The organism is Pseudomonas sp. DWP2-2 (assembly GCF_049897065.1).
Lineage (GTDB): Bacteria > Pseudomonadota > Gammaproteobacteria > Pseudomonadales > Pseudomonadaceae > Aquipseudomonas > Aquipseudomonas paracarnis.
Window position 1 is genome coordinate 562,046 of sequence record NZ_JAFCVN010000002.1, and the last position, 51,569, is coordinate 613,614.

Genomic DNA, 51,569 nt, shown 5'->3' on the forward strand with positions numbered 1-51,569 from the left:
ACTTCAAGAAAAAGCTCGAAGTGGCTGAGAACCCCGAGAACGGGATGCGCGCCAACCAGCCGGTGATGACGGATATTCCGTGCACTACCTGCGGTCGACCGATGCAGATTCGTACCGCCTCCACCGGCGTGTTCCTCGGTTGCTCGGGCTACAGCCTGCCGCCCAAAGAGCGCTGCAAGGCGACCGTCAACCTGGTACCGGGCGATGAAATCGCGGCTGACGACGAGGGTGAGTCCGAGTCGCTGGTGCTGCGTGGCAAGCATCGCTGCCCGATCTGCAGCACGGCGATGGACGCCTACCTGCTGGACGAGAAGCACAAGCTGCACATCTGTGGTAACAACCCTGATTGCAACGGCTACGAGATCGAAGAGGGCACCTATCGCATCAAGGGCTATGAAGGCCCGAGCCTGGAATGCGACAAGTGCGGCAGCGAGATGCAGCTCAAGACTGGCCGTTTCGGCAAGTTCTTCGGGTGCACCAACCCAACCTGCAAGAACACCCGCAAACTGCTGAAAAGCGGTGACGCGGCGCCGCCGAAGATGGACCCGGTGAAAATGCCCGAGCTCAAGTGCGAGAAGGTCAACGACACCTACATCCTGCGTGACGGCGCTTCGGGGCTGTTCCTGGCTGCGAGCCAGTTCCCGAAAAACCGCGAGACCCGTGCGCCACTGGTGATGGAGATCGTGCCGCACAAGGACGAGATCGATCCGAAGTACCACTTCCTGTGTGAAGCGCCGAAGAAGGACCCGGATGGTCGTCCAGCCGTGATCCGCTACAGCCGCAAGACCAAGGAGCAGTACGTGCAGACCGAAGTGGACGGCAAGCCTACTGGCTGGAAAGCGTTCTACGACGGCGGCAAGTGGAAGGTCGAGGACAAGCGCCAGGGCGCTTGATCCGCTAGTCTGTTAACGCCAAAAGCCGTCTGTATAGACGGCTTTTGCTTACTGTAGGATTGAGTTTGTTGTGGCGAGCAAGCTTGCTTGCGCTGGGGTGCGAAGCGCCCCCAATAGCTGGCGACTGCTACGCAGTCGAGCGGGAGCAAGCTCCCTCGCCACAGCAAGCTCGCTCCTACGCAGTCAGCATCACGCCTATTCGTTGTGGAGATTGCCGTCATGGCCAACGAACTCTATACCCGTACCAATCAGAAAATTTACTTCGCGGGTTTATCCCTGGAGGCCCTTGGCCGTGCCGAGGAAGGGAAAGAGATGAACGCCATCGCGCTGGTACAGGCGGGGCGCGAAGCGGCGTTGTTCCACCTGTACGGTGCCTTGCTGGGGCTGTGCCATGAAATCGCCGGGTTCTACCGCCTACCCCAGGCCGGTGCGCCGCGTGCAGAAATGATCATGAATCGTGAAGTGCTGGACGCCATGGCGATCCCCGAGTTGGCCGAACTGGTGGAAATGGCCCAGAGCCCCGACAGTTGGGTGGCGCGGCTGCTCAAAGCACATGCGGATATGTTTCAGCCGCCGCGTATTCCCCATGTGCCCAAGGGGGATGTCACCCAGCCGCTGATCGTCGCCGTGGCCTTGGAACAGGATGAGCCCAAGCCTTTGAGCCGCGAAGAGTTGGAAGGCTGGCGCCAGGAGTTGAAGAAGATGGCGCTGCGCTTTCGTGAAGGGCTCAACGAGTGTTGAAGGAGTAAATGAGGGGGCTGGCTGCGCAGCGACGCTGAACCTGTGGCGATGGAGCTTGCTCCCGCGACGGCCGGACGGCCGACGCTTATCTACCTGACGCCCTAGGATCCAAATGTGGGAGCTGGCTTGCCTGCGATGGCGGCCTGACAGGCGACCCTGTTATACCGAGTACATATCCATTCCTGCGGTAACGGCCACTTAGGGTTCCGCCTGACGTGGGGTCACTTTCGAAAAGCGCGAAAGTAACCAAAGCGCTCTTGCCCCACCACTCGGCACCTCGCTTAGGCTCGGTGTGCCCGAACACAGCCTTGAATCCGTGGGCCGCCGCCACGCGCCATCCATGGCGCGGGGCGGCTAACCCGGCGTCCTGCCGGGTTACCCACGAATTCAAGCCTGCGTACGGCCAGCGTGGTTTAACGGGGCGTCTAAAGCCAGATCAAGATCACAAGCAGATCAAGATCAAGAGCGGCTCGCTTCGCATCGTGGTTACCGTTGGCTGCTACAGCTTGCAAAGTTCTGTGATGCCCATGCTGAGATAGAGGCGAGTCAGAAAAGCCCTGAGATAACTGACCCACCGCCATCGCAGGCAAGCCAGCTCCCACATTGATTAGCGTTTTGCCAGGGCACCATTCATCAAGCCGTCAACAAACCTGTCCATATCTCCTGCGAGGCTGGGTGGATGACTGATATAATCCCAGGCCTTTCGTGGAGAACAGACTTTTATGCCAACGTCCTTTCTGGAAATTGTTGAACTGCCTGACGGCCGAATCGAACTGCGCCGGGCGGAGGACGAGGGTTCTCTGGTTATTCTGGATTTCTCCGAAGACGCCAAAGTCTTCCTGCAAGGCCAGCACGTCGAAGTGGCTAAAGCCATGTTGAGCGTGGGTGTGCAGATGGCAGGTCGCCTTGCCGAAGGCGAGCCGGAGAAAGAAGAAGGGCCGCGCGTTCTTCACTGAGTCCTTCGTGAAGGCTGCTTCTGTGGCGCGCCCATCATTACCCCAATCGAATATTCAAACTCTGTGCATCACCCGTGCGCGCAGCGCTGATAAGTTGCTGCTTGGCGCTGGCATTCAGTGGGTTCAACCAGCTCACCACCGTATGGCTACGGCCCAGGCGCAAGGCTTCGCAGGTTAGTTGCTGGGCGCTTTGTGCGCCGCGTGGTTGCAGCAACAGGATGCGCTCGCGGTTGAGCCCGGCGTCCCGCAGCCAGGCCTGGGTGAGGCTGGCGGGCGGGGCGATCAATGTCAGCCAGCGGGCGTCCTGATCTTCGCTCAATTCGCGCAGGATAGGTGCCAGCAGGTTCAGGCAGCTCTCAGCCGCACCGCGCAACGACAATTCACTGAACGCCTCAGGTTCGCCGCCCCAGGGGGCTTCGACCGTTTCCTTGAGGATTGGCGCAAGGGGCTGGGCCATGAAGGCCTCGAACAGCGACAGTTGTGTGTGTTGTGGGGTGTGCACGAGCTGCATGATGCCTCCTTTAACGGCGAATGACGCCGACACTCAAGCCTTCGATCACCAGGTCCTGGTCTTTCAGGTTGACTTCGATCGGGGCAAACTCAGGGTTTTCGGCCAGGAGCCAGACCTTGCTGCCTTCGCGCTTGAAGCGTTTGACCGTGACCTCGTCGCCGATACGGGCAACGACGATCTGGCCATTGCGGGCTTCGCGGGTGGTATGCACGGCCAGCAGGTCGCCGTCGAAGATGCCCACGTCCTTCATGCTCATGCCGTGCACACGCAACAGGTAGTCGGCACGCGGATGGAAGAAGGTCGGGTTGATGTTGCAGGATTCCTCGACGTGCTGCTGCGCCAGGATCGGCGCACCTGCGGCGACGCGACCGATGATCGGCAATGTCGACTCGTCTGCCTTAGCTTCGAAGCCAGGGATGCGAATACCCCGCGAAGCACCGGGGGTCATCTCGATCGCACCTTTGCGAGCGAGTGCCTTGAGGTGTTCCTCGGCGGCGTTCGGGGACTTGAACCCCAATTCCAGGGCAATCTCCGCACGGGTAGGCGGGTAACCATTGTCATCAAGGCAGCGCTTGATAAAAGCCAGAATCTCAGCTTGGCGTGGCGTCAGTTTTAGCATGTTGATCGCTCTGTCTTTTTATACAGTGACTGGGATTATATACAGTGAACTGCGCTTGGCAATCATCCTTTTTGGCGGCTCCGCTGGACGGTCATCCGTCAGCCGTCCTACAGAGCAGAAGCGGCGCTGCCTACAGAGCTGCGAGGATATGATTAAATAGCGGTGAAACAGATGACCGACCAGCCGCAAAGCGGACCCGCAGGCTTGACAAGACACACTCTGAAACGTATGTTTCAAACAAGTGTTTGTCAGGCGGAGTAGCCATGGCCCAGTCGGAAACCGTTGAACGCATTCTCGATGCTGCCGAGCAATTGTTCGCGGAAAAAGGATTTGCTGAAACTTCATTGCGTCTGATCACCAGCAAGGCTGGGGTCAACCTGGCCGCCGTGAATTACCACTTCGGCTCGAAAAAGGCTCTGATCCAGGCGGTGTTCTCACGCTTTCTGGGCCCGTTCTGCGCAAGCCTCGACCGTGAGCTGGAACGCCGCCAGGCCAAGGCCGATCACAAGCCCAGCCTGGAAGAGCTGCTGGAAATCCTCGTGGAGCAAGCGTTGGTCGTGCAGCCCCGTAGCGGCAACGATTTATCGATCTTCATGCGCCTGCTTGGCCTGGCGTTCAGCCAGAGCCAGGGCCACTTGCGCCGTTATCTGGAAGACATGTACGGCAAGGTGTTCCGCCGCTATATGCTGCTGGTCAACGAAGCGGCGCCGCGTATTCCGCCTATCGAACTGTTCTGGCGTGTGCATTTCATGCTCGGTGCCGCAGCTTTCAGCATGTCGGGTATCAAGGCGTTGCGGGCAATTGCCGAGACCGATTTCGGTGTGAACACGTCCATCGAGCAAGTCATGCGCCTGATGGTGCCGTTCCTTGCCGCTGGCATGCGCGCCGAAACCGGCGTCACCGACCCGGCCATGGCCACCGCCCAGTTGCGCCCGCGCAGTAAAACCGTACCGGTCGCCGCCAAGGTTTGATCGCTGCGGGTGGGCGCGGTCGCTTGCATCCGCTAAGCTAGCCGCCATGCCGATTTCAGCTATTTATTCACAACCCGTCGTCCTTGCCCTGCCTGGCAGGGACCACGGGTTGTGTGCGTTATTTAAGGAAGGTTTATGACTGCTGCCCTGAAAGGTTCTTTGATGGTCGACGTCGCCGGTACCTGGCTCACGGCCGAGGATCGTCATCTGTTGCGCCAACCGGAAGTGGGCGGCCTGATCATTTTTGCGCGCAATATCGAGCACCCGCGTCAGGTTCGCGAATTGAGCGCAGCCATTCGCGCAGTGCGCCCGGACCTGCTGCTGGCTGTGGATCAGGAAGGCGGCCGCGTACAGCGTCTGCGCCAAGGCTTCGTGCGCCTGCCGGCCATGCGTGCGCTGGCGGATAACCCCAACGCTGAATACCTGGCTGAGCAGTGCGGCTGGATCATGGCCACCGAGGTGCTGGCGGTGGGCCTGGACCTGAGTTTTGCCCCCGTGCTGGACCTCGACTACCAACGCAGCGCCGTGGTCGGTACCCGTGCTTTCGAAGGCGACCCCGAGCGCGCTGCCGTGCTCGCGGGCGCATTTATCCGTGGCATGAACAGCGCCGGCATGGCCGCCACCGGCAAGCACTTCCCTGGCCATGGTTGGGCCGAGGCCGATTCCCACGTCGCCATTCCCAATGACGAGCGCAGCCTGGAACAGATTCGCGCCAACGACCTGGTGCCTTTCGCACGCCTGAGCAAGCAATTGGCCGCCGTGATGCCGGCGCACGTCATCTACCCGCAGGTCGATGCCCAGCCTGCTGGTTTTTCGCGTCGCTGGTTGCAGGACATCCTGCGCGGTGAGTTGCAGTTCGACGGGGTGATCTTCAGCGATGACCTGTCCATGGCCGGGGCCCATGTGGTCGGCGATGCGGCCAGTCGTATCGAAGCGGCGCTGACCGCCGGTTGTGACATGGGCTTGGTGTGCAATGACCGTGCGGCGGCCGAGCTGGCGCTCAGTGCAGCACAGCGGATGAAGGTCACGCCATCGGCGCGGATTGCGCGTATGCGTGGGCAGGCGGTTGCCTCGACGGACTATAAGCAGGACCCGCGTTGGCTGACAGCGCTTATTGCGTTGCGTGATGCGCAGTTGATCGACTGAAAACCGAAGCGCGGCCATCGCAGGCAAGCCAGCTCCCACATTTTGATTTGTGAATACATTCAGGTGTGGGAGCTGGCTTGCTCGCGAAGGCGGCCTAACAGTCAGCGCTTCTCTTGCTTGTTGGGCAACGGCGCAAACAACGCTTCAATCTCGTCATTGCCCAACTGCCAATCCCCCGTGGTTCGCCCATCCAGCACGCCCGCAGCCAGATCGGACTTCTCCTTCTGCAAATGCTGGATTTTCTCCTCCACTGTGCCCCGGGCAATCATCTTGTACACGAACACCGGCTTTTCCTGCCCGATGCGGTACGCACGGTCGGTGGCCTGGTTTTCCGTGGCCGGGTTCCACCAGGGGTCATAGTGGATAACCGTGTCGGCTTCGGTCAGGTTCAAGCCGACGCCGCCGGCCTTCAGGCTGATCAAAAAGATTTGCAGCTTGCCGCTCTGGAAGTCTTTCACTGGTGTACGTCGATCCCGGGTCTGGCCGGTCAGCAGGGCATAGGCAATGCCGCGCTTTTTCAGTTCGGCCTCGATCAGGCTCAGCATCGAGGTGAACTGTGAGAACAGCAGGATCCGGCGGCCTTCGGCAAACAGCTCGTCGAGCATGTCCATCAGGCTGTCGAGCTTGCCCGAGCTGCTGCCACGCGCGGGCAGGGTGGCGTCGTTGACAAGGCGCAGGTCACAGCATACCTGGCGCAGTTTGAGCAGGGCTTCGAGGATGATGATCTGGCTGCGAGCCACGCCCTTGCGGGTGATCTCGTCGCGGACCTTTTTATCCATGGCCAGGCGCATGGTTTCGTACACGTCGCGCTGGGCCTCGTTGAGGTCGACCCAGTGGATGATTTCGGTCTTGGGTGGCAGTTCGGTTGCCACTTGTTCCTTGGTGCGGCGTAGCAGGAAGGGTTTGATCCGACCGTTTAGGTGCTGCAATCGCACCTCGCTGGCACGTTTTTCAATCGGCACGCGGTAATCACGGTTGAAGCTCTTCACGTCGCCCAGCCAACCCGGCAACAGGAAGTGGAACAGCGACCACAGTTCGCCCAAGTGGTTTTCCAAAGGCGTGCCGCTCAGGCACAGGCGCTGGCGGGCATTCAGCTCGCGTGCGGCCTGGGCCGCCTTGCTGGACGGGTTCTTGATGTACTGCGCTTCATCGAGGATCAAGACGTGCAAGGGCAGGGCGGCGAGCTGTTCAATGTCCTTGGGCAGCAGGGCGTAGGTGGTCAGCAACAGGTCGTAGTCATTCAGGTTGGCGAAATGTTTCTTACGTCCTGCGCCATAAAGTGCCTGCACTCTCAGCTGCGGGGTGAAGTGCGCCGCCTCATCGAGCCAATTCGGAATCAGGCTGGTAGGCATCACGACCATGCACGGCCGATCAAGGCGCCCTGCGTTTTTTTCGGTGAGGATGTGCGCCAGGGTCTGCAAGGTTTTGCCCAGGCCCATGTCATCCGCGAGTATCCCACCCACCTCCAGTTGGCGCAGCGACTGCATCCAGCTCAGACCTTCCAGCTGGTAGGGGCGCAAGGTCGCATTCAGACCTTCGGGCGCCACGCAGGTGAAATCCTTGATATCGCGCAGACGCTGGGCGAAGTTGCGGATCTTCTCGCCGCCTTCCCATTGCAGTGGCAGGTCTTCCAGCGGGTTGAGGCGTATGGCGTCGGCCTTGGCCAGGCGCAGCGCGGTGGTGCCGGCTTCCTGCAGGTAAAACTCGCCGAGGGTCGCCAGCACCGGCTTCAAGCGGCCGTAGGGCAGCGCCACTTGCAGCGGGCCGTGGCCGTTGGGCAGGCCGGGGATGTTCACTAGGATCAGCTCTTCATCGCGGCGCCGCGCCAGTTTCTCCGGGTTGAGGATCTCGGTGTGGGAGCGCATCAGGTTCAGCAGGATCGGCAGCAGGCTCAAGCGTTCGCCGTTGACGATGATGCCCAGCTCCAGGTCAAACCAATCGCGTTCCGGCCCTTCATCGACCGTGGCATACCAGTCATCGACGGGGCTGAGGTCAAAGCCGAAGTCTTCATCGATCTGCAGCTCCCAGCCCTCGGCACGCAAAGTGGGCGACACATTGAGGGTGAAGTTCAGCCAGGCACTGTCATTGACCATTTCGAAGAGCTCGCCGGCGCTTTCCGGCAGGGCCTTGCTCTGGCGCGTGGCGATCTTGAAGCCAAGCAGGCGCAGGTGTTCGCGATAGGCCTGTTCTTGCTCGGGATGGCGCTTGATCCGCAGGCTCTGCGTCTCCTGGCGCACAATAATGTCAGCATTTTTTTGCCCGCTGACATAGTTGCCCAGGTAGTTGAACGACAACGCTGCACGGTGCTGGATATAGCGCTGCATCTTGCCGTTGCGCGGCTCGAACGCGCTGAATTCCACGCTGGCCAGCCACAGGCGTGGCACCGGTTGCACGTCGTCCATCACCACCTGCGGCAGGACAACGCGGTTATCGAGCACGGCCTGGAGTTTTTCCAGCAGTTGCGCATCCTGGGCCGCTGCCGGGTAGGCCAGGGTTTCCTGAACCTTGAGCAGCACCGCCGCGATGTGTTTGCAGTTGGTGTGCACCGGGCACGTGCAGCGGCTGTCCACCAGGATCAGCAGGCCCTTGGCCGATTCGCGCAGTGAGATGGTCTGGCGGTAAACATTGCCGCCCGAGCCTTCGCAACTGGCGGTGATGGTGCTGTCGCCGCACTCGACGATGCGCACGCGGTTCTCCAGGGCGTAGCGTCGCCCGCGCTCGAGGCTTTGCTCTTTGAAGCGATTGGCCCACGAAGGGGCCAGGGGTTTGGTCAACGACGACGTCAGGGGCATGGCGCGCAATCAGTCCTGAAGGTCGGGCGGTGGTGCGCTGGGTGGCTTGGCGGTCAGCGAGGTGATCTTGATCAGCAGCGCCAGGTGGCCGCCGTCCAGGTAGTTGAGCTGGTTGTTCTTGGTGCGCACGTCTTTCTGGCTCAAGTGTTCGCTGGCGATCACGCTGCCGTTGCCATCGAACTGGTTGATCCAGAAGTCCGCGTCGATATCGGTAAAGCGCCCCAGTTGTAGGCTCAACACCCCTTCGATAGGGAACTGGCCGAATTGCTCCTGGCCGTCGGTGATCGCCACCTTCACCGCTTGCTCGCCAAGGTTCTGTTCCCAGGCCTTGTGGGCCAATACCGTGTAGTTGGCGTCGGCGCGCAGCTTGTCGACGATATTGCCCAGGCGCGGCGGGCTCATCCGCTCACCCAGGCGCGGCGCTCCGGCATCCCAGTTTTCCGGCGCGGCGCGGCTACTGATCACCGGCTCTGCATTCTGGCGCACCAGGATCATTTCCACCTGATACAGGCTGTCGGCAAAGGCCGAAGGTGCGAGTACCACCAACAACAGGCTCAAAATGCGGAACACGCGCATGGGGGCGTCCTTAAACGGATTTCGGAATGAGGCGTTCAAACAGCGCCTCCAAAGTGTTGAAGCGTTCTTCGGCGCGTTCCATCGGCACCATGAACTTGAACAGCGTAGCCCCTTCGAACTTGTAGCGGTTGGGCTGGCCCTGGATCAGCTTGATCAGCACCAACGGGTCGACCGGCGTCTGCGCTTCGAATTCGATACGCCCGCCTTGCGGCCCTGCGTCGACTTTCTTGATGCCCAACTGCTCGGCCTGCAACTTGAGCAGGGTCAGGCGCACCAGGTTCTTGGTCGGTTCAGGCAGCAGGCCGAAACGGTCGATCATCTCTACCTGCAAGTCCTTGAGGCCTTCTTCGTCGGCCGCCGAGGCAATGCGCTTGTACAGGATCAACCGTGCATGCACATCCGGCAGGTAGTCTTCGGGAATCAACGCCGGCAAGCGCAGGTTGATCTCCGGGCCGCCGCCCAAGGGTTGGTCGAGGTTAGGTTGTTCGCCTTTGCGGATGGCTTTTACCGCGCGTTCGAGCATCTCCATATACAGCGTGAAACCCACCGCCTGGATCTGCCCGCTCTGGCCGTCGCCGAGCAATTCACCGGCACCCCGGATTTCCAGGTCATTGGTGGCCAATACAAAGCCGGCACCGAGGTCCTGGGTATTGGCGATCGCTTCCAGGCGTTTTTCCGCATCGGAAGTGATCTGCTGGCGCGGCGGTGTGAGCAGGTAGGCATAGGCCTGGTGGTGACTGCGCCCGACGCGACCGCGCAATTGGTGCAGCTGCGCCAGGCCGAACTTGTCGGCACGCTCGATGATGATCGTGTTGGCGCTCGGCACGTCGATGCCGGTCTCAATGATGGTCGAGGCGATCAGCACGTTGAAGCGCTTGTGGTAGAAGTCGCTCATCACCTGTTCGAGTTCGCGCTCGCGCATCTGCCCGTGGCCGATGGCGATACGGGCCTCAGGTACCAGTTCGGCGAGGTCGGCGGCGCATTTCTCGATGGTTTTCACATCGTTGTGCAGGTAATACACCTGGCCGCCGCGCAGCAGTTCGCGCAGCAGGGCTTCCTTGACCGTGCTCTTGTTCTGCTCCATCACGAAGGTGCGCACCGACAGGCGACGCGCCGGAGGCGTGGCGATGATCGACAGGTCGCGCATACCCGACACCGCCATGTTCAGCGTGCGCGGAATTGGCGTGGCGGTGAGGGTGAGGATGTCGACTTCACTGCGCAGGGCCTTGAGCTGTTCTTTCTGGCGCACACCAAAGCGGTGTTCTTCGTCGATGATCACCAGGCCCAGGTTCTTGATCTTCACATCGTCCGACAGCAGCTTGTGAGTACCGATGACGATGTCGATCTTGCCCTCGGCCAGATCGGCGACGGCGGCATTCACTTCCTTGGCGGACTTGAAGCGGCTCATCACCTCCACGGTCACCGGCCAGTCGGCAAAGCGGTCGCGGAAGCTGTTGTAGTGCTGCTGGGCGAGCAGGGTGGTTGGCACCAGGATTGCCACCTGGCGACCGCCGTGCACCGCAATAAAGGCTGCACGCATGGCCACTTCGGTCTTGCCGAAGCCCACGTCGCCACACACCAGGCGATCCATCGGCTTGGGCGCGAGCATGTCGGCGCGCACCGCTTCGATGGTGGTTTGCTGGTCCGGGGTTTCTTCGAAGGCGAAGCCGGCGCTGAAAGTGGCGTAGTCGGCTTTCGGGTCGGCGAACGCGTAGCCTTCGCGGGCAGCACGGCGGGCATAGATGTCGAGCAGTTCGGCGGCCACGTCGCGCACCTGTTCGGCGGCCTTGCGTTTGGCTTTCTGCCAGGTCTCCGAGCCCAGTCGGTGCAACGGCGCCAAGGCGTCGTCGCTGCCGGTGTAGCGGGCGATCAGGTGCAGGTTGGCCACCGGCACGTAGAGCTTGGCGCCCTCGGCGTATTCCATGGTGAGGAATTCGGCGGCCTGGTTGTCGATCTCCAGGGTCTGCAAGCCCAGGTAGCGGCCCACGCCATGGTCGATATGCACCACCGGCGCGCCTTCGCGCAGCTCGGTGAGGTTCTTGATCACCGCGTCGTTGTTGGCATCGGCGCGTTTTTCCCGGCGTCGGCGCTGCATCACGCGCTGGCCGAACAGCGGGCTTTCGGCGATCAAGGCCAGCGACGGGTCATCCAGCCGCAGCCCTTCGTCCAGCGGCGCGATGGTGATCGCCAGGCGCTCTTTGCTGGCGACAAAGTCAGGCCAGCTGTCAACGGTTTTCGGCCGCAGCTTCAGGCGTTCCAACAGCTCCAGCAGCACTTCGCGACGCCCGGCGGATTCGGCGGTAAACAGCACGCGGCCCGGGAAGTCACCGAGGAAGTTAGACAGCGCCTCCAGCGGTTGCGTGGCTTTGGCCTGGATCGCCAGATCGGGCAACGCGCTCGCCGGGAAACGCTCGCGGCCGCTGCCGGCGTCCACGTCCTGCTGGCTGGCGACCACACGCGGCCAGTTTTTCAGGCGCGCGAAGCAGTCTTCAACTGGCAGGAACAGTTCAGCGGGCGGCAGTAAAGGCCGTGATGGATCGACGCGGCGTTCTTCGTAGCGGTTGCGCACATCGTTCCAGAAGTTTTCCGCCGCCTGTTCGATACCCGGCAGGGAGAACACCTGGGTGTCCTGCGGCAGGTAGTCGAAGAGGGTGGAGGTTTCGTCGAAGAACAACGGCAGGTAGTACTCGATACCGGCAGGTGTAATCCCGCTGCTCAAGTCCTGGAAGATCGGGCAGCGACGGAAGTCGACATCGAAGCGCTCACGAAAGCGCGCCTTGAAGCGTGTTACCGCGTCTTTTTGCAACGGGAATTCCCGCGCCGGCAGCAGCTTGATCGAGTCGACCTTGTCGATGGAACGCTGGTTCTCCGGATCGAAGGTGCGCAGCGTCTCGATCTCGTCATCGAACAGGTCGATGCGGTACGGCAACTTGCTGCCCATCGGGAACAGGTCGATCAAAGCGCCGCGCACCGCGAACTCACCGTGCTCGTACACCGTGTCGACGCAGCGGTAGCCGCTGGCTTCCAGGCGCGTGCGCATCTGCTCGACGTCGAGCTTCTGGCCCACGTCCAGCACCAGGCTGCTGCCGAGCAGGAACTTGGTCGGTGCCAGGCGGTGCAGGGCGGTGGTGATCGGCACCACCAGCACGCCGTGGGCCAGTTCGGGCAAGCGGTACAGGCTGGCGATGCGCTGGGAGATGATGTCCTGGTGCGGCGAGAACAGGTCGTAGGGCAGGGTTTCCCAGTCGGGAAAATGCAGCACCGGCAAATCCGGGGCGAAGAAGCTCAGCTCCTGCTCCAACCGTTCGGCACTTTGGCTGTCGGCGGTGAGCAGCAGGGTAAAGCGCTTGGCTGCGCTGGCAGCCTCGGCTATGGCCAGGCTCAGGGCGGCACCGGGCAGGTTGCCCCAGTGCTGTTTACCTGCCGCGGCAGGGAGTAACGGTAGACGCAGAACGGGCACGGAAGGTTGAGCTCCAAGCGTTGCGACAAAGTCGGTAATTGTAACGGCCCCAGGTGCCGCCTGTCAGTTGCTGACTGTGCCTATTACGGTTTGCAGGAAATGTAGTGGCTAAGACAAACAATGGCGGGTTTTGACTCAATATGTAGTGCCAAAAAGCGCGAATGTTTAGGAGAGTTACGGATAAGTCGGCCTGCTCGCCAAACTAGTGGCCTTCTGGAACCCGCGTGTTTCCTGGGCTGTAGCGCGGTGGTATTTTTTTGCAAGGGCTTTTTGTTGCCCTTCGCGCATTGCTCAACGCTCAGTCGGGCGACATAATGTAGCCCCTTTTTTCTGCCCCTACATGTGGAAGGTTCCCGTGACTCAGAAGCCCGACCAGTGTCTTGGTGAATGGATCGACCGTGAAGCACTCGCTGAAGCGATGATTCCGCTTATCGGTCAGCTGTACCGCAATAACAATGTGGTGAGCTCGATCTATGGCCGCAGCCTGATCAACCAGTCTGTCATCGCGATTCTCAAAGCGCACCGCTTTGCACGCCATCGCTCCGCCGACGACAGCGAACTCTCCGTCCACGAAACATTCCCACTGCTCAAAGCCATGAGCGAGCTCAAGCTCGGCGCGGCTTCGGTAGACCTGGGCAAGTTGGCCTACAAATTCCGTAAAGAAGGTGCCGGCCGCACTGCCGAGCAGTTCGTACGTGAAGAAATGGCCGATGTGGTTGGCCAGCAAAACGCTGCCGCCCGCAAAGGCACCGATGTGGTGTTGTACGGCTTTGGCCGTATCGGCCGCCTGCTGGCGCGCATCCTGATCGAGAAAACCGGTGGCGGCGACGGCCTGCGCCTGCGTGCCATCGTGGTGCGCAAAGGCGCCGAGAACGACCTGACCAAGCGCGCCAGCCTGCTGCGTCGCGATTCGGTACACGGCTCGTTCAATGGCACCATCACCATTGACGAAGAAAACAACACCATCACCGCCAACGGTAACCTGATCCAGGTGATCTACGCGAAGAACCCGACTGAGGTGGATTACACCCAGTACGGCATCCAGAACGCCTTGCTGGTGGACAACACTGGCGTATGGCGTGATGCCGAGGGCCTGGGCCAGCACCTGGCTTGCCCGGGTGTCGACCGCGTTGTGCTGACCGCGCCTGGCAAGGGCAAGCTCAAGAACATCGTGCACGGCATCAACCACGCTGAAATCACCGCTGACGACAAGATCGTGTCCGCCGCTTCCTGCACCACCAACGCCATCGTGCCGGTGCTCAAGGCTGTGAATGACAAGTTCGGCATCGTTAACGGCCACGTTGAAACCGTTCACTCGTACACCAACGACCAGAACCTGATCGACAACTTCCACAAAGGCGATCGCCGTGGCCGTAGCGCCGCGTTGAACATGGTGATCACCGAGACCGGTGCTGCCACTGCCGCTGCCAAGGCTCTGCCTGAGCTGGCCGGCAAGCTGACCGGTAACGCGATCCGCGTACCGACGCCGAACGTTTCGATGGCCATTCTCAACCTCAACCTTGAGAAAGCCGCCACCCGCGAAGAGATGAACGAGTACCTGCGCTACATGGCGCTGCACTCCGACCTGCATAAGCAGATCGACTTCGTCAATTCCCAGGAAGTGGTCTCCACCGACTTCGTTGGCTCGCGCCATGCTGGTGTGGTGGACGCGGAAGCGACCATCACCCAGGACAACCGTGTTGTGCTGTACGTGTGGTACGACAACGAGTTCGGCTACAGCTGCCAAGTGGTTCGCGTGATGGAAGACATGGCTGGGGTCAACCCGCCTGCGTTTCCGCGCTAAGCCTTTGCGCTGAATGAAGAAGCCCCGACTGGTTCGGGGCTTTTTTATGGCCGTGGGTTTTGTGGTGTCTGGGAGGGCCTTATCGCAGGCAAGCCAGCTCCCACAGTTGAACTGCATTTACCTGTGGGAGCTGGCTTGCCTGCGATGACGATGGAACCGTCCACGCCGCCATCACTTGAATAGCGTGTTGCGCAAACTGTCCGACAGCCCTTTGGGCGCCAGCCAGATACCCAGGTAGGCCTTCGCTAATTCAGCGTCCGGGCTGCTGAACACCACCTGCCCATTAATCTCCAGATTCAACCCGCGCCCCGGACGAAAATCCAGGGCGTAGCGATCACCGCTGCGAATATCCCGAAAGCGCGCGTGCAGCTTGGCTATCTCTGGGTTCAACCCGGCATTGGCTTGCTGGCGCTCCAAGGTGACGGTGGCCGCCTTGATCACATCATCGCGGTCAATGTCGCGAAAGTAATACAGCGCCAGGCGCACAGCCTTCTGCTGGTCCCAGGCCTGCTTTGCCGGCAGGTCAGCGGGTGCATACAGCGCGGCGGCATACACCTCCGCCCAGAGATAGTTGAACACCGCCTGGTTTTTCAGGGCCAGCCCCTCGACCTGTGCGGGGAAGCTTGCCTGCTTGAGCCGCTGTGCGTCGTTGGCGTGCGCCGTGAGCGACACCATCAGCATCAAACAGAAAAATAGTTGTCGCATAATGGCTCATCCTGAATTCGGCGCTGATGTGCGTCCTGTAGTATGGCAACACTGGCCTACGACGCGACCAAGGGTTAATGTTCGCGGCGCTCGGCCTTCTATAGACTGTGCCCCGGTTCACACACTTGAGCCAAATTGTCCTTCATGCTCGCTGGCCGCGGCATGATTTAGCCCGGCGTCCAATCGTACGCCTGGCCTGTTCTGAGGAGTACGCATGGCTGTCTACAACTACGACGTGGTGGTACTGGGTTCCGGCCCAGCTGGAGAAGGTGCGGCGATGAACGCTGCCAAAGCAGGGCGCAAGGTGGCGATGGTTGATAGCCGTCGCCAGGTCGGCGGTAACTGCACCCACCTGGGTACCATCCCGTCCAAGGCGTTGCGTCACTCGGTACGGCAGATCATGCAGTTCAATACCAACCCGATGTTCCGGGCCATTGGTGAGCCGCGCTGGTTCTCGTTCCCGGACGTACTGAAAAGCGCTGAAAAAGTCATCTCCAAGCAAGTCGCCTCGCGTACCGGCTACTACGCCCGTAACCGCGTCGACCTGTTCTTCGGCACCGGCAGTTTTGCCGATGAGCAAACCGTCGAAGTGGTCTGCGCCAATGGCGTGGTCGAGAAACTGGTGGCCAAGCACATCATCATCGCCACCGGTTCGCGCCCGTATCGCCCGGCGGACATCGATTTCCACCACCCGCGTATCTACGATAGCGATACCATCCTGAGCCTGGGCCATACCCCGCGCAAACTGATCATCTACGGCGCCGGCGTGATCGGCTGTGAATACGCCTCGATCTTCAGTGGCCTGGGTGTACTGGTCGAGCTGGTGGACAACCGCGACCAGTTGCTCAGCTTCCTCGACTCGGAAATCTCCCAGGCGTTGAGCTACCACTTCAGCAACAACAACATCACCGTGCGCCACAACGAAGAGTACGAGCGGGTCGAAGGCCTGGACAATGGGGTGATCCTGCACCTCAAGTCCGGCAAGAAGATCAAGGCCGACGCCTTGCTGTGGTGCAACGGCCGTACCGGCAACACCGACAAGCTGGGCATGGAAAACATCGGGGTCAAGGTCAACAGCCGTGGCCAGATCGAAGTGGATGAGAACTACCGCACCTGCGTGCCGAACATCTACGGCGCCGGTGACGTGATCGGCTGGCCAAGCCTGGCCAGTGCCGCCCATGACCAGGGCCGCTCGGCCGCTGGCAGCATTGTCGACAATGGCAGCTGGCGCTACGTGAACGACGTGCCGACCGGGATCTACACGATTCCCGAGATCAGCTCGATCGGCAAGAACGAGCACGAACTGACCAAGGCCAAGGTGCCTTACGAAGTGGGCAAGGCGTTCTTCAAGAGCATGGCGCGTGCGCAGATTGCCGGTGAGCCGCAAGGCATGCTGAAAATCCTGTTCCACCGCGAAACCCTGGAAGTACTCGGCGTGCATTGCTTCGGCTACCAGGCCTCGGAGATCGTGCACATCGGCCAGGCGATCATGAACCAGCCAGGTGAGCAAAATACCCTCAAGTATTTCGTCAACACCACCTTCAACTACCCGACCATGGCCGAAGCCTATCGGGTAGCGGCCTACGACGGCCTCAACCGGCTTTTTTGAGCGGCTCCGGCCGGTGGCCTGAGCCGGCCGGGGAGACCGATTTCAGTAATTCTCGAGGGTGGCAGTGGCCAAACCGGGAAAGTCTGTAATCAGGCTATCTACGCCGAAGTCGGCGAGCCTGCGCATCAGCGCAGGTTCGTTGACTGTCCACACGGACACATGCAAGCCCTGGCGCTGGGCTTTTTCCAGCCGCTCGGGGGTGCACAGCGTCCAGTTCAATGCCAAATACTCACAGCCGTAGTTCTGCGCGACCTTCAGCGGGTCGAGCCAGGCATATTCGGCGACCAGCCCGCGTGACAGGTCCGGGGTGAGTTCCACGGCGGCCTTGAGCACTTCCCGCGAGCTTGACGTGACCGTGACCTTGTCCATCAAGCCAAAGCGCACAGCCATTTCGCGAATCGCCAGCACAGTGGTGGCGGCACGGGTACGCGAGGCGCTTTTGACTTCCAGTTGCCAGTGATCGAAGTCGCACTGTTCGAACAACTCCTCCAGGCGTGGAATCGGGCAGGGGCTTACCCAGCCTGGGCCGCCTTTGCGCGCGTCCATTTTCACCAGATCAGCCGCCGAGTACTCGACGACCTTGCCGCGCCGGTCGGTGGTGCGCTTGAGGGTCGGGTCGTGGATGACCATCAACTCGCCGTCCATGGACAGGTGCAAGTCCAGTTCGCAACGACGTACGCCGTGTTTGAGACATTCCTGAAAACTGGTCAGGGTATTTTCCGGTGCTTCGCCTTTGGCACCGCGGTGGCCGTAAATCAGGGTCACAGTTGCTCCTTTGCGCCAGGATGGCTGGCGTCGTGAATACGCATTCAGAGGTCTTCGCTTTGTTCTCGCGCCAGGCGGCGTTCCTGGGCCTGTTTCTGCAGGATATAGCGCGCCAGCAGTTGGCGTTGGGCGTCGGTCATGGACTCGAACTCCGTGCCCACATCAAAGCCGTCGCCCTTGGGGTCGCAATGGGTCACCCGCGCGCGCAGCAACAGGCCGAGCGCCTGGGGCATCAGCACCAGCTTGACCGCCAGGTGAGTGTCGGCGGCCAGCGGTGTCGGGTGCTGGAAGTCGATGCCGCCCTCGGAGAGGATCACCGGTTGCGGCGCACCCACCTCGTTCAGCAAACCGCGAGCCATGACCTGGCTGAGCAGATCCAGGCGTTTGTTCTGCACTTTGAGGAAGGCCGCCAGGCTGCGGTCTTTCTCGCTGATCTGGCGCAGCAGGTGCTGGGCTTCGAATTCGCTCAAGTGCAGCTCGCTGAGCAGATTGAACAGCGGTGAATCATCCAGCAACACTTCCTTGCTCGCCGCGTCGGGGCCCGACAGGGGTTTGATTTGAAGTGCGATCATGTCGTCGATACGGTAGTATTCGCGGCGCTCTTCTTCATCTAATGTCGACATGGCGAACCCCAGGTAACGGTAATGGTCTGAGTGTAAAGCTGCTGACCAGACCCCGCCACCGGGACGTCTTCTTTTCCTCCGAACAAGCCCCGACATGTTCAGACCTCTCTTCGTATTTATCGGCACGCGTTATACCCGTGCAAAGCGTCGCAATCATTTTGTGTCGTTCATTTCCTTGACCTCGATGATCGGTCTCGCCCTGGGCGTGGTCGTGATGATCGTGGTGCTGTCGGTGATGAATGGCTTCGATCATGAGATGCGCACCCGCGTGCTGGGCATGGTGCCCCACGCGACCATCGAGGGCGATGCGCCCATCAACGACTGGCAAAGCCTGGCCGCCAAGGTCCAGCAGAACCCCAAGGTGGTGGCGGTAGCGCCGTTTACCCAGATGCAGGGGTTGCTGACCAATGACGGCAAAGTGCAGAAGATCCTGCTCAACGGCATCGACCCGGCCCAGGAGCGCAACGTCTCGATCATCGACAAGTTCATGCTGCAAGGTAAGCTCGACGAGCTGTCGCCGGGCAGCTTTGGCATCGTCATCGGTGACAAGGCCGCGGCCAAGCTGGGCGTAGAGGTTGGCGACAAGCTGACCTTCGTCGCCCCGGAAGTCACCGTGACCCCGGCCGGCATGTTCCCGCGCATGAAGCGCTTTACCGTGGTGGGCACCTTCCACGTCGGCGCTGGCGAGATCGACGGTTACATCGGCCTGACCAATCTCACCGACCTGGCCCGCCTGCATCGCTGGCAGCCCGACCAGGTGCAGGGCCTGCGCCTGAAATTCAACGACCTGTTCGATGCGCCGCGCGGCGCCTGGGAAATTGCCCAGCACCTGGGTGAAACCGAGTACTACGCTCGCGACTGGACCCGCACCCACGGCAACCTGTATCAGGCCATCCGCATGGAAAAAGCCATGATCGGCCTGTTGTTGTTGCTGATCGTCGCCGTGGCGGCCTTCAACATCATCTCCACGCTGGTGATGGTGGTGAACGACAAGAAGGGCGACATCGCCATCCTGCGTACGTTGGGCGCCACGCCGGGGCAGATCATGGCGATCTTCATGGTGCAGGGCACCGTGATCGGCGTGGTCGGCACCTTGATCGGCACGGCGGTGGGCATTCTGGCCGCGCTGAACGTCAGCGCCGCCATCGCCCTGCTTGAAAAGGTGATCGGCCACAAGTTTCTCAACGCCGACGTCTACTTCATCGATTACTTGCCGTCCCAGGTGCAAACCCAGGACGTGCTGATGGTGGGCGGCGCTGCGTTGGTCCTGAGCTTCCTTGCCACCCTGTATCCAGCCTGGCGCGCGGCACGTACCCAGCCAGCACAGGCATTACGTTATGAGTGAATCGGGCATGAGTGAAAAAGCAATCCTGAGCTGCCGCAACCTGGGCAAATCCTACGAGGAAGGCCCGGAGTCGGTGGTGGTGCTGTCCAACCTGCAGCTTGAACTGCACCCTGGCGAGCGTGTGGCGATCGTCGGCAGTTCCGGTTCCGGCAAGAGTACCTTGCTCAACCTGTTGGGCGGCCTCGACACGCCGTCCCAGGGCAGCGTATGGCTGGCCGGTGAAGAACTCTCGGCCTTGAATGAAAAGGCCCGCGGCCAACTGCGCAACCGCTCGTTGGGCTTTGTGTACCAGTTCCACCACTTGCTGCCGGAATTCACCGCCCTGGAAAACGTGTGCATGCCGCTGTTGATTGGCAAGACCGCGATTCCTGAAGCGCGTCAGCGTGCCACGGCCTTGCTCGAGCGCGTCGGCCTCGGCCACCGCCTGGAGCACAAGCCAGCGGAGTTGTCCGGTGGTGAGCGCCAGCGCGTGGCGATTGCCCGTGCCCTGGTGAACAACCCCGGCCTGGTGATGCTCGACGAGCCGACCGGCAACCTCGACTCCCACACCGCCCAGGGCATCAAGGACTTGATGCTGGAACTGAGCACCCAGATGCGCACCGCGTTCCTGGTGGTGACCCATGACATGAGCATGGCCCGGCAGATGGACCGCGTACTGCATTTGCAGGAAGGTCATCTGGTCGCTATCTGACCTGTTGCAAGCCCGGTTTTTTGAGGTCGGGCTTTTTCATTTTTCCAACGGTGCCCGCGAATGTTCAGACCGTTATCGATTTTTATCGGCACGCGCTATACCCGCGCCAAGCGCCGCAACCGTTTTGTCTCGTTTATCTCGATGACCTCGATGATCGGCCTCGCCCTGGGCGTATTGGCGATGATCGTAGTGCTTTCGGTGATGAACGGCTTTCAGCGTGAAATGAGCTCACGCATCCTCGGCATGGTGCCCCACGCCACCATCGTCGGCGTAAAGCCGATTGATGATTGGCAGCCGGTGGCCGCGGCCGCGATGAAGAATCCGCAAGTCACCGCCGCTGTGCCCTTCACCCAGATGGATGGCATGTTTTCCTATAAGGGCGCGATGCAGCCCATCGAGATCAGCGGCGTCGACCCGGCTCAGGAAGGCAAGGTGTCGATCGTGGCCCAGCACATCGTGCGCGGCAAACTCGACGACCTCAAGCCCGGCGAGTTCGGGGTGGTGGTCGGTGATATCACTGCACGGCGTTTTCGCCTGAACGTGGGCGACAAACTGACCCTGATCGTGCCGGAACTCAGCAGCGCCCCGGGCGGTATCACCCCGCGCATGCAGCGCCTGAATGTGGTGGGCATCTTCAAGGTCGGCGCCGAACTGGATGGCTCCATGGCCCTGATCCACATGGCCGACGCCGCTGAAATCCAGCATTGGCAGCCCAACCAGGTGCAAAGCGTGCGCCTGGCGGTGAAGGACCTGTATGCAGCGCCCAAAGTCTCGGCAGATATCGCCGCCAGCCTGGGCGCGGCTTATAAGCCGGATGACTGGACCCACACCCAGGGCAGCCTGTTCAGCGCGATGAAAATGGAAAAGACCATGATCGGCCTGCTGCTGCTGATGATCGTCGCCGTGGCCGCGTTCAACATCATCGCCACCTTGATCATGGTGGTGAACGACAAGGGCGCGGACATCGCCATCCTGCGTACCATCGGCGCCACACCTCGGCAGATTATGGCGATCTTCATGGTGCAGGGTACCGTGATTGGTGTGGTCGGCACCTTGATCGGCGGCGTGCTGGGGGTGATTGCGGCGCTGAACGTGAGTGAGCTGGTGGGCTGGCTGGAGCGGGTGAGCGGGCAGCATATCTTCAGCTCGGATGTGTACTTTGTCAGCAACCTGCCTTCGGAGCTGCAAGGTGGGGATGTGTTGCTGATTTGCTCGGCGGGGTTTGTGTTGAGCTTCTTGGCGACGATTTACCCGGCGTATCGGGCGGCGAAGATTGAGCCGGCGCATGCGCTCAGGTATTCGTAACCTGATCGTCTGATCGTTCCCACGCTCCGCGTGGGAATGCCTCACCGGACGCTCCGCGTCCGCTGTTGGGACGCAGAGCGTCCCTGAATGCATTCCCACGCGGAGCGTGGGAACGATCAGCAATCAGCAGTCGCCCTTGGGCAACTCAATCACAAACCTTGTCCAGCCCGCCTGCGACTCACAATAAATCCTCCCGCCATGCGCGCGTACAATCGACTGGGTAATCGCCAACCCCAGCCCCGCATGTTCACTGCTGCCTGCGCGCCTCGACGGGTCGGCTCGGTAGAACCGGTCAAACAGCCTCGGCAGTAACGACGCAGGAATGCCTTCCCCGCTGTTCTCAACCGTCAGTGTCACGCCACTCTCGATCCGCACCCGCACTTCACCGCCCGGTGGGGTAAACCGCAGCGCGTTATCCAGCAGATTCGACAAGGCCCGACGCAACATACCGCGATCGCCCATCGTCTGGGCGGTGCCTTCGCGCACCAGCGTCACCTGTGCGTCCTCCGCCAGCAGGGTAAAGAACTCCAACAGTGCGTCGACCTCATCGCCCAAATCCAGAGCTTCTCGGCTGGGCATCAGCAAGCCGTGGTCAGCTTTGGCCAGGTACAGCATGTCGTTGACCAGTTGCGCCATCCATTGCAGCTCTTCCAGGTTGCTGTGCAGCGCCTCGCGGTAATCCTCCAGCGGGCGTGGCTGGGTGAGGATGACTTGGGTCTGGGTCAGCAAGTTGGACAGCGGTGTGCGCAGTTCGTGGGCAATATCTGCGCTGAAGGCGGACAGGCGCTGGAACGCATCATCGAGGCGGGCCAGCATGGCGTTGACGGCCTGGGCCAGTTCCGCGAGCTCCACCGGCATTTGTTCTTGGGGTAAGCGTTGCGTGAGGGAGTGGGCGGAGACACTGGCGGCCACTTCGCCCATGCGCCGCAGCGGTCGCAAGCCACTGCGCGCAGCCCAGGCGCCGAGCAGGGCAGTGGCCAGGGCCGAGAGGCCGACGGTCAGCCAGATCAAGCGTTGCATGCGTTGCAGAAAGTGCTGGTGGTGGGTGATGTCGAGGATCAGGGTCAGTTGTGGCGAATCCAGTTGGCTGGGCGTCAAGGGCGCGATGAATACGCGATAGTCGGTGCCTGCGTATTGCAGGCTGTGCAGGCCGGGTGCTTGGGGCAAGGGAAGGTGTGGCGCGCCGTCCAGCCAACGTTGACCCGCCCCGGTGATGCGCAAGGTGAGGTCGGGCTGGTGATCGAGTTCGGCGCGCAGTTGAGGGGTTCGCCGGGCGAGGTCTTCCGGTGAGGCGACACCTTGCAAGGTGCTGCGCAGGGCTACCAGTTTGCTTTCGAGCTGTTGCTGGTCCAGCTCCATGAAGTGCGCCTCGCTGGCCCGGTTGAACAACACTCCGGCGATCAACGAGACCACCGCCGTGCAGGCGGCAAACAGCAGCGCCAGGCGGCTGGTCAGGGACAGGCGCTTGATCACGTGAACCGTTCCTCCAGCACGTAACCCATGCCGCGCACGGTGTGGATCAGCTTATTGGGGAAATTGTCGTCGACTTTCAGGCGCAGGCGGCGAATGGCGACTTCGATGATGTTGGTGTCGCTGTCGAAATTCATGTCCCACACCTGGGAGGCGATCAGCGTCTTGGGCAGCACTTCGCCCTGGCGGCGTAGCAGCAGCTCCAGCAGGGCGAACTCCTTGGCGGTGAGGTCGATGCGCTGGCCACTGCGCTCGACGCGGCGGCGGATCAAGTCCAGGCTCAGGTCGGCCAGTTGCAGCGTGGTCTCCTGCGGCGTGCTGCTGCCACGGCGCAACAAGGTGCGCACCCGCGCCAGCAGTTCGGAAAAGGCGAAGGGCTTGACCAGGTAATCGTCGGCGCCCAGCTCCAGACCATGTACTCGGTCTTCTACGGCATCGCGAGCGGTGAGGAACAGCACCGGGATGTCCAGGCCGGCACTGCGCACCGCCTGCAGGATTTGCCAGCCATCGCGGCCGGGCAGCATCACATCGAGGATCAATAAGTCATAGTCGCCCGTCAGCGCCAAGTGCTGGCCACTGGTGCCGTCGGCCACCAGTTCGGTGGTAAAGCCCGCTTCGGCCAGGCCCTGGCGCAGGTAATGACCGGTTTTGGGTTGGTCTTCGACGATCAGCAGTTTCATATCGGGCTCTTGATAGGGGCTATGTAGGAGCGAGCTTGCTCGCGAAAAACGCCAACGGTAACGCGGGCTGTCAGGCTTGACGCGTTGTGCTTAAGCCCTTCGCGAGCAAGCTCGCTCCTACAAAAAACATTGGGCTTTATACCGTGCTCGTCAGGGGATGGGCGCAAGCTGACAAAGTTGTAATCTAGCAGTCAGCTGGCTGGCAGCGAGGCCATCTTAAAGTGTTGCCCAAGCTGGATACCTATTTTGGAGAGTGAAAGATGGCGTTGCGTACACCTCTGTTATTGGCAGGCTGCCTGCTGGCGTTGAGTTTCAATGCCCTGGCAGATGCGACTCACACCTACGCGTTCGGCCAGCCGGCCCCGGCGGATAAAGCCACGCGCACCGTTGAAGTCACGCTGCGGGACATTGCCTTTGAGCCCAAGTCCCTGGACGTCAAGGCCGGTGAAACCGTGCGCTTTGTGCTGGTCAACAAAGGCCAGTTGCTGCATGAGTTCAACCTGGGAGACGCGGCCATGCATGCCGCCCACCAGAAAGAGATGTTGCAGATGCAAGCCAGTGGCATGCTCACCGCCACCGGCATGGGCAAGATGGATCACAGCGCCATGGGCCACGGCGACATGGGCGGCATGAAGCACGACGATCCCAACAGTGTGTTGGTGGAGCCGGGCAAGACGGCCGAACTGACCTGGACGTTCAAGCAGGCCACAGGCCTTGAGTTCGCCTGCAACCTGCCCGGGCATTACCAGGCGGGCATGGTCGGTAAACTGACCGTTGAGTGAGGCGTTTGTTAAGGGGGCGAGCAAAGGCTGGTAGACTGGCGCGGTTTATTTAGCCAGGTTTCCGCCATGCATCCCGCAGCCGAACATTCGCCGCTGGGCAAGTCCAGTGAATACATCAGCACCTACACGCCTTCGTTGCTGTTTCCGATTCCACGCGCCGCCAAGTGGGCCGAGCTGGGCCTGAGCGCCGAGACCCTGCCGTACAAGGGCGTGGATTTCTGGAACTGCTTCGAACTGTCCTGGTTGTTGCCATCGGGCAAGCCGGTGGTAGCCATCGGTGAGTTCAGCATTCCGGCCGACTCGCCGAACATCATCGAGTCCAAGTCGTTCAAGCTGTACCTCAACTCGCTGAACCAGACCGCGTTTGCCGATACGTCCAGCCTTGAAGCCACCTTGCGCACCGACCTCAGCTCTGCGGCCGGCAAGCCAGTGAGCGTGCGCATTCGCAGCCTGGCCGACATCGAGGCAGAAGGCGTGATGGCGTTGCCGGGCGTGTGCATTGACGGCCTGGATATCAACGTCAGCAGCTACGAACACCCGCGCCCGGAACTGCTGCGTTGCGATGATTCGCGCGTGGTGGAGGAGAGCGTGCACAGCCACCTGCTCAAATCCAACTGCCCGGTGACCAGCCAGCCTGACTGGGGCAGTGTGGTGGTGGAATACCGTGGTGCGGCGCTGGATCACGCCAGCCTGCTGGAATATATCGTCAGCTTTCGCCAGCACTCGGACTTTCATGAGCAGTGTGTGGAGCGGATCTTCCTGGACTTGCAGCGCTTGCTCAAGCCGGAGAAGTTGACGGTGTATGCACGCTATGTGCGCCGGGGTGGGTTGGATATCAACCCGTATCGCAGCACTGAGAACACCCAGTTCCTGAACGTGCGCCTGGCGCGTCAGTAAGCCTTCATACAAAAAACTGTGGGAACTGGCTTGCCTGCGATTGCGATCTTTCAGTCATTCATCAAGTGACTGATACACCGCTATCGCAGGCAAGCCAGCTCCCACATTTGGTTTTGTGTTTGGCTTGGGCTGGGGTTAGATGCCGATATTGCCCAGGGTCAGCACGATATTGCGCAACGTCCCGGCAATGCCTGGATGGTCCAGTTCAAAACCTTCCACTGCCCGGTTCACATCGTCAGCGATGCTGGGCGTCTGGGTGGCCGGTTCCATTTCCAACTGGACTTCGAATTTGGCGATCAACTCTTCCAATGCTTGACGTTTCTCGGCGGGCAACTCGGGATGATTCTCCAGTTGCTCACGCACAATATCGGCCTGCTGTTGTAACTTCTCGCGATCAGGCATGACGTTCTTTCCTTTTATCGATAGGCACTGGCATAGACCGCGGCACGCCGTGAAAGGTCTACGGGCTGACCTGTAGATTAATCCACTGCGGCCAACTGTGCATGATCTCGATCAGGGCTTCTCGCCCTTGAGCTGGCGCAGGCGGATGTCGGCCAGGCAGGTGCCGAGTTCGCCGAGGTGGTCGATCACCGAATGCACACCCAGGCCATAGAGCGCCACCGTGGCCTTGCCGCGCTTGTGTTCGCGTTGCTGCTCGGTCAGCGCCTGCCATTGCTGGGGCGACAGGCCGCAGAGCGAACCGCAGGAGGCCAGGCCGATGGTCCACAAACCGGCATTCAGGCCCGATTGCAGCAGGCGCGGCTCGCCGCTGACCAGTACGCAGCCTTCCAGGCGTTCGATGTTCAACTCCATCAGGGCTTGCCAGCAAGCGTGGGGCGCGGGCCAGCGAATGGAGGAGGGCGAGGTCGCCTTGAGCCAGCCAGGCAGGCCGGCGCAGAGTGGCGTGGTCACGGCGGGAGGCAGTTCGTCCAGCCAGGCGCAGGGCACGCCTTGTTCTTTGAGACTGCGCAGGATTTTCAATGCGCCCGGCGTGGCCTCGGCGTCGGCGCAAGGTGAGTCGCTGCGCGCCAGGGAACCAAAATCCACCAGGCAGCCACTCAGGCCAAATAACACGGCGGTCAATGAGGGGGCGGCGGCGACGGCAATCTCGGCGTGTGGCATCTGAACGTCCCTGAAATAGCTGCCACGCTATCGGGGCGGCATGACAAGGGGATGACACTGTCGATATTTGTAGGAATTTTGTGCATTTTCCCTAAGACGATTCTAGGTAGCTGCCTAAATCGGCACTTCCGTCATATACTGACAGCCTTATTCAGGGCATAGCGCCCATGACAGACCATTCAAGGAGCAAAAGCTATGCGCTGGAGCCAGTACTTCGCTCAGCTATCGGTGTGTGCCACCATCCTGTTGGCGCCTTTCGCAGCCCAAGCGGCCTCGGAAGATGACCCATGGGAAAGCGTCAACCGCCCCATCTTCACCTTCAACGACACCGTTGACACCTATGCCCTCAAGCCAATCGCCCAGGGCTATCAGTTCGTCACCCCACAATTTGTGCAGGACGGCGTTCACAACTTCTTCCGCAACATCGGTGATGTCGGCAACCTGGCCAACAACGTGCTGCAACTCAAGCCGCACAATGCAGGCGTCGACACCGCCCGCCTGTTGGTCAACACCACATTTGGCGTACTGGGCTTTATCGACGTCGGCACCAAAATGGGGCTGCAGCGCAGCGACGAAGACTTCGGCCAGACCCTGGGCTACTGGGGCGTGGGCAGTGGCCCGTACGTGATGATCCCGTTGCTGGGCCCAAGCACCTTGCGTGATGCGCCGTCCAAATACGTCGACAGCTACACCCAACCGTACCGCTACATGAACGACATCGGCTGGCGTAACAGCACCTTCGGCCTCAACGTTGTCGACGTACGCGCCAGCCTGCTCGACAGCGAGAAGCTGATCAGCGGCGACAAGTACACCTTCATTCGTAACGCTTACCTGCAGAACCGCGAGTTCAAGGTCAAGGACGGCAAGGTCGTTGACGACTTTTAAGCTGTGACGTTTTGAAATGAAAAAGGCGACCTTTGTAAGGTCGCCTTTTTTGTGCGCGCTGATCGTTCCCCACGCTCCGCGTGGGAAGGCATCCCGTGACGCTCCGCGTCACCTTTGCGCAGGGGCTGGATGTTGCGTTAGCGCATTTTCAGAATCTTGAGGCCCAGATGCTGGTCATCGCCTACCGCTTTGGCCCACACCACCTGGGTATCCGCCTCAAGACCCCTGAGCGCGGCGTGCTCTGAATCAATGCGCACGGTCAGCAGGTCGCCCACAGTGAACTGGCGAGGTGCCTGCACCTGCATGCCGGAACTGGAGAGGTCCACGCAGGTGCCGGCAATCTCCTGCCCGGCATGGATCAAAGACACATCGGCATCTATTCGCATGCGGATGAAATCGCGTTTTTCGGCGTAGTCGCGCTCGTGTTCGCTCACAGCATCCATCCTTACTTTGCGTTGTGGTTGTGAGGGTTCTTATAACTCCCGGTGATTTGCGGTGTAAAGACGCCCGGCGACCATCGGCATGAGCTTGAAACCCCTCACGGATGGGAGTACCGTCTGCGCCTTAGAAGGGCACCTCTGCTTTACCGTTGTGCATGGGCCAAATCCCAATGCTTTGTAGGACAGAGAGGCTAGAAAGCGAATCCAGTACGTGAGCCCGGCCATTGCCGAGCCGCCTACGCCAACCTAATTCTGGCGCCGTTTGCCCACATGCAAAAAACCAGTGCCACGCTGCTGATAATCGATGACGACGAAGTAGTGCGCGCGAGCCTCGCGGCCTACTTGGAAGACAGTGGCTTCAGCGTCCTGCAGGCCAGTAATGGCCAACAGGGTCTCCAGGTATTCGAGCGCGACAAGCCCGACCTTGTGATCTGCGACCTGCGCATGCCCCAGATGGGCGGCCTGGAGCTGATTCGCCAGGTGACCGACCTTGCCCCGCAAACGCCGGTGATTGTCGTGTCCGGTGCCGGTGTCATGAACGATGCCGTTGAAGCCTTGCGCCTGGGCGCCGCCGATTACCTGATCAAGCCCCTGGAAGACCTGGCCGTGCTGGAGCACTCGGTGCGCCGCGCCCTGGACCGTGCACGCCTGCTCCTGGAAAACCAGCGCTACCGCGAAAAGCTCGAGACCGCCAACCGCGAACTCGAAGCCAGCCTGAACCTGCTGCAGGAAGACCAGAACGCCGGGCGCCAGGTGCAGATGAACATGCTGCCGGTGAGCCCCTGGACGATTGACGAGTTCAAGTTTGCCCACCAGATCATCCCGTCGTTGTACCTGTCGGGTGATTTTGTCGACTATTTCCGCGTCGATGAGCGCCGCGTGGCGTTCTACCTGGCCGACGTTTCCGGCCACGGCGCGTCTTCTGCCTTTGTTACCGTGTTGTTGAAGTTCATGACCACACGGCTGTTGTTCGAGTCCAAGCGCAACGGCACCTTGCCGGAGTTCACCCCCTCCGAGGTGCTGGGCCACATCAACCGGGGCCTGATCAGCTGCAAGCTGGGCAAGCACGTGACGATGGTCGGCGGCGTGATCGACGAAGAAACCGGTCTTTTGACCTACAGCATTGGCGGCCACCTGCCGATGCCTGTTTTGTACACTCCTGACAGTGTGCGCTACCTGGAAGGGCGTGGCCTGCCCGTAGGCTTGTTTAACGAAGCCACCTACGAAGACCACATCCTGGAACTGCCGCCGACCTTCAGCCTGACGCTGATGTCCGACGGTATTCTGGACCTTCTTCCAGAGCCTACACTCAAAGAGAAAGAAGCCGCCTTGCCCCAAAAGGTCAAGTCGGCGGGCGGCAGCCTGGATGGCCTGCGGCAGGTTTTTGGATTGGCCACGCTAGGGGAGATGCCGGATGATATCGCCCTATTGGTGTTGAGCAGGAATCTTTGATGAGTACCGGAAGAATCCAATTCGCCGAGCAAGACGGGACCTTCGTCCTGAAGTTTGTCGGTGAAGTGCGCCTGACCTTGTGTTCGGCCCTGGATGCGACGATCGAGCGGATCTTCACTGCGCTGAACTTCTCGGCGATCGTGATCGACCTGACCGAAACGCGCAGCATCGATAGCACCACCCTGGGCCTGTTGGCCAAATTGTCCATTCTGTCTCGGCAGAAGGTCGGCCTATTGCCGACCGTGGTCACCACCCACGAAGACATCACCCGTCTGTTGCAATCCATGGGCTTTGACCAGGTGTTCAACATCGTTGACCGCCCCATCCCGTGCCCTGAGTGCCTGACCGACCTGCCGTCCCAGGACCAGTCCGAGGAAGTGGTGCGGGTCAAGGTGCTGGAAGCGCACAAAATCCTGATGGGCTTGAATGAGTCCAACCGCGAAGCCTTCCACGACCTCGTCAACGCCCTCGAGCGGCACTGACGGCCTCCCTGCCCAAACACACACAGTCCAATGTGGGAGCTGGCTTGCCTGCGATTACGCAGTGTCAGTCGATGAAGTGTTGGCTGGCCCACCGCTATCGCAGGCAAGCCAGCTCCCACATCGGACGGCGGTGACACCGACGCACAAAAAAGGGCGACACCCTCACAGGTGCCGCCCTTTTTGCTGCTATCTGCTTTTACAGCTTGGCCGACAACAACGCCTCCAGTTTCTCCTGGTCCCGAGCAAACTGACGAATCCCCTCCGCCAGCTTCTCAGTCGCCATCGCGTCCTCGTTGGACTCCCAACGGAACTGCGCTTCAGTCATATGCACACGGGCCTCACCGGCATGGCCTGGCGCCAATTTGCGCTCCAGCTTGCCTTCATCGGCTGCCAGCTTCTCCAACAGGTCCGGGCTGATGGTCAGGCGATCACAACCGGCCAGTTCCTCGATCTGGCTGAGGTTACGGAAGCTCGCACCCATCACTACTGTTTTGTAGCCGTTAGCCTTGTAGTAGTTATAGATGCGCGTCACCGACTGCACGCCCGGGTCATCGGAACCGGTGTAGTCGTTGCCGTTGGCCTTCTTGTACCAGTCGTAGATACGGCCCACGAACGGCGAAATCAGAAACACACCCGCTTCCGCACAGGCAACGGCCTGGGCGAAGGAGAACAGCAGCGTCAGGTTGGTCTGGATGCCTTCTTTTTCCAGCTTCTCGGCGGCACGGATGCCTTCCCAGGTGGAGGCGATCTTGATCAGCACGCGATCGCGGCTAACGCCGGCTTTGTCGTACAGGTCGATCAGACGATGCGCACGCTTGAGAATGGCGGCCTCGTCAAATGACAGACGCGCATCCACCTCAGTGGAAATACGGCCCGGCACTACTTTGAGAATTTCTTGACCCACCGCCACCGCAAAGCGGTCACTGGCCAGGCCCACATCGCCGTTGCAGTCCTGCACGCACTCATCCAGCAGCTTGGCATAGCCAGGGATCGACGCAGCCTTGAGCAGCAGGGAAGGGTTGGTGGTAGCGTCTTGTGGCTTGAGCTTGGCGAGAGTGGAAAAATCGCCGGTATCGGCTACGACGGTGGTGAATTGCTTGAGTTGTTCCAGCTTGGAAGTCATGGGCGTGCTCTGTCCTGTGGGTCTAGTGACATTACCCGAGCGCTGGCAGGCGCTCAAGGGCGCAAATGCGTTAGGTCGTTTGCGAGGGCAATAACCTGGAAACGGCCGTTTGAATCACCGGCCGTGGTGCTCAATTGGAGGGCAAAATCGCAGCTAGGTTCAACTGGATTCCACCCGTCCTGCGCCACTGGTTTCAAGCCAGTTGATAGAGGCAATATCAATGTTTTGAAGTTGTGAAAAGTTTATTTTCCAGCTCTTTAGTTGTTGCTGTTTTTACTTGTGCTATACCTGACTGGCAAACGCTAACTTGGGCCGATAAAAACTCTGATGACATAACTGTCCGCGGCGAAGTGTGTGCGTCTGTGCATTAAAATCTGCTGGTTCGTTAGTTTGAAAGCAAAGGAGAGATGTAATGAAACGGAATATATCAACACTATTCGCCGCCCTGGGTTTTATTTGTTCAACAACGGTATTTGCCGATGTGACGGTACAGCAGGCCCTCAGCGCCGGTTGTTACGATACCCAGGAAATGCGTGGCATCATTGACACTGCCAAGGCAGGTAAACCCATGGGGAGCCGCACCCTGGAAAAGGAAAACGAACTGACCTCATCCTACGGCGGCAAGATCACCGATACCAGAGTGACTGCTCCTGCCACCTGGGTGTACCGCGCGTATGAGAGCGCGGACACCAACAATTGGCACGTCCAGAAACTCAAGGCCGGGGTGATCTACTCCAAAGCGCAGAACGACCTGGACAAATACCTCAGGGACGGTGGTACACCCGAAAAATACTGGGCCATCGATGGGCCTGACCTACACGCGCTGGGTTTTATCGGTGCCACCTACACGACAATGCGACTGCTCGCCTTACAGTCCAGCGACACCCCGAAAAGTCAGTTCGTGAGTTTTGCACTGGACTACGCCACCACCGGAACCTTTGGAGACGCCGTGTATGCACTGCAAGTAAACCCGAACTCACCCATTCTGGGGTTGGTTAACTGCAAAACGCCAGGCGGTGAAGTTCAATTTCAAATACTCGGCGGCACCACATTCAACACGCTTTACCGAAAAGTCAGGACCGATAAAGATTGGAAAAGGTATAACCGCGACACCGACCAATGGGTAACTGTGCCCAAAGGAACAGTGCCGGAAAACTAAGCAACAGTGCAGCAAGGGCCGGCAGCACCTGCCGCGCCCTTGCAATCACCGCTAAATATGTGGGAGCTGGCTTGCCTGCGATAGCGCCGGTACACCCAATGAGCACTTACCTGACACTCACCAGGCAAAAATGTGGGAGCTGGCTTGCCTGCGATAACGTCGGTACGCCCAATGAGCATCTACCTGACACTCGACCAATCACCGCCCCTCCAACAACGTCCCCGCCTGATCCAGCAACGCCAACGGATCCGCCGCCTTATGAATATCCACCGACAACAACTGCCTGAACTTGCGCGCCCCTGGAAACCCCGTGCCCAACCCCAACACATGCCGAGTAATGTGATGCATCGTCCCACCACTGGCCAAATGCTCAGCAATATAAGGCCGCAACTGCGCCAACGCCTCCGCCCGGCTAATCACCGGCGCCTCACTGCCAAACAACCGCTGGTCCACCTCCGCCAACAGATACGGATTGTGATAAGCCTCCCGCCCCAGCATCACCCCATCAAACGTCTGCAAATGCTCCTGGCACTGCTCCAGCGTCTTGATCCCACCATTGAGATTAATCTCCAACTCCGGAAAATCCCGCTTCAACTGCGCCGCCACGTCATAACGCAACGGCGGAATGTCCCGGTTCTCCTTGGGCGACAACCCCTCCAGAATCGCAATCCGCGCATGCACGGTAAAACTGGTGCAACCGGCGTTCTTCACCGTCCCGACGAAGTCACACAACTCGGCATAACTGTCCCGACCATTGATGCCGATACGGTGCTTCACCGTCACCGGAATCGACACCGCATCGCGCATGGCCTTCACACAGTCCGCCACAAGGGCAGGGTGCGCCATCAGGATCGCGCCGATCATATTGTTCTGCACCCGGTCGCTGGGGCAGCCGACGTTCAGGTTCACTTCGTCGTAACCCGCGGCCTCGGCCATACGGGCGCAGGCGGCCAGATCGGCCGGGACACTGCCGCCCAACTGGAGCGCCAGCGGGTGCTCGGCTTCGTTGTGGCGCAGGAAGCGGTCGTGGTCGCCATGGAGGATAGCGCCGGTGGTGACCATCTCGGTGTAGAGCAGGGCGTGTTTGGAGAGCAGGCGTAGGAAGAACCGGCAGTGGCGGTCGGTCCAGTCCATCATGGGGGCGACGGAGAAGCGGCGGGAGAGTGGGGCGGTTTGTAGGGACATGGGGATCTGATTCAGCGAGGCGAATGGGGCGCAGTTTATCAGGGATGGATCTTGGGTGTCGGGGAGGCGTGTTCTGTGTTCATTACCAGTTTGAACGAGGGCGCTGCCGCGTATGAAATATGCCGAGTATTTGTAGGCGATCACCGCGTACCCGATAGGGGGTCAGATAAGACCAGTTGGGTACTGCCCATTCCCGAGTCTGTTTAACCCGACCTTCACGGTCCATTGAGGGAAAGTGAGTGAGTTTGTCGACGCTGGCGAACATGGCGACGGAGAAGTCGTCGGCCGCCTTGGGATTTTCGAGAGCAATGTAGTTTGCTTCGTCTTCCAGATTTTTGAGTGCTTTTTCAAGCCACTCAATCTGCATTTTTGCTCCAGCGCCTGGCGCGCATGGCGGCCACTTGGTCAACGGTGGCGAATTTGCCTTCGTCGGCTTCCTTTACCGCTTGCTCAATTTGAGCGGTCAGCGTTTTTTCATGCGCGATGTAGTCGCGAAGAACGTCCATCGCCAGGTAGCTCGCTGTCTGGCCGTTGGTTTTGGCAAGGTCGGTGAGAGAGTTGGACAGATCTTCCGGTAGGTTTAGGGATATCCCAGCCATGGCAGTCTCTATTATGGACGGTTGTGGGGCATCTTACCGCTTGGGGCGTTGGCTTGAATCATCAGGTCGTCGCGCGATGTATCTGCAAGTGATTCGGTCTTTTTTCCTCTGTCGCTTCGAAGCCGGGAGACCGTGTTCCGGCAACTGCATCTGTTCATTGTTCGTTCATCGTCGTCTGCAACTCATCTGCCAGAGCATGTCGCTGAATAGTCGTTGCTTGTCCGCGCTTTGCATTCTTGCTAGACGATATCAATCCTTGAATGGACTACATCATTATCTCTGGCTACGATCGTCAAAATACGCGGCCCTTGGTCGCCATGGTGTATCTAGTACCGTCATCTAGCAGTGGACTGCTAGCAAGGAGTCACAGATGAGCGACGAAGAAACGTGTCCCCCGGACGGCCAGAAGAAAGCCAGTTTTACGTTGGGTAGCAATGCGGATGATCTTTTGAACTCCGCTCCCTTGGCTAAAATCGTCCGGTCTTGGGAAGAAGGTCCAGCGGCAAAAGCTATGGCTGCAATGGCGGCATCAGCGAAAACTTGGGAAGAGGGTCCAGCGGCAAAAGCTATGGCTGCAATGGCGGCATCAGCGAAAACTTGGGAAGAGGGTCCAGCGGCAAAAGCTATGGCTGCAATGGCGGCATCAGCGAAAACTTGGGAAGAGGGTCCAGCGGCAAAAGCTATGGCTGCAATGGTGGCATCAGCGAGAGCTTGGGAAGAGGGGCCAACGGCAAAAGCTATGGCTGCAATGGCAGCATCAGCGAGAACTTGGGAAGAGGGTCCAACGGCAAAAGCTTTGGCTGCAATGGCGGCATCAACGAGAACTTGGGAAGAGGGGCCAGCGGCAAAAGCTATGGCTGCAATGGCGGCATCAACGAGAACCTGGGAAGAAGGCGCTGTGGCGAAGGCTCTGTCTGCAGCTTCAATTACATGGGGAGAACATTCAGCTTTTAGGGCGGCAGTGTCTGCGGTCAGATCTTTGGACGCATTTTCCGCTATGAGGGAGCTTGCAGAACCGACTGTAACTCTGTCCCGGTGGGGGGTCTCGGGAGCAATAACTGTTGATGCTGTACTTGAGGAACTAGCTAGTCGAACTGATATTACTGTAAAACAGTCTGCTGAAAATTTGTATGAGTTGCTTCAGAAGAGCGAGCCTCAAAGCAATCCGGGATGGGCCGATGTAGCTCAGGTTGGAGAGGCTAAAACTTCTGCCCCCGTCCAATCTCTCAATGCGATCCCAACATACGCCCTGCTGTTCTGGCTCTATGTCGTAGCTCCATTGGTTTACGTGATGGTTAATTGGGAGAGTGCTCGGATAGGTTTAGCTGACTTGAATGCCCGACTCCCCCAGACCGAATTGCTTTCAGAAATTAGAAATTTTATCCGTACGGAAATTGCAGGTAAACCAGCGGATGTCCGGTTAGTCAAAGGCAAAAACGTGCGTCTCAGAGCAGGGCCTGGAATGAAGACAGACGTGATATTACTTTTGCCACCGGATGCAATTGTGGTCGTACTTGGCAAGGAAGATAGAACTTGGCTATACGTCTCGTATGAACATCAGGGCTATATGGTGGATGGATATCTATCTACCCAGTTCTTGAAGAAGATACGCAAGTAATCTATATTCGATAATTTATTCTAAGTTACCTATTAGAAGCCGGTTTAACATGAGGCGCGAGTCAGATCCTATGGGCGAGAAGATAAAGTTATGGAGTTAGAAGCCATCAGTGGTTTTGCTATAGTTGAAGCGCTTAGAACATTTCAGATTAAATCCATCGGAGACATGCTTGCCAAGTTGGATTGGGAGATCGAACAACTTCAGGCAAGCCAATTTTCCCAAGGAGCGCAATCGGTAAATTTTTCGAGCTACTTTGCCATAAACGCTGCGCTCACAGCTTTTCACGTTTGCGACTGGATATGGCATACCGGTACGCAGCAGCAAAGAATTTCTTGGCTACAATTTGCGCCAGCTATATCCACGACGAAAGGTAAAACGCGATTCCAGGTAGGCCTGAAAAATCAATGCCCCGAGTTTGGAGTGTGCAGAGAAATAGCAAATTCGTTCAAACACCTCACAGACAACCAGTTTACGGACAAAGCTATTTTGACTGATGTGCCTTTGTTCGAGTTCTCGGTACCTGCCAGTGTGGGCTCGCTGAGGGCAGGAGATCCATTGGTTCAATATGCTAAAGTCCTTATGGTGCGCAGCAGGGATGGCATTACTCCAGTAGCCCATGTTCTTTCTAAAACATATGATTTTCTTGAGGATTTCTGCGAGAAAAATGGTTTTTTGGGTGGCAGTTAAATAAAGCTCACAAATTTAATGGGGGTTGGATATCGGTCGACAACATAACGTTAGGAGCTTTCCCACACGTTTTCCGGCTTGCCCGTCAGACCTCACACCGCTAGCCTCCTCAAGCCGCCGCAAACTCAGCGGCCGGAGGTGGAAGTCCGTATTGCTAAGGCGTTTTTAACTCCCGTACATATTTGGAGCTTCGCCCATGCACAACAACACACGCAGTTCTTCAATGGATCAAAGCGCATCATCCATCGATGCCGCCGTCGAACGCCCAAACCAAAATTTATTCCTCGTCAACCCAACCATCGACCCCGAAACCCTCCTGGCCAACGCCGCCGAAAACCTAGCATCCGCCAACGAAATGGCCGCCACTCTGGCGTTCGACCTCGACGATTCCCAACGCGCCATCGCCCTGGGCATTCAGCAGTTAATCGAGTTGAGCTCGCTGCTCGTTGACCGAGCTCAGGAGCAAGTTGCGCCTGTAACCGCCCCAGTCAAAGCCTGACAACCAACCCTGCCGCCTTGCCCAAGGCGGCAACCTGAACTCATGCTGTCACCCATCAAAGTTTCATAATTCCCTGCGCCGTTGAGGTCTACGATTCCCTGCGAGAGAGGACCCCAGCGCCTCCAGCCCATAGGGAACTGAAACCATGATCTCGAACCTCGTCAAACTTGTGATGATCACCGGCACGTTGATGTTAAGCGCTTGTTCATCTTCATCGAGCGTGACCAGCAGCGAGCCGTGCTTTTCAGGCGGTTGCCAGGCATTTGGCGACCATAGTCCCAACAAAGCCGCGAAGATGAATTTCGGTGGCAGTGGGCTGGGGAGTAGTTATGGGGAGTATGGTTCGGGGTTGTTGCATGATGATTGATGGGGTGGTGGGGCGAGAGTGTTTTGCTTGCTTTGCTGGTTTGCAAAGTGAGCTGCCGTTGGGGTGGAACGCTAAGTAGCCGTTGCCTGAGTACCGGATAGTACGCGGTCTGATCCCGCATTTTCGTCGGCTGTCAGGTCTTCACGGGAGCAAGCTCCCTCGCCACAGGTGCAGCGTCGTGCCGAAGTTCTGTAGATATTTATGCTGCAATGGCGGTGGGTCAGTTAATTCGTCTGTTACTGATATACCGCTATCGCAGGCAAGCCAGCTCCCACATTAGCCATGTATCGCTCGCAGAATCAGCGCCCGGCTCGGATCCCTGTGGGAGAGGGCTTGCTCGCGATGGCGGTGGGTCAGTTAACTCATCTGTTACTGATATACCGCTATCGGCAGCCAGCTCCCACATTAGCCATGTATCGCTCGCAGAATCAGCGCCCGGCTCGGATCCCTGTGGGAGAGGGCTTGCTCGCGATGGCGGTGGGTCAGTTAACTCATCTGTCACTGATATACCGCTATCGCAGGCAAGCCAGCTCCCACATTGGCCATGTATCGCCCACAAAATCAGCGCCCGGCCCAGATCCCTGTGGGAGCGGGCTTGCTCGCGAAGGCGGCGTGTCAGTCACTGAATCTATAACTGAACCACTGCTTTCCCAGGCAAGCCAGCTCCACACATTGGTATTGTGTTCGCTTAGCTGATCGCTATTAGGTGAGCCGTTATTGACCGCCTTTCATCCGCCGGGCGATCAGGTATAGGCCCAGGCCGACCAGCGCTGTTGCGGCGCCGATGTAGCCGGTGCTGGTCCAGCCCAACCCTGCCGTAATCGCCATGCCGCCAAACCACGGGCCCAGCGCATTCGCCAGGTTAAACGCCGCATGGTTCGAAGCCGCTGCCAGGCTCGGCGCTTCGTGGGCGATGTCCATCAGACGAATCTGCAACGGTGCCGCCAACGCGACCATGGTGCCCACCAGCCCCATGCTCACCAGCACGCCCCACAGCGACGAGGCGGCGAAGGGGAAGAACAACAACACCGCCATCGACCACACCAATATCAAGCCCACTGCCCGAAACTGCATGCGATCAAACAGTTTGCCACCGGCAATGTTGCCGATGATGCCGCCCACGCCAAAGGCGGCGAGGCCGAAGGGGATCCACTGCGGCGAGACCTTGGTCACTTCGAGCATGGTCGGCGCCAGATAGCTGAATACGCAGAACATCCCGGCAAAGCCAATCGCGCCGATGGACAGGGCCATCCACACCTGGGGTTTGGTGAAGGCGCGCAGTTCTTTGCGTGGGTCGCTGCGTTGTTCGTCGTGGCGGTGGGGCACGAATTGCCAGACCAGGGCGATGGTGAGCAGGGCGATCACGCTGACCAGGGCGAACGCCGAGCGCCAGCCCAGGTGTTGGCCGAGGAAGGTGGCAATGGGGTTGCCCAGCAGCATGGCCAGGGTCAGGCCCATCATCACGCGGGCTACGGCGCCGGCGCGTTTGTCGGTGGGCACCATGCTGGAGGCGACCACGGCGGCGATGCCGAAGTAGGCGCCGTGGGGCAGGCCGCTGATAAAGCGGAAGGCCACCAGCGAGCCGAAGGTGGGGGTGAAGGCGGTGGCGAAGTTGCCCAGGGCGTACAGGCCCATCAGCAACAGCAGCATGTGTTTGCGCAGCAGCTTGGCGCCGAGGATGGCCAGCAGTGGGGCGCCGACCATCACGCCCAGGGCGTAGGCGCTGATTGCGTGGCCCACCTGGGGTTCGCTCAGGCCCAGGTTCTGGGCGATGTCGGGCATCAGGCCCATGATGGCGAATTCGCCGGTGCCGATCGCGAAGGCGCCCACGGCCATGGCTGCTTCCATTTTGGCGGCGCTGCGCGCGGGCAGTATGTGCCCGGGTGTTTGCTGGATAGTCATGGGTAACTCTGTTGGGGTGAAGTGCACGAAGACGGTCGTCGATGCTACGCAAGCCGCGACGAGGGTGTCTAGAACCGCCATTTGCGGCAGAGTTCCACGCCTGTGACCGCAGGTCGCGGCTGCCAGGCTTGACAGGGGCGCATTAAAAGCCGCGATTTAGGCCTGTCAATTGGCCAAACGGCGCATAAACGCTGTTTAGCGTGATATTCTGCGCGCCGTCTTGGGCTAGTCTTTCCCTGGTGCGTACACCCGTATACGTCCCAGCGGTTGGCTGTCGCCCAGGTAGCTGAAGCCAATAATGATAAGAAGTCAGCGCAGAAGGGACATAACAGTGAGGTCGATCCATCGGCCTTGTGTGCCCACCCTGCAGCCTTTATGTGACTGTGCAGACCCCGCGCTACGTTGCCTGACGTAGCGTGAACGAGGGTTACTCATGATCGGGGGCGGTAGGGCGGATGGCGTTTTATCATAGGTGCTACTGATGTTTAAAAAAGTAAACACTGCCCTGCTGGGGCTGGCTTTGTCGATGGGGATCACGTCCGTTCACGCGGAAGAGGCAAAGAAAGTCGATGTGCTGCTGATCGGCGGCGGCATCATGAGTGCAACCCTGGGTGTCTGGCTCAATGAGCTGGAACCGGATTGGTCGATGGAGATGGTCGAGCGCCTCGATGGCGTGGCCGAAGAAAGCTCCAACGGCTGGAACAACGCCGGTACCGGTCACTCGGCCCTGGCTGAGCTGAACTACACCCCGGAAGACAAGAACGGCAACGTTGAGATCCCGAAAGCGGTCGAGATCAACGAAGCGTTCCAGATCTCCCGTCAGTTCTGGTCCTGGCAGGTTCAGCAGGGCGTGTTGAAGAACCCGCGTTCGTTCATCAACTCCACTCCGCACATGAGTTTTGTGTGGGGCGATGACAACATCAAGTTCCTGAAAAAACGCTACGAAGCCCTGAAGGCCAGCCCGCTGTTCGCCGGCATGCAGTACTCCGAAGACCCGGCGCAGATTGCCAAGTGGGTTCCGTTGATGATGGAAGGGCGTGACCCGAGCCAGAAAATCGCGGCCACCTGGAGCCCGATCGGCACCGACGTAAACTTCGGCGAGATCACCCGCCAGTTCGTCGCTCACCTGCAAACTACGCCGAAGTTTGACTTGAAGCTGTCGAGCGAAGTGCAGGACATCACTAAGAACGCCGACGGTTCGTGGCGCGTGAGCTACAAAAACCTCAAAGACGGCACCAAGACTGAAACCGACGCCAAGTTCGTGTTCATCGGCGCCGGCGGCGGTGCCCTGCACTTGCTGCAGAAGTCGGGCATTCCTGAAGGCAAGGAATACGCAGGCTTCCCAGTCGGTGGTTCGTTCCTGGTGACCGAGAACCCGACCATCGCCGAGCAGCACCTGGCCAAGGCCTACGGTAAGGCTTCGGTAGGTTCGCCACCGATGTCGGTTCCGCACCTGGACACCCGCGTGCTGGATGGCAAGCGTGTGATTCTGTTTGGCCCATTCGCCACCTTCTCGACCAAGTTCCTGAAAGAAGGCTCGTACCTGGACCTGCTGACCAGCACCACCACCCACAACATCTGGCCTATGACCAAAGTCGGTATTCGTGAATACCCACTGGTCGAGTACCTCGCCGGCCAACTGATGCTGTCTGATGATGACCGTTTCAAGGCGCTGCAAGAGTACTTCCCGAACGCCAAGCAGTCCGACTGGCGCCTGTGGCAAGCCGGCCAGCGCGTGCAGATCATCAAGCGTGACGAAGAGCAAGGCGGCGTGCTGAAGCTGGGTACCGAAGTGGTCAGCTCTGCCGACAACACCATCGCCGGCCTGTTGGGTGCATCGCCAGGCGCGTCCACCGCGGCTCCGATCATGCTGACCGTGCTGCAAAAAGTGTTCAAGGACAAGGTAGCAAGCCCGGCCTGGCAGGAAAAACTGCACCAGATCGTGCCAAGCTACGGCACCAAGCTGAACGACAGCCCTGAAGCGGTTGCCAAGGAATGGGCCTACACTGCCGGTGTGCTGCAACTGACACCACCGCCAGCGATCCCGCAATTGGCCGCTCCACAGGCTACCGAGGCTGCCAAGCCTGCGGCTGAGCCAAGCAAGCCGGTTTCTGACCTGGCGCTGTAAGCCTCACCCACGAAAAAGCCCGCTGAACCGGTGACGGTCAGCGGGCTTTTTTGTGGGGAAATGTTCAGGAGAGCGGCGGGTGTCGCTCCACCGGGGGCAGCTCAACCGCACGCTCGGTCGCCGCCAGCGCAGCCTTCAAGCCAGCCTGGTCCAGGCGCACGCAGTACGCCGGTTTGGCCCGCTCGAATCGCCAGCTTTCATCCAGCTCACCAGCGTCGACGGCATCGAACCCCAACTCATCGAGCAGCTGGGTCACGACGGCCTTCGCGGTGGCGTCATCCGCCGCGACGGGCAGCGCCCGCCGATCAGGTGCACCGTGAGGGCGGGCGTCTTGCGTCAGGTCGGGGGCGAAGATCGCGTTAAACACTTTCACCACGTGTGAATGTGTCAAATGGTCGGCCAGCAAGCGGCTGGTAGTCGTTTCAAAACGGTCCAGCTCTGGGATATGCCCATCGCGGTCGGGGTAGTAATTGTTGGCATCCATCACCGTTTTACCCTCCAGCCATTGCGCGGGCACGCTGCGGTAGTGTTGAAAGGGAATCGCCACTAGCACCACATCGCCGAACCGTGCGGCATCGTCTGCGCTGCCAACTTGCACACCGAGTATGCCGCTTACCACGCTGCTCATGGTGTGCGGGCCGCGGGAATTGCTCAGCATCACCTCATGCCCGGCGGCCAAGGCCAGTTGTGCCACAGCACGCCCAATGAAACCTGCTCCAATTACGCCAATCTTCATGTGCTTGCTCCGATGGAAGTACGAAGTGGCTATGATGATTGGCAACCATTTGGCGATAAATCGCAGTTGTGGCGCGGCTGTTGTTACTAGGGGTAGGGAATGATGGATCGTTTATCAAGCATGAATGCCTTTGTGATGGCTGCTGAGCTCGGTTCCTACGTGCGTGCCGCTGAGCGCTTGAATATGTCACCGCAAATGGTTGCCAAGCATGTCACCGCCTTGGAACAACGCTTGGGCGCGCGCTTGCTTAACCGTACTACGCGAAGGCAAAGCCTTACGGAGTTGGGGAGCGCTTACTACGAACGTTGCAAGCACATCCTGACGGAGACTGAGGCGGCGGATTCCCTTGCGCAAATCATGAACGACACCCCGCGTGGCAAGCTGAAAATCACCGCTCCGGTGACGTTCGGCTCCTACAGCCTGATGCCGTTGATCACCGGATTCTTGCGTGACAACCCGGATGTGCAAATCGATCTGCACCTTACGGATCGTTTCGTCGACCTGGTAGAGGAGGGCTATGAGGCGGCCTTTCGTATCGGCCCCTTGGGGACCACTGGCCTGACCGCCCGGCCGCTGGCGCCGTATCGCCTGGTTGTCTGTGCGGCACCGTCCTATTTGCAGGCGCGGGGCACACCGATGACGCCGGCAGACCTTGAGCATCACGAATGCCTGGGCTATGCCTTCTGGTCACGCCCGGCAGATCGTGAATGGGTGTTTTACCAAGGTGCGGTCCCGCACAGGGTGCAGGTAAGCAGCCGTTTGCAGATCAACGAAAGCAGGGCGCTGATGTCGGCGGCGCTGGATGGTTTCGGTATCGTGCTCGGCCCTGAAGACTTCTTGCGCAGGGCACTGGCCGAGGGCCAGTTAGTGCGGGTGCTGCCGGACTTTGACGCGCCAAGTCGATCAATGCATTTGGTCTACACCGCGAATCGGCAGCGCACGGCTAAGTTGCGGCGGTTTGTCGACGCCGTATTACAACGTTTTGGCTCGGTTTAAACGCGCGAGCTCTCTCACCTGTTCATGCAGATGCAGCGCCAGCAGTGCCCGTTCGACTTGAGGCCGGTGGGTTCAGCAATCTGACAGACATTTCCTGTTAAAAATAATCAAAGCCCATGCAGGAGCCCGGCTGGAATAAAGGCGGATTACTTTCTGATGCAGGTGCAGGGCGTTCGCGCCCGAGGGTTTTGTATGTTGTTACGTTATGCAGCATTGGCCGCCATGGTGGTGGCGGCGTCCGGGTGTGTACAAGAGCGTGTAGTACATGAACGCAGGCCGGTGCAACGTGAGTATGTTGAGGTGGTGGCGCCGCAGCCGCCTCCGGTGCAGGTGATAGAAGTCGAACCGGCGGTACGCGAGGGTTATATCTGGTCACGCGGTTACTGGCGTTGGGAAGGCGGGCGCTATGTGGCGGTGCACGGCCATTGGGAGCCGGTGCGCCAGGGCTATCGTTATGTACACCCGCATTGGGTGCAGCGTAATGATGGCTACCACTGGCAGATCGGCGGCTGGATACGCTGACCAAACCTCCTCTCCCTCTTCTCTGTAGGAGCGAGCTTGCTCGCGAAAAACGTCAACGGTTACGCGGGCATTCAGATTGCACGCGGTGCCTGTGATTTTTTCGCGAGCAAGCTCGCTCCTACACAAACAAAGCGGGCTAGCCGAGCCGTTTCATTCCCGCTGCCTTGGCCGCGTTCAGATCAAAGGTGGCGGTGTACTCGCACCCCGCCGCATGGCCACAGCGTTCAACCAGGCAGTCGGCAAAGTCGGCTTTGCCTGCGGTGAACTTGCGCAATGCCTGCCAGATGATATCGGCGTGCTCGACGGTCAGTTCCCGCGTGTGCAACAAGGTTTCCAACACCATCACCACCTCGCTTTTGGCCGACTGGTAGCAGGACTGCAACACCCACACCAGCTCCGTAAGCGTCACCAGGCTGACAAAGCCTGGCGAGGCGGCGGTGAGTGATTCGACGAGCTGGGACGCCTTGGCTGATTGAACCGGGTCGTCCTGGGTCACGTAACGCACCAGCACGTTGGTATCCAGGCCGATCATCCAGCTGTTGCTCCCTGGGCCGCGATGGCGCGGTTCATGTCTTCGATAGACACGGCATGGGCAGGCTTGCGGATCAAACCCTTGAGGTCCTTGACGGTTTTGCTCGCGGCAATCATGGAAAACTTGCCGTCTTCCATTTCGACGAATTCCACCCGGTCGCCTGTTTCCAGGCCCAGGGCTGTCCTGACCTGGACTGGGATGGTGATTTGCCCTTTTGAAGTGAGTGTGGCGGTGGCCATAGTGAAGATCTCCATCGTGATATTCCTTACCTTAAGGTAAGGAATGACGGAGGACAATATCCGTTGGTCCATAGGTCGCTCGCTGAGGTGAATGAGTCGGAATAGTAAAACCCTAGTCCGAACTCTTGTTCCTCACACGCGTTGCTATGTCCCAAACGAATATAAACTATGACCGACCGCCGCTGGCTTATTGCACCACGCGATAGCACGGCACATACGCCGCTCCGCCCGGCAGTTTCATGCGGTGCTGGGCCACGAACGCCTTCAATAATTCATCCAACGGTTTCATGATCGCCGGGTCGCCGTGGATCTCATACGGGCCGTTCTCCTCGATCAGGCGAATACCCTTGTCTTTGACGTTACCCGCCACGATCCCCGAGAACGCCCGGCGCAGGTTGGCCGCCAGTTCATGGGCCGGCAGCGCGTGGTTGAGTTGCAGGCTGGCCATGTTTTCGTGGGTGGGGTCGAACGGGCGCTGGAAGCCTTCGTCGATCTTCAGCAGCCAGTTGAAGTGGAACGCGTCGTTACGCTCGCGGCGGAATTGCTTCACCGCCTTGAGGCCTGTGGTCATCTGGCGGGCCACTTCAGCCGGGTCGTCGATGATGATCTGGTAATGCTTCTGCGCCGCTTCGCCCAAGGTGGCGCCGACGAACGCGTGCAATTGTTCCAGGTAAGGCGCGGCATGTTTCGGCCCGGTGAGCACCACCGGGAACGGCAGGTCGCGGTTGTCCGGGTGCATGAGGATGCCGAGCAGGTACAGGAACTCCTCGGCCGTGCCGGCGCCGCCGGGGAAGATGATGATGCCGTGGCCCACACGCACGAAGGCTTCCAGGCGCTTTTCGATGTCCGGCAAAATCACCAGCTCGTTGACGATGGGGTTCGGCGCTTCGGCAGCGATGATGCCTGGTTCGGTCAAGCCCAGGTAACGGCCATTGGTGATGCGCTGCTTGGCGTGGGAAATGGTTGCGCCCTTCATCGGGCCTTTCATCACGCCGGGGCCGCAACCGGTGCACACGTCGAGGCTGCGCAGGCCCAGTTCGTGCCCGACTTTCTTGGTGTATTTGTATTCTTCGGTGTTGATCGAATGGCCGCCCCAGCACACCACGATCTTCGGCTCGACACCCGGGCGCAGCGTACGGGCGTTACGCAGCAGGTGGAACACGTAATCGGTGATGCCTTGGGAGTTGCTCAGGTCGATACGCTGGCTGTCCAGCTCGTTCTCGGTGTAGACGATGTCGCGCAGGGCGCTGAACAGCATTTCGCGGGTGCTGGCAATCATTTCGCCATCGACGAAGGCATCGGCGGGGGCGTTGAGCAGTTCCAGACGTACGCCGCGGTCCTGCTGGTGAATACGCACTTCAAAGTCTTTGTAGGCGTCGAGGATGGTCTTGGCGTTGTCGATATGCGCGCCGGTATTGAGAATCGCCAGGGCGCATTGGCGGAACAGGGTGTAGATGCTGCCGGTACCGGCTTCGCTCAGTTGCTGCACTTCACGTTGGGACAGGGTTTCGAGGCTGCCCTTGGGGCTGACGGAGGCGTTGATGACTTGACGTTGGGGCATTCTGATTCCTTGAAAGCATAGCCACCGCGCCCGCTAGGGGGCGATGGCTTGAGAATGGTGAGCGCCAATTAAGGTCGCACGAGACGGTTATTTACCTCAGGCGCAAGGCCCAGCGCAAATGCCGTCCAACACCATCATGCCGCAGAACTTACTGAATCAGCTTCCAGTTTTTGTAGAAAACCCGACGCAGGGTAAAGACCAGGCCGGCAAACCCTGCGATCACGGCGTTGAGCACCGAGGGCAGCAGGGTCGGGCGCACAATATCAATGAACAGGCAGTAGCGTTTGGCGTCGTTTTTGTTGAAGGACGCGTGCATCAGCGTGTCATCGAAGATAAACAGCGGGTCGTCGTGCCAGTAGTGCTTGTGCTTGCCCACCTGGATATACACGCCCTCATGGTGCGGTGCCGGCGCCATGTTGTAGAGCACACGGAACATCATGCGCAGGGGGCCGAAGTGGAACGAGGTCGAGCGGTTCTCGTTGAACACCGAGACGCCGATGGTTTTCACGAACGGCAGTTTCTTGCGCAGCTGCGGGATATCCAGGGTGGTTTCGATCGGGCGACCGTACCACTGGAAGAACAACATGCCGCGTTTCTTCTCGGCCATGCGCTCGTCCAGGTAGCTGATGATTTCATCCTTGCGGGCCATGGCGTCGTCGATCACCTGTTGCAGGTCTGCGCGCCAGGCCGGTGGCAGGTCGTTCATGGTGTAGACATGCCGGTTGTGGCTGCTGAGCAGGTCGAGCAGGGTGTTGAACGGTGCCAGCACCCAGGTATTACGACCGTTGCCGATAAAATACTTCTTGATGGTGTCGCGGTCGTACAGGCCGTTACGCAGGAAGTCATAAACGCCGCAGCACACCACCAACAGCAGAAACACCAGGCAACTGCGCGGGAAACAATAGATCAATAGCAGAACGCCGAGTACCCACGCCAGGGATACCAGCTTCTTGCCGACAGCATTTTTGCTCATGAAACGAGGCTCCAAAGCCGAAACATATTGAAACAATCTCGTCATCATAGGGGTTTATGGGGCCGGCAGGCGTTTTTAAATAGGGTGAAATTGTGAAGCTGCTGCACAATTTGTAACCGTTGCCGTGCAGGCTCCGACGTTTTGTGGATTGAATTTTGAGAACAGAAGATTTGCGACTATCGTGACGCTTCGGTTTTTCAGGCGTCATAGACCGGTACGATTGAAGTTGAATGGCCACTATTGGCCTTCGGCACCTTGGAAGAGGCAGAAATTTTTATGATCATCAAACCGCGGGTTCGTGGCTTTATCTGTGTGACCGCTCACCCTGTTGGCTGTGAAGCGAACGTCAAAGAGCAGATCGACTACGTAACCAAAAATGGCGTCATCGAGGGCGGCCCTAAAAAGGTACTGGTCCTCGGTGCCTCCACCGGCTACGGCCTGGCCGCGCGCATCAGTGCTGCGTTTGGCTGCGGCGCCGACACCCTGGGCGTGTTTTTTGAGAAAGAAGGCGAAGAAGGCAAGCTGAGCTCCGCCGGCTGGTACAACAGCGCGGCGTTCGAGAAGTTTGCCGTGGAAAAAGGTCTGTACGCCAAGAGCATCAACGGCGACGCGTTCTCCGACGAGATCAAGCGCCTGACCATCGAGACCATCAAGAAAGACCTGGGCAAGATCGACCTGGTGGTCTACAGCCTGGCTGCGCCACGCCGTACCGACCCGCAAGGCGTGGTGCACACCTCCACCCTCAAGCCAATCGGCAAGGCCGTGACCCTGCGCGGGATCAACACCGACAAGGGCGTGGTGGTCGACACCACGCTTGAGCCTGCGACCCAGGAAGAAATCGACGGTACCGTGAAGGTCATGGGCGGCGAAGACTGGCAGCTGTGGATCGACGCCCTGCGTGACGCCGATGTATTGGCCGAAGGCGCCAAGACCACCGCGTTCACCTATCTCGGTGAGAAGCTGACCCAGGACATCTACTGGAACGGCTCCATCGGCGAAGCCAAGAAAGACCTGGACAAGAAAGTTTTGACTCTGCGCGAGAACCTCGCTGCGCTCAAGGGCGACGCCCGTGTGTCGGTGCTCAAGGCCGTGGTCACCCAGGCCAGCTCGGCGATCCCGATCATGCCGCTGTACCTGTCGCTGCTGTTCAAGGTGATGAAAGAGCAGGGCACCCATGAAGGCTGCATCGAGCAGGTCTACGGCCTGTTCAAGGACAGCCTGTACGGCAGCGAGCCGAAACTCGACGCCGATGGCCGCCTGCGTGCCGACCTGGCCGAGCTGGAACCGAAGGTCCAGGATGCCGTGGCCGCGCTGTGGAACCAGGTGACCGACGACAACGTCAACGAGATCAGCGATTTTGCCGGTTACAAGGCTGAATTCCTGCGCTTGTTTGGCTTTGAAGTCGACGGCGTGGATTACGACGCGGATGTGAACCCGACCGTCAAAATCAACGGCCTGATCCAGGCTTAAAACGCGGTCAATAAGGTGGAAACTGGCTTGCCCTGATGCCAGTCAGTTAACGCAAATCCCCTGTGGGAGCGGGCTTGCCCGCGAAGGCGGTGTGTCATTCGCAGCATCTGAGGCTGTACGACCGCTTTCGCAGGCAAGCCAGCTCCCACATTTGATCTTCGTTGTTTTGAGCATTGCGTTCGCTCAATGAGGCCATGCCTCCTCTCACCTGTCTTTTCAGACACTTCTTACATCTCGGCGCGCGCCTCCCTCTTGTAGATCTGTCAGACTCCAGCAGCTATCAAGCCATGCTAACGGAGGATCTGATGACGATTCGTGCAGTAGTTTTTGATTTCGGCGGTGTCCTGTTCGACTGGAGCCCGCAGCACCTGTACCGCAAGCTGATTGCCGACGACGTTGAGCGCCAGTGGTTCCTCGACACCATCTGTACCCAGGACTGGAACACCGAGCAAGATGCCGGTCGCTCCCTGGCTGAAGCCACCCGCACCCTGGTTGCCCAATACCCCGAACACACGACCCTGATCCAGGCTTATTACGAGCGCTGGCCCGAAATGCTACGGGCTGAATTACCCGAGGGCGTGGCGATTCTCGAAGCGTTGCACCAGGTTGAGATGCCGCTGTTCGGGCTTACCAACTGGTCGGCTGAAACCTTCCCTTACGCCCGGGCCAACTATCCATTCCTGACGCGTTTTCGCGACATTCTGGTGTCCGGCGAGGTGAAGTTGATCAAGCCTGACCCGGCGATCTACCACGCCAGCCTCACCCAGGTGCGTGCGCATCTGCCGGATGTCCAGGCCAGTGAAGTGGTGTTTATCGACGACGTCGCCGGCAATATCGAGGCCGCCATCGCGTTGGGCTGGCAGGGCATTCACCACGTATCGGCCGAGCGCACCGCCGCGCGTTTGCGTGAGTTGGGCGTGGCGTTCTAGCGCGCCCATTTCTCCATTACAAAGTCGACGAACGCCCGCAGCTTGGGCAGGCGGTAGCGGTCTTGGCGATACATCAGGTGCATGGGGCGGCTGGGCAGATTATAGGTGGTCAGCAAGGCCACCAGCTTGCCGCTCTCCAGGTCCGGTTGCACCAGGGCATCGGCCAACATGCTGATGCCCATGCCGTTGATGGCGGCCTGGCGCAAGCCTTGGGAGCTGTTGATGGTCAATGAGCCAGACACCGGCACCTCCACTTCACCTTCATCGCCGGTCATGCGCCAGAGTTTATCGGTGTCGCGCCAGTTGTCGTTCGCGGGGTAGGCGAATGCCAGGCAGTCATGCTGCTGCAGGTCATCCGGGGTGTGCGGTGTGCCGCGTCGCGCCAGGTAGGCAGGGGAGGCGCAAAGGGTGAGGGTATAGGCCTGCAGAGGCCGGGCGATCAGGCTGGAGCTTTCCAGTTCGCCGAGACGGATCGCCACGTCAGAACCGCTGTCGACCAGGTCCATGCGCTCATTGCTCATCACCACGTACAGGTCGATAAGTGGGTAGCGCTGGGAAAACTCACTCAAGGCCGGCACCAGGCGTTCGGTGCCGAACACGGGGGGCGCGGTGATGCGCAGGCTGCCTTTGGGGGTTTCGCTGTGGACCTGCTCGGCCAGCAGCTCGGAGTCGGCCACCAGCCCCAGCACTTCCAGGCAGCGCTGATAATACTGCCCGCCAAATTCGGTGAGGTTTTGTTTGCGCGTGGTGCGTTTGAGCAAGCTGACGCCAAGCCGTTGTTCCAGCGCTCGCAGATGGTTGCCCACCATGGTGGTCGAAATCCCGCATTCCTGCGCGGCGGCGGTCATGCTGCCGGTCTCGACGACTTTGACGTACACCGACATTGCCTGGAACAGATCCATTATCAAACCCTGGTTTAAAGTTATTGCAGTAATTCTGCGTTTATCCAGCGAGGATGGTTAACCATACTTGATCCACCCCAACGATGCACTGGAGCCGCCACCATGACCGCCGCCCGCCTGATGAGCACTTATCAACCCCTGGCCCTGAGCTTCACCCGCGGCCTGGGCACGCGCCTGTGGGACCAACAGGGCCGCGAATACCTGGACGCCGTGGCCGGCGTGGCGGTGACCAATGTTGGCCATTCCCACCCAAGGTTAGTGGCCGCCATCAGCGAACAGGCCGGCTTGCTGCTGCACACCTCCAACCTCTACAGCATCGACTGGCAACAACAATTGGCCCGGCGCCTGGCCCAACTGTCCGGGCTGGACCGCGCGTTCTTCAACAATTCCGGCGCCGAGGCCAACGAGACGGCGCTGAAGTTGGCGCGTTTGCATGGCTGGAAAAAAGGCATCGAACAGCCGTTGGTGGTCGTGATGGAGAACGCCTTCCACGGCCGCACGCTAGGCACCATGGCCGCCAGCGACGGGCCGTCGGTGCGCCTGGGGTTCCAGCGTCTGCCCGGCGATTTCATCAAGATTGGGTTTGGCGACATGGCGGCCCTGAAGGCGGTCACCGCGCAGTTCGGTACACGCATCGCGGCGGTACTGCTTGAACCAATCCAAGGTGAAAGTGGTGTGTTGGTGGCGCCACCAGGCTACCTGAAAGCCATGCGCGATCACTGCACGCGCCACGGCTGGCTGATGATGCTCGACGAAATCCAGACCGGCATCGGGCGCACCGGCACCTGGTTTGCTTTCCAGCACGAAGGCATCGTGCCGGACGTGATGACCCTGGCCAAAGGCCTGGGCAATGGCGTGCCCATCGGCGCCTGCCTGGCCCGCGCTGCCGTCGCTGAGCTGTTCACCCCAGGCAGCCATGGCAGCACCTTTGGCGGCAACCCGCTGGCGTGTCGCGTCGGGTGTACGGTGCTGGAGATTATCCAGGAGCAAGGCTTGCTCGAGAACGCTGCGCGCCAGGGAGAACACTTACTGGCCCGGTTGCGGATGGAGTTGGAGGAACATCCGCAGGTGCGGGCGATTCGTGGCAAGGGCTTGATGATCGGCATTGAACTGGCCAGCCCTTACCGCGACCTGGCCCAACGGGCAGCGCAGGAGCATGGGCTGTTGATCAACGTCACGCGGGGCAAGGTCATTCGCCTGTTGCCGCCACTGACGCTGGAGCGCAAGGAAGTGGAGATGATCGTGCGAGCCATCACCCGCCTACTGGACTGAAAGACGATGCTCGTTCCCACGCTATGCGTGGGAACGCCTCCTGTGACGCTCTGCGTCACGCGTTAAGAGCGGACGCGGAGCGTCCAGGGCAGCATTCCCACGCAGAGCGTGGGAACGATCAGCAGCGTGGGAGCGATCAGAAACACTTACTGGCGCGGTTGCGGATGGAGTTGGAGGAACATCCGCGCGCAGGAGCATGGGCTGTTGATCAACGTCACGCGGGGCAAGGTCATTCGCCTGTTGCCGCCACTGACGCTGGAGCGCAAGGAAGTGGAGATGATCGTGTGAGCCATCACCCGCCTACTGGACTGAAAGACGATGCTCGTTCCCACGCTATGCGTGGGAACGCCTCCTGTGACGCTCTGCGTCACGCGTTAAGAGCGGACGCGGAGCGTCCAGGGCAGCATTCCCACGCAGAGCGTGGGAACGATCAGCAGCGTGGGAGCGA

General features: G+C 59.6%; 51 protein-coding genes (1 of these 51 cut by a window edge). 27 read left to right on the forward strand and 24 right to left on the reverse strand.

All coding sequences use genetic code 11. From position 1 onward, the window contains the following. The 3 genes from topA to ACP7CZ_RS06640 all read left to right on the forward strand — a co-directional run. Positions 1-893 carry the final stretch of a type I DNA topoisomerase gene (topA, locus tag ACP7CZ_RS06630; protein WP_003189652.1) on the forward strand. 1,729 nt of this gene lie to the left of the window's left edge, so the window shows 893 of its 2,622 coding nt (coding positions 1,730-2,622); its start codon lies off the left edge, out of view; its stop codon occupies positions 891-893. Positions 894-1,112: 219 nt separating this feature from the next. Then, positions 1,113-1,634, forward strand: a complete 522-nt coding sequence (locus ACP7CZ_RS06635; RefSeq protein WP_054898792.1) for a DUF6586 family protein — start codon at positions 1,113-1,115, stop codon at positions 1,632-1,634. A gap of 722 nt (positions 1,635-2,356) precedes the next feature. Then, positions 2,357-2,590 (forward strand): hypothetical protein, encoded by a 234-nt coding sequence (locus ACP7CZ_RS06640; protein ID WP_003189656.1) that lies wholly within the window; start codon positions 2,357-2,359, stop codon positions 2,588-2,590. A gap of 37 nt (positions 2,591-2,627) precedes the next feature. Here ACP7CZ_RS06640 and sulA read toward each other — a convergent pair whose 3' ends face one another. Together sulA and lexA are read right to left on the reverse strand one after the other, a co-directional pair. Continuing rightward, positions 2,628-3,101, reverse strand: coding sequence for an SOS-induced cell division inhibitor SulA (gene sulA, locus ACP7CZ_RS06645; protein ID WP_005786162.1), 474 nt, complete (start codon positions 3,099-3,101; stop codon positions 2,628-2,630). A 10-nt stretch (positions 3,102-3,111) separates the two neighbouring features. Then, the gene (lexA, locus tag ACP7CZ_RS06650; RefSeq protein ID WP_003172575.1) at positions 3,112-3,720 is read right to left on the reverse strand and encodes a transcriptional repressor LexA; all 609 of its coding nucleotides are present in this window, start codon (positions 3,718-3,720) and stop codon (positions 3,112-3,114) included. Between the two features lie 263 nt (positions 3,721-3,983). On the opposite strand from lexA, the gene ACP7CZ_RS06655 reads away from it, so the two are divergent. Next, positions 3,984-4,691, forward strand: a complete 708-nt coding sequence (locus ACP7CZ_RS06655; protein ID WP_034126647.1) for a TetR/AcrR family transcriptional regulator — start codon at positions 3,984-3,986, stop codon at positions 4,689-4,691. 135 nt (positions 4,692-4,826) lie between these two features. Next, entirely contained in the window at positions 4,827-5,837 is a 1,011-nt protein-coding gene (nagZ, locus tag ACP7CZ_RS06660) for a beta-N-acetylhexosaminidase (protein WP_070415481.1), read from the forward strand. A gap of 101 nt (positions 5,838-5,938) precedes the next feature. On the opposite strand, the gene ACP7CZ_RS06665 is transcribed toward nagZ, so the two are convergent. From ACP7CZ_RS06665 to mfd, 3 genes are read right to left on the reverse strand one after another with little or no spacing between them, the layout of a single operon-like run. Continuing rightward, positions 5,939-8,629 (reverse strand): DEAD/DEAH box helicase, encoded by a 2,691-nt coding sequence (locus ACP7CZ_RS06665; RefSeq protein WP_034135100.1) that lies wholly within the window; start codon positions 8,627-8,629, stop codon positions 5,939-5,941. 9 nt (positions 8,630-8,638) lie between these two features. Beyond that, positions 8,639-9,205, reverse strand: coding sequence for a CsiV family protein (locus ACP7CZ_RS06670; protein ID WP_072446777.1), 567 nt, complete (start codon positions 9,203-9,205; stop codon positions 8,639-8,641). 10 nt (positions 9,206-9,215) lie between these two features. After that, positions 9,216-12,665, reverse strand: a complete 3,450-nt coding sequence (mfd, locus tag ACP7CZ_RS06675) for a transcription-repair coupling factor (RefSeq protein ID WP_054919946.1) — start codon at positions 12,663-12,665, stop codon at positions 9,216-9,218. 340 nt (positions 12,666-13,005) lie between these two features. Between mfd and ACP7CZ_RS06680 the strand changes: the two genes are divergently transcribed. Next, positions 13,006-14,469, forward strand: a complete 1,464-nt coding sequence (locus ACP7CZ_RS06680) for a glyceraldehyde-3-phosphate dehydrogenase (protein WP_032873405.1) — start codon at positions 13,006-13,008, stop codon at positions 14,467-14,469. A 171-nt stretch (positions 14,470-14,640) separates the two neighbouring features. On the opposite strand, the gene ACP7CZ_RS06685 is transcribed toward ACP7CZ_RS06680, so the two are convergent. After that, a complete protein-coding gene (locus ACP7CZ_RS06685; protein WP_054899070.1) occupies positions 14,641-15,174 on the reverse strand; it encodes a chalcone isomerase family protein in 534 nt (177 codons plus the stop codon). A 214-nt stretch (positions 15,175-15,388) separates the two neighbouring features. Between ACP7CZ_RS06685 and sthA the strand changes: the two genes are divergently transcribed. Continuing rightward, on the forward strand, positions 15,389-16,783 hold the full coding sequence (gene sthA, locus ACP7CZ_RS06690) for a Si-specific NAD(P)(+) transhydrogenase (protein WP_003189670.1): 1,395 nt from the start codon (positions 15,389-15,391) through the stop codon (positions 16,781-16,783). 42 nt (positions 16,784-16,825) lie between these two features. On the opposite strand, the gene ACP7CZ_RS06695 is transcribed toward sthA, so the two are convergent. Further along, a complete protein-coding gene (locus tag ACP7CZ_RS06695) occupies positions 16,826-17,548 on the reverse strand; it encodes a glycerophosphodiester phosphodiesterase (RefSeq protein ID WP_014717518.1) in 723 nt (240 codons plus the stop codon). A gap of 44 nt (positions 17,549-17,592) precedes the next feature. Next, complete coding sequence (locus tag ACP7CZ_RS06700; protein ID WP_054899069.1) at positions 17,593-18,171, reverse strand: PilZ domain-containing protein; 579 nt, start codon at positions 18,169-18,171, stop codon at positions 17,593-17,595. Between the two features lie 94 nt (positions 18,172-18,265). Between ACP7CZ_RS06700 and ACP7CZ_RS06705 the strand changes: the two genes are divergently transcribed. Genes ACP7CZ_RS06705 through ACP7CZ_RS06715 form a run of 3 tightly spaced genes read left to right on the forward strand, consistent with a single transcriptional unit; the run spans position 18,266 to position 21,512 of the window. Continuing rightward, positions 18,266-19,516, forward strand: a complete 1,251-nt coding sequence (locus ACP7CZ_RS06705) for a lipoprotein-releasing ABC transporter permease subunit (RefSeq protein WP_054899068.1) — start codon at positions 18,266-18,268, stop codon at positions 19,514-19,516. 7 nt (positions 19,517-19,523) lie between these two features. After that, positions 19,524-20,207, forward strand: coding sequence for a lipoprotein-releasing ABC transporter ATP-binding protein LolD (gene lolD / locus ACP7CZ_RS06710; RefSeq protein ID WP_019818240.1), 684 nt, complete (start codon positions 19,524-19,526; stop codon positions 20,205-20,207). Positions 20,208-20,267: 60 nt separating this feature from the next. Beyond that, positions 20,268-21,512, forward strand: coding sequence for a lipoprotein-releasing ABC transporter permease subunit (locus tag ACP7CZ_RS06715; protein ID WP_014717521.1), 1,245 nt, complete (start codon positions 20,268-20,270; stop codon positions 21,510-21,512). A gap of 123 nt (positions 21,513-21,635) precedes the next feature. Here ACP7CZ_RS06715 and ACP7CZ_RS06720 read toward each other — a convergent pair whose 3' ends face one another. Both ACP7CZ_RS06720 and ACP7CZ_RS06725 read right to left on the reverse strand, forming a co-directional pair. Then, on the reverse strand, positions 21,636-22,985 hold the full coding sequence (locus ACP7CZ_RS06720) for a heavy metal sensor histidine kinase (RefSeq protein WP_054919941.1): 1,350 nt from the start codon (positions 22,983-22,985) through the stop codon (positions 21,636-21,638). After that, positions 22,982-23,662 (reverse strand): heavy metal response regulator transcription factor, encoded by a 681-nt coding sequence (locus ACP7CZ_RS06725; RefSeq protein WP_020302902.1) that lies wholly within the window; start codon positions 23,660-23,662, stop codon positions 22,982-22,984. Before ACP7CZ_RS06725 ends, ACP7CZ_RS06720 begins: the two co-directional genes overlap by 4 nt. A gap of 260 nt (positions 23,663-23,922) precedes the next feature. Here ACP7CZ_RS06725 and ACP7CZ_RS06730 point away from each other — a divergent pair, with 260 nt between their 5' ends. Beyond that, complete coding sequence (locus ACP7CZ_RS06730; RefSeq protein ID WP_057975697.1) at positions 23,923-24,444, forward strand: cupredoxin domain-containing protein; 522 nt, start codon at positions 23,923-23,925, stop codon at positions 24,442-24,444. A gap of 66 nt (positions 24,445-24,510) precedes the next feature. Further along, positions 24,511-25,341: an NADPH-dependent 7-cyano-7-deazaguanine reductase QueF gene (gene queF, locus ACP7CZ_RS06735; RefSeq protein ID WP_259038389.1), complete on the forward strand. Its 831-nt coding sequence runs from the start codon at positions 24,511-24,513 to the stop codon at positions 25,339-25,341. Between the two features lie 135 nt (positions 25,342-25,476). On the opposite strand, the gene ACP7CZ_RS06740 is transcribed toward queF, so the two are convergent. Both ACP7CZ_RS06740 and ACP7CZ_RS06745 read right to left on the reverse strand, forming a co-directional pair. Next, positions 25,477-25,743, reverse strand: a complete 267-nt coding sequence (locus ACP7CZ_RS06740) for a DUF4404 family protein (RefSeq protein ID WP_014717525.1) — start codon at positions 25,741-25,743, stop codon at positions 25,477-25,479. Between the two features lie 111 nt (positions 25,744-25,854). Beyond that, entirely contained in the window at positions 25,855-26,463 is a 609-nt protein-coding gene (locus ACP7CZ_RS06745; protein WP_294150038.1) for an HAD family phosphatase, read from the reverse strand. 195 nt (positions 26,464-26,658) lie between these two features. On the opposite strand from ACP7CZ_RS06745, the gene ACP7CZ_RS06750 reads away from it, so the two are divergent. Next, positions 26,659-27,348: an MlaA family lipoprotein gene (locus tag ACP7CZ_RS06750; RefSeq protein WP_003189688.1), complete on the forward strand. Its 690-nt coding sequence runs from the start codon at positions 26,659-26,661 to the stop codon at positions 27,346-27,348. 137 nt (positions 27,349-27,485) lie between these two features. On the opposite strand, the gene ACP7CZ_RS06755 is transcribed toward ACP7CZ_RS06750, so the two are convergent. Continuing rightward, positions 27,486-27,782 carry a PilZ domain-containing protein gene (locus ACP7CZ_RS06755; protein ID WP_072446768.1) on the reverse strand — a complete coding sequence of 99 codons (297 nt, stop codon included), beginning with the start codon at positions 27,780-27,782 and terminating at the stop codon, positions 27,486-27,488. A gap of 276 nt (positions 27,783-28,058) precedes the next feature. Between ACP7CZ_RS06755 and rssB the strand changes: the two genes are divergently transcribed. Further along, positions 28,059-29,240, forward strand: coding sequence for a two-component system response regulator RssB (rssB, locus tag ACP7CZ_RS06760; RefSeq protein WP_014717527.1), 1,182 nt, complete (start codon positions 28,059-28,061; stop codon positions 29,238-29,240). Then, on the forward strand, positions 29,240-29,722 hold the full coding sequence (gene rssC / locus ACP7CZ_RS06765; protein ID WP_003172602.1) for an anti-sigma factor antagonist RssC: 483 nt from the start codon (positions 29,240-29,242) through the stop codon (positions 29,720-29,722). Before rssB ends, rssC begins: the two co-directional genes overlap by 1 nt. A gap of 196 nt (positions 29,723-29,918) precedes the next feature. On the opposite strand, the gene tal is transcribed toward rssC, so the two are convergent. Continuing rightward, positions 29,919-30,845, reverse strand: a complete 927-nt coding sequence (gene tal, locus ACP7CZ_RS06770; RefSeq protein ID WP_003189693.1) for a transaldolase — start codon at positions 30,843-30,845, stop codon at positions 29,919-29,921. Positions 30,846-31,257: 412 nt separating this feature from the next. Here tal and ACP7CZ_RS06775 point away from each other — a divergent pair, with 412 nt between their 5' ends. Next, positions 31,258-32,004 carry a hypothetical protein gene (locus ACP7CZ_RS06775; RefSeq protein WP_054919936.1) on the forward strand — a complete coding sequence of 249 codons (747 nt, stop codon included), beginning with the start codon at positions 31,258-31,260 and terminating at the stop codon, positions 32,002-32,004. Positions 32,005-32,202: 198 nt separating this feature from the next. Here ACP7CZ_RS06775 and dusA read toward each other — a convergent pair whose 3' ends face one another. From dusA to ACP7CZ_RS06790, 3 genes are all read right to left on the reverse strand, one after another. Next, positions 32,203-33,189, reverse strand: coding sequence for a tRNA dihydrouridine(20/20a) synthase DusA (gene dusA, locus ACP7CZ_RS06780; RefSeq protein ID WP_057975704.1), 987 nt, complete (start codon positions 33,187-33,189; stop codon positions 32,203-32,205). A gap of 82 nt (positions 33,190-33,271) precedes the next feature. Next, positions 33,272-33,556, reverse strand: a complete 285-nt coding sequence (locus ACP7CZ_RS06785; protein WP_054899088.1) for a type II toxin-antitoxin system RelE/ParE family toxin — start codon at positions 33,554-33,556, stop codon at positions 33,272-33,274. Continuing rightward, positions 33,546-33,788, reverse strand: a complete 243-nt coding sequence (locus ACP7CZ_RS06790) for a CopG family ribbon-helix-helix protein (protein ID WP_054899089.1) — start codon at positions 33,786-33,788, stop codon at positions 33,546-33,548. The genes ACP7CZ_RS06785 and ACP7CZ_RS06790 overlap by 11 nt, the downstream gene beginning before the upstream one ends. A gap of 370 nt (positions 33,789-34,158) precedes the next feature. Here ACP7CZ_RS06790 and ACP7CZ_RS06795 point away from each other — a divergent pair, with 370 nt between their 5' ends. The 4 genes from ACP7CZ_RS06795 (at position 34,159) to ACP7CZ_RS06810 (ending at position 36,959) form a co-directional block, all read left to right on the forward strand. Then, entirely contained in the window at positions 34,159-35,406 is a 1,248-nt protein-coding gene (locus ACP7CZ_RS06795) for an SH3 domain-containing protein (RefSeq protein WP_294363430.1), read from the forward strand. Between the two features lie 90 nt (positions 35,407-35,496). Continuing rightward, complete coding sequence (locus ACP7CZ_RS06800) at positions 35,497-36,093, forward strand: hypothetical protein (RefSeq protein ID WP_054898635.1); 597 nt, start codon at positions 35,497-35,499, stop codon at positions 36,091-36,093. Between the two features lie 223 nt (positions 36,094-36,316). After that, positions 36,317-36,592: a DUF6124 family protein gene (locus tag ACP7CZ_RS06805; RefSeq protein ID WP_229999649.1), complete on the forward strand. Its 276-nt coding sequence runs from the start codon at positions 36,317-36,319 to the stop codon at positions 36,590-36,592. Between the two features lie 145 nt (positions 36,593-36,737). Beyond that, the gene (locus ACP7CZ_RS06810) at positions 36,738-36,959 is read left to right on the forward strand and encodes a hypothetical protein (protein WP_294149887.1); all 222 of its coding nucleotides are present in this window, start codon (positions 36,738-36,740) and stop codon (positions 36,957-36,959) included. Between the two features lie 714 nt (positions 36,960-37,673). On the opposite strand, the gene ACP7CZ_RS06815 is transcribed toward ACP7CZ_RS06810, so the two are convergent. Continuing rightward, on the reverse strand, positions 37,674-38,861 hold the full coding sequence (locus tag ACP7CZ_RS06815) for an MFS transporter (RefSeq protein ID WP_294149882.1): 1,188 nt from the start codon (positions 38,859-38,861) through the stop codon (positions 37,674-37,676). Between the two features lie 481 nt (positions 38,862-39,342). Between ACP7CZ_RS06815 and mqo the strand changes: the two genes are divergently transcribed. Beyond that, positions 39,343-40,989 (forward strand): malate dehydrogenase (quinone), encoded by a 1,647-nt coding sequence (gene mqo, locus ACP7CZ_RS06820; RefSeq protein ID WP_034126666.1) that lies wholly within the window; start codon positions 39,343-39,345, stop codon positions 40,987-40,989. Between the two features lie 64 nt (positions 40,990-41,053). Here mqo and ACP7CZ_RS06825 read toward each other — a convergent pair whose 3' ends face one another. Continuing rightward, positions 41,054-41,758 (reverse strand): NADPH-dependent F420 reductase, encoded by a 705-nt coding sequence (locus ACP7CZ_RS06825; protein WP_294150439.1) that lies wholly within the window; start codon positions 41,756-41,758, stop codon positions 41,054-41,056. 66 nt (positions 41,759-41,824) lie between these two features. Between ACP7CZ_RS06825 and ACP7CZ_RS06830 the strand changes: the two genes are divergently transcribed. Continuing rightward, positions 41,825-42,721 (forward strand): LysR family transcriptional regulator, encoded by an 897-nt coding sequence (locus ACP7CZ_RS06830; RefSeq protein ID WP_096144380.1) that lies wholly within the window; start codon positions 41,825-41,827, stop codon positions 42,719-42,721. A 192-nt stretch (positions 42,722-42,913) separates the two neighbouring features. Next, positions 42,914-43,243 (forward strand): YXWGXW repeat-containing protein, encoded by a 330-nt coding sequence (locus ACP7CZ_RS06835; RefSeq protein WP_034127032.1) that lies wholly within the window; start codon positions 42,914-42,916, stop codon positions 43,241-43,243. 136 nt (positions 43,244-43,379) lie between these two features. Here the strand turns inward: ACP7CZ_RS06835 and ACP7CZ_RS06840 are convergent, their stop codons facing one another. The 4 genes from ACP7CZ_RS06840 to ACP7CZ_RS06855 all read right to left on the reverse strand — a co-directional run bounded on the left by ACP7CZ_RS06840 (position 43,380) and on the right by ACP7CZ_RS06855 (position 46,548). Next, positions 43,380-43,775: a PIN domain-containing protein gene (locus ACP7CZ_RS06840; RefSeq protein WP_294149870.1), complete on the reverse strand. Its 396-nt coding sequence runs from the start codon at positions 43,773-43,775 to the stop codon at positions 43,380-43,382. Continuing rightward, a complete protein-coding gene (locus ACP7CZ_RS06845; RefSeq protein WP_032892812.1) occupies positions 43,772-44,029 on the reverse strand; it encodes an AbrB/MazE/SpoVT family DNA-binding domain-containing protein in 258 nt (85 codons plus the stop codon). Before ACP7CZ_RS06845 ends, ACP7CZ_RS06840 begins: the two co-directional genes overlap by 4 nt. 172 nt (positions 44,030-44,201) lie before the next feature. Then, complete coding sequence (ppnN, locus tag ACP7CZ_RS06850) at positions 44,202-45,575, reverse strand: nucleotide 5'-monophosphate nucleosidase PpnN (protein WP_032892811.1); 1,374 nt, start codon at positions 45,573-45,575, stop codon at positions 44,202-44,204. A 148-nt stretch (positions 45,576-45,723) separates the two neighbouring features. Continuing rightward, positions 45,724-46,548, reverse strand: a complete 825-nt coding sequence (locus tag ACP7CZ_RS06855) for an aspartyl/asparaginyl beta-hydroxylase domain-containing protein (protein WP_054898629.1) — start codon at positions 46,546-46,548, stop codon at positions 45,724-45,726. 276 nt (positions 46,549-46,824) lie between these two features. Here ACP7CZ_RS06855 and fabV point away from each other — a divergent pair, with 276 nt between their 5' ends. Together fabV and ACP7CZ_RS06865 are read left to right on the forward strand one after the other, a co-directional pair. Beyond that, complete coding sequence (gene fabV / locus ACP7CZ_RS06860) at positions 46,825-48,018, forward strand: enoyl-ACP reductase FabV (RefSeq protein WP_054898637.1); 1,194 nt, start codon at positions 46,825-46,827, stop codon at positions 48,016-48,018. A 305-nt stretch (positions 48,019-48,323) separates the two neighbouring features. Next, a complete protein-coding gene (locus ACP7CZ_RS06865) occupies positions 48,324-48,947 on the forward strand; it encodes an HAD family hydrolase (RefSeq protein WP_072446753.1) in 624 nt (207 codons plus the stop codon). Here the strand turns inward: ACP7CZ_RS06865 and ACP7CZ_RS06870 are convergent. Next, the gene (locus ACP7CZ_RS06870; protein WP_294149848.1) at positions 48,944-49,849 is read right to left on the reverse strand and encodes a LysR family transcriptional regulator; all 906 of its coding nucleotides are present in this window, start codon (positions 49,847-49,849) and stop codon (positions 48,944-48,946) included. The genes ACP7CZ_RS06865 and ACP7CZ_RS06870 overlap by 4 nt on opposite strands. A 102-nt stretch (positions 49,850-49,951) precedes the next feature. On the opposite strand from ACP7CZ_RS06870, the gene ACP7CZ_RS06875 reads away from it, so the two are divergent. Continuing rightward, positions 49,952-51,121 carry an aspartate aminotransferase family protein gene (locus tag ACP7CZ_RS06875; RefSeq protein WP_426173943.1) on the forward strand — a complete coding sequence of 390 codons (1,170 nt, stop codon included), beginning with the start codon at positions 49,952-49,954 and terminating at the stop codon, positions 51,119-51,121. Between the two features lie 126 nt (positions 51,122-51,247). Then, positions 51,248-51,409: a hypothetical protein gene (locus ACP7CZ_RS06880; RefSeq protein WP_229999651.1), complete on the forward strand. Its 162-nt coding sequence runs from the start codon at positions 51,248-51,250 to the stop codon at positions 51,407-51,409. Positions 51,410-51,569 lie beyond the last annotated feature (160 nt).

What these genes read in the sequence shown, in the direction of transcription:
- ACP7CZ_RS06700 (WP_054899069.1), bottom strand. Translation starts at nt 18,171, where the DNA reads ATGTCGACATTAGATGAAGAAGAGCGCCGCGAATACTACCGTATCGAC.
- ACP7CZ_RS06745 (WP_294150038.1), bottom strand. Translation starts at nt 26,463, where the DNA reads ATGCCACACGCCGAGATTGCCGTCGCCGCCGCCCCCTCATTGACCGCC.
- ACP7CZ_RS06685 (WP_054899070.1), bottom strand. Translation starts at nt 15,174, where the DNA reads ATGCGACAACTATTTTTCTGTTTGATGCTGATGGTGTCGCTCACGGCG.
- ACP7CZ_RS06665 (WP_034135100.1), bottom strand. Translation starts at nt 8,629, where the DNA reads ATGCCCCTGACGTCGTCGTTGACCAAACCCCTGGCCCCTTCGTGGGCC.
- ACP7CZ_RS06640 (WP_003189656.1), top strand. Translation starts at nt 2,357, where the DNA reads ATGCCAACGTCCTTTCTGGAAATTGTTGAACTGCCTGACGGCCGAATC.
- tal (WP_003189693.1), bottom strand. Translation starts at nt 30,845, where the DNA reads ATGACTTCCAAGCTGGAACAACTCAAGCAATTCACCACCGTCGTAGCC.
- ppnN (WP_032892811.1), bottom strand. Translation starts at nt 45,575, where the DNA reads ATGCCCCAACGTCAAGTCATCAACGCCTCCGTCAGCCCCAAGGGCAGC.
- ACP7CZ_RS06790 (WP_054899089.1), bottom strand. Translation starts at nt 33,788, where the DNA reads ATGGCTGGGATATCCCTAAACCTACCGGAAGATCTGTCCAACTCTCTC.
- lexA (WP_003172575.1), bottom strand. Translation starts at nt 3,720, where the DNA reads ATGCTAAAACTGACGCCACGCCAAGCTGAGATTCTGGCTTTTATCAAG.
- ACP7CZ_RS06815 (WP_294149882.1), bottom strand. Translation starts at nt 38,861, where the DNA reads ATGACTATCCAGCAAACACCCGGGCACATACTGCCCGCGCGCAGCGCC.
- mqo (WP_034126666.1), top strand. Translation starts at nt 39,343, where the DNA reads ATGTTTAAAAAAGTAAACACTGCCCTGCTGGGGCTGGCTTTGTCGATG.
- ACP7CZ_RS06715 (WP_014717521.1), top strand. Translation starts at nt 20,268, where the DNA reads ATGTTCAGACCGTTATCGATTTTTATCGGCACGCGCTATACCCGCGCC.
- ACP7CZ_RS06655 (WP_034126647.1), top strand. Translation starts at nt 3,984, where the DNA reads ATGGCCCAGTCGGAAACCGTTGAACGCATTCTCGATGCTGCCGAGCAA.
- ACP7CZ_RS06670 (WP_072446777.1), bottom strand. Translation starts at nt 9,205, where the DNA reads ATGCGCGTGTTCCGCATTTTGAGCCTGTTGTTGGTGGTACTCGCACCT.
- dusA (WP_057975704.1), bottom strand. Translation starts at nt 33,189, where the DNA reads ATGTCCCTACAAACCGCCCCACTCTCCCGCCGCTTCTCCGTCGCCCCC.
- queF (WP_259038389.1), top strand. Translation starts at nt 24,511, where the DNA reads ATGCATCCCGCAGCCGAACATTCGCCGCTGGGCAAGTCCAGTGAATAC.
- ACP7CZ_RS06840 (WP_294149870.1), bottom strand. Translation starts at nt 43,775, where the DNA reads ATGATCGGCCTGGATACCAACGTGCTGGTGCGTTACGTGACCCAGGAC.
- rssB (WP_014717527.1), top strand. Translation starts at nt 28,059, where the DNA reads ATGCAAAAAACCAGTGCCACGCTGCTGATAATCGATGACGACGAAGTA.
- ACP7CZ_RS06805 (WP_229999649.1), top strand. Translation starts at nt 36,317, where the DNA reads ATGGATCAAAGCGCATCATCCATCGATGCCGCCGTCGAACGCCCAAAC.
- ACP7CZ_RS06680 (WP_032873405.1), top strand. Translation starts at nt 13,006, where the DNA reads ATGTGGAAGGTTCCCGTGACTCAGAAGCCCGACCAGTGTCTTGGTGAA.
- ACP7CZ_RS06725 (WP_020302902.1), bottom strand. Translation starts at nt 23,662, where the DNA reads ATGAAACTGCTGATCGTCGAAGACCAACCCAAAACCGGTCATTACCTG.
- ACP7CZ_RS06785 (WP_054899088.1), bottom strand. Translation starts at nt 33,556, where the DNA reads ATGCAGATTGAGTGGCTTGAAAAAGCACTCAAAAATCTGGAAGACGAA.
- ACP7CZ_RS06635 (WP_054898792.1), top strand. Translation starts at nt 1,113, where the DNA reads ATGGCCAACGAACTCTATACCCGTACCAATCAGAAAATTTACTTCGCG.
- ACP7CZ_RS06875 (WP_426173943.1), top strand. Translation starts at nt 49,952, where the DNA reads ATGACCGCCGCCCGCCTGATGAGCACTTATCAACCCCTGGCCCTGAGC.
- ACP7CZ_RS06775 (WP_054919936.1), top strand. Translation starts at nt 31,258, where the DNA reads ATGAAACGGAATATATCAACACTATTCGCCGCCCTGGGTTTTATTTGT.
- ACP7CZ_RS06830 (WP_096144380.1), top strand. Translation starts at nt 41,825, where the DNA reads ATGATGGATCGTTTATCAAGCATGAATGCCTTTGTGATGGCTGCTGAG.
- lolD (WP_019818240.1), top strand. Translation starts at nt 19,524, where the DNA reads ATGAGTGAAAAAGCAATCCTGAGCTGCCGCAACCTGGGCAAATCCTAC.
- ACP7CZ_RS06835 (WP_034127032.1), top strand. Translation starts at nt 42,914, where the DNA reads ATGTTGTTACGTTATGCAGCATTGGCCGCCATGGTGGTGGCGGCGTCC.
- rssC (WP_003172602.1), top strand. Translation starts at nt 29,240, where the DNA reads ATGAGTACCGGAAGAATCCAATTCGCCGAGCAAGACGGGACCTTCGTC.
- ACP7CZ_RS06750 (WP_003189688.1), top strand. Translation starts at nt 26,659, where the DNA reads ATGCGCTGGAGCCAGTACTTCGCTCAGCTATCGGTGTGTGCCACCATC.
- fabV (WP_054898637.1), top strand. Translation starts at nt 46,825, where the DNA reads ATGATCATCAAACCGCGGGTTCGTGGCTTTATCTGTGTGACCGCTCAC.
- ACP7CZ_RS06810 (WP_294149887.1), top strand. Translation starts at nt 36,738, where the DNA reads ATGATCTCGAACCTCGTCAAACTTGTGATGATCACCGGCACGTTGATG.
- ACP7CZ_RS06800 (WP_054898635.1), top strand. Translation starts at nt 35,497, where the DNA reads ATGGAGTTAGAAGCCATCAGTGGTTTTGCTATAGTTGAAGCGCTTAGA.
- ACP7CZ_RS06730 (WP_057975697.1), top strand. Translation starts at nt 23,923, where the DNA reads ATGGCGTTGCGTACACCTCTGTTATTGGCAGGCTGCCTGCTGGCGTTG.
- ACP7CZ_RS06795 (WP_294363430.1), top strand. Translation starts at nt 34,159, where the DNA reads ATGAGCGACGAAGAAACGTGTCCCCCGGACGGCCAGAAGAAAGCCAGT.
- ACP7CZ_RS06740 (WP_014717525.1), bottom strand. Translation starts at nt 25,743, where the DNA reads ATGCCTGATCGCGAGAAGTTACAACAGCAGGCCGATATTGTGCGTGAG.
- sulA (WP_005786162.1), bottom strand. Translation starts at nt 3,101, where the DNA reads ATGCAGCTCGTGCACACCCCACAACACACACAACTGTCGCTGTTCGAG.
- ACP7CZ_RS06865 (WP_072446753.1), top strand. Translation starts at nt 48,324, where the DNA reads ATGACGATTCGTGCAGTAGTTTTTGATTTCGGCGGTGTCCTGTTCGAC.
- ACP7CZ_RS06845 (WP_032892812.1), bottom strand. Translation starts at nt 44,029, where the DNA reads ATGGAGATCTTCACTATGGCCACCGCCACACTCACTTCAAAAGGGCAA.
- ACP7CZ_RS06870 (WP_294149848.1), bottom strand. Translation starts at nt 49,849, where the DNA reads ATGGATCTGTTCCAGGCAATGTCGGTGTACGTCAAAGTCGTCGAGACC.
- ACP7CZ_RS06855 (WP_054898629.1), bottom strand. Translation starts at nt 46,548, where the DNA reads ATGAGCAAAAATGCTGTCGGCAAGAAGCTGGTATCCCTGGCGTGGGTA.
- ACP7CZ_RS06705 (WP_054899068.1), top strand. Translation starts at nt 18,266, where the DNA reads ATGTTCAGACCTCTCTTCGTATTTATCGGCACGCGTTATACCCGTGCA.
- sthA (WP_003189670.1), top strand. Translation starts at nt 15,389, where the DNA reads ATGGCTGTCTACAACTACGACGTGGTGGTACTGGGTTCCGGCCCAGCT.
- nagZ (WP_070415481.1), top strand. Translation starts at nt 4,827, where the DNA reads ATGACTGCTGCCCTGAAAGGTTCTTTGATGGTCGACGTCGCCGGTACC.